Source organism: Enterococcus montenegrensis (genome assembly GCF_029983095.1).
Taxonomy (GTDB): Bacteria; Bacillota; Bacilli; order Lactobacillales; family Enterococcaceae; genus Enterococcus_C; species Enterococcus_C montenegrensis.
Genome location: NZ_CP120467.1, coordinates 2276868 through 2334538 on the forward strand (window position 1 = coordinate 2276868; position 57671 = coordinate 2334538).

The window sequence follows — 57671 nt, forward strand, 5'->3', positions numbered from 1 at the left end:
ACTTGTTGGATCCATTGAAAAACGTGGTAATAAGTATAGACTACGGGTAACTGTTGGTTACAACGAATCGAGAAATCCCATTCGTAAATCTAAGTTAATAGACGCTGCGAATGATAGAAAAGCTTACAATGAATTGGATAAATGGATTGCCGAACTTGAAAGAAATGGATACAAAGATTTCTCTACTGTTACCTTTAAGTATTTTTATGAGAATCATTGGAAAAAAGATGCGATTAAGCAACTGGAACCCAGAGCATACGGTGATTACAGAGAAACTATTGAAAAAAGACTTTTACCACAAATTGGTAAAAAACGTTTACTCGAAATAAAACCACACATGATTCAAGAAATAATAAATGATGCGAAAAGATTGGATGGAAAAGACACTGAACTTTCATATTACACAAAAAAGAAGATATTGAATGTTGCGAGTAGTGTATTTAACTTAGCTATGATTGGTTATCGTATGATTGAAAGTAACCCAGCTAAAGATGTCCGCATTAAAAAAAATAAAAGTGAAAAGAAGAAAATACAAGAACCTTATTCTCTAAGCGAGATTCAAGTTCTGTTAGAAAAAATAAACCAAGAGTCTGTTCTACTAGATACCAAAGCATTAATCCTTACAGCGTTCATTACAGGGGCTAGAGAAGGCGAATTAGCCGCCTTGGAACATATGGACATAGATTTCCTTAACAAGAAAGTAACTTTCCACCAGCGAATTACTAGAGCCCTTTCAGAAGATAATTCCAAATGGGAGTATTATAGAGCTGACGGAACAAAAACTGGTTCTTCCGTATCAATGAGTGTTCCCGATGACTACTTACAACTCATGTGGTCCCTAATTCAAAAAAGAGAATCAAAACAAAAGGAACTAGAAATTAAGCCTGAGCACAATTACATTTTTGGTCACATCGATGGTTCATTTAGTTTACCAACGTCTCTTTATCGAAAGTGGCGTAGATTTTGCAAAGATGAAGATATACGATTTATACGTTTTCATGACTTACGACACACAACTGCATCGTTTCTGATTGCTGATCCAGATATTCCTATAAAAGTTATCCAAGAGCGATTAGGGCACAAAGATTATCGAACAACGGTTAATATGTATGCTTCCGCCCTAGAAGAATCGGATAAATTAGCTGCAGATGTTTTCAGTAAAATAACAAGCAAAGCGGGGCAGAATTTGGGGCAGAAAGATAAAAAAGATGAATTAGCAGTGAAAAATAAAGATGAAAAAGTTATTGATATTGCTCGATTTTTATCATAAATAACATTAATTTCCCAACTCGTAACGCGTAGGTCACAGGTTCGATCCCTGCAGCTGGCATAACTAAACAAAAAAGCCTGTCTCAAATTTGAGACAGGCTTTTTTTATGTTTAGCTATATAATCTCCTTTTTTAAATTATTAGTAGGATGAAAGATTATTAACAGCACGCATTAGCTATAATATTATTCATATTATGTAGATAGGATTGATAAAAACGAGAAAAATAACAGGATTAATCACTCTAGTTCTTTTAGGTTTTATGGGCTACAAAGCTTACGACTACTATCACCCAACCGATGTATCAACCTCTCAAGATAATCCCAAACCATTAGTTCCAAACTCTTACGTTAAAGCAACCATCAGTAAAAAAAGAGTACGCAAAGGACCAAATAGAATTGATGAACAGACTATTCCTCAAAAGCTCCATAAAAAACGAACACCGTTAAAATAAAAACGAAATGACCTCTTTTATTTATTTTTGTACGTTTACTCTTTTGTATCCTTTCTTCTATAATGAAGATACGAGGTGATAACTATGATGAAAAGACTTTTTTATGCTGCTATCTGTACTTTAGTTTATCTTTTTATTTCGAATATTGGTAACTTTGTATTTGGAATCAGCGAGCGCTTTAGTTGGACAACCACTTTATGGGAGGCTCTCTTTTTCTTCATCTTCATTTTCTTAATTCAAGGCTTTCGAAATAAAAAATAATAAAAACTAACTTATGCACATATTAACAGACTTATCCACAATATATTGTGCCGTTTCATCTACGCAACTCTATATTTTGTGCCTATTATTATTTTTTCTTACAAAAAAAACGCTGATTTTAAAGTCAGCGTTTTTTTGTAAATTATTATTTTGTACCAAACAAACGGTCACCAGCATCCCCTAGGCCAGGAACGATATAGCCGTGTTTGTTTAAATGGTCATCTAAAGCCGCAGTAAAGATATCAATATCTGGATGGGCTTCTTGTAACGCTCGCACGCCTTCTGGAGCCGCAACGAGACAAACAAATTTAATATTTGAAGCCCCACGTTTTTTCAATGAATCAATTGCCATGATGGCAGAACCACCGGTTGCTAACATTGGATCTACAACAAAGATTTGACGATTATCAATATCTTCTGGCATTTTGAAGAAGTATTCATGTGCTTGTAATGTTTCTTCATCGCGGTATAATCCAACATGACCTACTTTAGCAGCTGGAATTAATTCCAAGATACCGTCTACCATGCCTAAGCCAGCCCGTAAGATTGGCACAATCGCAACTTTTTTACCAGTTAATGTTTTTTGCGTAGATTGTGCAACTGGTGTTTCAATTTCAATATCTTCTAGTGGCATATCCCGTGATACTTCATACGCCATTAACATCGCGATTTCGTTTACAACTTCCCGAAATACTTTTGTACCTGTATTTTTATCACGAATAATTGTTAATTTGTGTTGGATCAATGGATGATCGATTACTTGAAATTTGCCCATTGTAAAAGCTCCTTTAGTTTTTATTTTATTTTAAAGCAAATACGCTGGTTTAACAACTAATCACTTTATTTTTTTCTGCCTTGCTAGATCAATTTTTCTCTGCCAAGACACCTGGTCTACTTTTTGCCAGAAATTACGGCGATAATAATACATGAGCCACAAACCAACAGCTATGATACCTAGAGCAACGACTGCATTGACTAAAGTTGCATCGATAAGGTTTAACAAGGCCACATAACCGCCAATTAAAACTGCCCCTAAAATCATGCTGCCCCACATCATAAAAATTAACCCAACGCGACCACTGCCTCGTAAAAAAAGCTGTGTAAAATTCGTCCAGTCTACTAAAAGCAGTCGATAATCTCGCACAAAATAAAATTGTGACAACAAAAGCGTACCCAATAAGCTGCCAAGCACAAACGATACAATAAAGAATAATGAGCCTTGTAAAACAAGACCCGTAGCTAAGGATAAAATTAAGGTAATCCCACCTTGAATAAGCAGTCCTGTTTTAAATTTAGCTACCAAATATTCCTTGCGACTCACAGGCAATGTCTGCATATACGTATAATTTTCTCCATCTAAAGAAATTAAATTGCCGACAAAAGAAGTTTGATTAATTGTTATTAAAGCTAAAACTATCCCACCAAAAAAGGCTACCCCGACATATTTTAAAGGCAGATCACGCAAACTTAAGCTGCCATTCAAAGCAAAAGTAGCTATAAAGACCACTGGAAAAACCAACGAGGAAGACAGTACTTGGGTAATCAAAGAGGGATTTTTTACCAATTCGAAATTATACCGACGTAAAATCTGTTGCAAGTTTTGATTTTTCTTATGTTTTCGCCGCACTACTTGTTCTGTAGAGGAAATATTGGTCACTTGTTCATAAAGCTGTGGTAAAATCTGCCACTTCACCAAGAAAGCTAAAATAAGTAAAAAGCCTACTACACCAACTATACTTATTAATCCCTCGCCAGAAAAAGGCGCATGGGTAATATGAAAGAGTGGCAGCATTGGCAATATGATATTACGATCTGCTACATAGCTGTCAGCTGTATCTTGATTCATCAACATAATCCCAATAATAACCAGCGCCATTGTCACCCATAAAAGAAGAGTGGTCATTAATTTCTTATGCTTTTGGAAAACTTTGGTCTTCGTTATACCAAAAACAATCAAGCTACAAATTGCAAATAAAATTAACAAAACAACAATAAATAATAAGCTACTAATCACACCAGCTAAGACGATGTTTAGTTTACTTTTTAAACTCGTTAGAAAAAACAAGATAAGTAAAGGAATGATAAAGGGAACTACTGATAAGGCCACCACGATATTTTTAGCAATAAAAATCTGACTTTGTTTAAATGGCAGCGGTAGATAACTGCCCAAATCTTTACTCTCAAAGAAAATATTGTAAATAATACTTACCCCTTGGGATAGTCCTAATAAGAAAAAAAGCATCGCAAAATACGTAAATGTTCCGGGCATTTTGGCAAAGTCAGTCATAAAAAGCATCGAGCCATAGACTGCTAAAAAGACCAAACCAGACAACAGATACTGGTTAATAATCGCTTGGGATAAGTTCTTACGTCCTTTTTTCCGTAGCCGATCGGTAGCTTGGGGATTCGCATAACGTAAGCTGGTGGCAATTAAACTCTTTAATTGCTTACTCATCACCATCACCTGCCAACTCCTTGACAATCTCTTCACTGTTTTTACGCCCTGCCATTTTCAAATAAACCGCCTCTAAGGATTCCTGTGGATTTTCAGCTAATAAGTCCGTCACGGAACCATTATAAATTAGTTTTCCTTCCTTTAAGATGGCCAGTTCATCACACAACTGTTGCGCTGTATCTAAAACATGGGTTGAAAAAATGACGGTTTTTCCTTTGGCGGCATGTTTTTTCATCAATTCTTTTAAATCAAAAGAAGCTTGCGGATCTAACCCTTGCATTGGTTCATCTAAAATCCAAATGTCTGGATCTGGCAATAAAGCACCAATAATAATTGTTTTTTGCCGCATTCCATGAGAAAAACTCGCCAATGTTTCATCGATGTGATTTTCCATACTGAATAATTCAACTAATTCTTTTAAGCGCGTTTCTTTGTTTTCTAATTCATAAGCCGCAGCAATCAAATCCCAGTATTCTCCTGCTGATAATTGCAAGAAAATATCTGGTGAATCTGGTACGTAGCCAATTTTCTTTTTTATCGCCAGCCGATCTTCAGAAAGTTCTTTGCCATCAAATAAAATTTGACCTCTGGTTGGTTCAATAATACTGACTAAGCTTTTAATTGTCGTGGACTTTCCGGCTCCGTTATGACCTAAAAAGCCAAAAATTTCCCCTTCTTTAATGGTTAGCGTCAAATTTTGTAATGCTGTCTTTTTACCGTAATCTTTTCCCAAATCCTGTAACTCAATCATATTTTTCACTCCTTATAAACCTATGAAGATTGCTTATTTTAAACTAAATAGGCGCCTTACAACTTGTTATCTAGTATCATACTACAATCCTGCTTGGGATAAAAATGCAGTCTTGCATTTTTTAATAAACTTTCATTTGCAATTTTTCTTTGCAAAGCTAGTTAAAAAATCAGCTTTACTTTTACAAAAAAAGCGGCAATCAAAAAGATTGCCACTTTAACGAAATGATTTATTTTTCTAAGTCTTGGTAAATATGAAAGCGATCTGTTAGGCGCTTTACGCTTGCTTTGATTTTTGCTAACTCAGCTTCATCTTCGCGGTTTTTCAACGCATTCACAACTAATTGCGCTACTTGGGTACATTCTTCTTCTTTAAACCCACGGCTAGTCAAAGCCGGTGTTCCAATCCGAATGCCACTAGTTTCCATTGGGCTTAGCGATTCAAAAGGAATAGAATTTTTGTTTAACGTAATATTCACTTTATCTAAAACATGTTCGGCAATTTTACCTGTAATATCTAAACCACGTACGTCTACTAATAACAAGTGGTTGTCAGTTGCCCCTGAAACAAGCCGCGTTTCTGGTGTTTGGTTGAAGACTTTTGCCATAGCTTGTGCATTATTGATAACTTGTTGACTGTACTCTTTAAAACTTGGATCAAGTGCTTCTTTAAAAGCGACTGCTTTTGCTGCGATGACATGTTCCAATGGTCCACCTTGGATACCAGGGAAAACAGCACTATTAATTTTTTTGGCTAAATCGGGATCGTTGGTTAAAATCATTCCACCCCGAGGCCCCCGCAAAGTTTTATGGGTGGTTGTCGTAGTAATATCGGCGTAAGGAATTGGCGATGGATGTAACCCCGCTGCAATAAGACCGGCAATGTGTGCCATATCAACCATTAATTTTGCGCCAACTTCATCGGCGATTTCTTTAAACTTCGCAAAATCAATTGTCCGTGAGTAGGCACTCGCGCCTGCCACAATAAGTTTTGGCTGATGTTTACGCGCCAAGATGCGCACGACATTATAATCAATCACTTCGGTTGTAGGATCAACACCATAGCTGACAAAGTGATAGGTTTTACCGCTAAAGTTAACTTTTGAGCCGTGGGTTAAATGCCCACCAGCAGAAAGATCCATGCCTAAAATTGTATCTCCTGGTTGAACCAAGGCTAAATAAGCAGCAGTGTTGGCTTGTGAACCAGAATGAGGTTGAACGTTCGCAAATTTAGCACCAAATAGTTCTTTGGCCCGATCAATTGCCAAATTTTCGGTGATATCAACAAATTCACACCCACCGTAATAACGTCGCCCAGGATAACCTTCTGCGTATTTATTGGTCAAAACACTTCCTTGAGCTGCCAAAACGCCAGGTGAAACGATATTTTCTGAAGCAATTAACTCCAAGTTGTTTTGCTGACGATTAAACTCATTGTCCACAGCTTCCCATAATTCTGGGTCAAATTCACGATAATCCATTTTAGCCACTCCTTTTAAATTAACACTCTTTTTTATCAAACATTTAGACTAAGGAAAAAAAGTCACTTAGTATTGAAATTGTATCATAAAAATAAGGCGCAAAAGAAATCTTTCGCCCCTTATTTTTTATCGCTATTTTTCAGCACTAAAATATTGTTGATTCGCTGATTTTTTCAATCGATTCATATAGGCGGCACCAATGCCTTCTTCAGGATAAACTTCAGCCAAAATAACATCTAAGTCTAAAGCCTTATCATCCAACGCCCGCAAACCGGCAAAAAGCCCCTTTGCCGCTGATTTTGGCGTATCTTGACTATACATAAATACACAAGCCGTATCATAGCGCATTTCTTCTGAGATACTTGGACCAGCTAAAACTCCAGATCGCAAATGATTCTCTTTCACCCAGGCCTTTGCTTTTTCCCAGTCGCCGTTTTTTACTAATAAAACTTTCGTATCTGGCGCATAATGCTTATATTTCATACCTGGAGCTTTTGGTGCTTCACTTTCACTGACTAAATGCTTGTCTAGTGTAACGGCTACGCCTAATGTCTGGGTTAATTCTTCTTGTGTAATAGCACCAGGTCGTAAAATGACGGGTGCTTTTGTGTGATCACTTAAATCTAAGACCGTTGATTCTAAACCAATTTGAGCAGCACCATCATCGACAATTCCGGCGATTTTTCCTTTTAGGTCATGATACACATGCTCACTTGTCGTTGGACTTGGTTTACCTGAGGTATTAGCACTTGGACCTACTAGCGGAACGCCTGCTAACGCGATTAATTCCCGTGTTTTTTTATTCGCTGGCATACGAAAAGCTGCTGTGGATAAACCACCTGTAACAACAGCAGGTAAACTATCTTTTTTGATGGTAAAAATTAACGTTAGCGGTCCTGGCCAATAAGTTTCGACAATTTTTTGCGTTAACGGATGAAAGTTATCCACATAATCTTTCACCATTGCAAAATCTGCCACGGTGACAATAAGCGGGTTATCGCTAGGACGTCCTTTAACTGCAAAAACCTGCTTGACAGCCGCAGGTAAAAGTGCATTAGCACCTAGTCCATAGACTGTTTCAGTCGGAAAAGCGATCAGCTCTCCTTTTTTTAATTTTTCTGCCGCTGCTTGTAATTGATCGGTTTGGTATACCTTCGTTTCCAATCTTTATCCACATCCTTTTTTCACAGAATAGGCGAGTTTTCAACAATTTCAATAAACTTATCCACTTTTTGTGGATAAGTGATTTGTCAAGTGTGCAAAAGTCTGTTCATAACTTTTATTTTGTGAAACAGTTCTGCTAGCTATGTTTTTTAATCGTGAAACAATTTGAAAAAAATTTTTTCCACAAGTTTGCGTAATAATTAATACACATAGACCATTCGCTCATTGCCACTTAAATCTTTTTTTACGATAACTTTTTTATCGGGAAAAGCGCTTTGAAAAATTTCTGTGACAGCCTGACCTTGTGCAAAACCAATTTCCAAAAAAATTTGGCCATTAGCTGCTAGAACTTTTTGCGCTTGGCTTGCCAGCTTGCGATAAAGCGCTAAACCATTATCTGCGGCAAATAACGCTGTTTTAGGTTCAAATTCCCGCACACTCTCATCCATCAACTCCCACTCACTGGCACCAATGTAAGGCGGATTGCTGATAATAATATCATACTCTTCTTTTGCCCAAGATAAAGTATCGCCTAAAATAAAATTAATTTTTGCTCCTAAGGCTTTGGCATTATCTTGTGCCACCGCTAATGTTTCTGGCACAATATCCACTGCACTAACTTGCCAATTTGCTCTAGCCAACTTTAAAGAAATGCCGATTGCACCGGTACCGGTTCCAACGTCTACCACTTTTTTCATCGTCGTTGCTTGATTTTTTTGCAAACACCAATCGACTAATTCTTCGGTCTCTGGTCGGGGGATTAATGTTGCTTCATTTACTTTAAATTTGTGTCCATAAAAATATTCATAGCCTAACAAATATTGCGGTGGCTGATTTTGCAATAATGCAGCTACATCTACTTCAATTTGTTTTTCATCTACTTTAGAGATACTTTCATTCATGTTTAACAGCCACTGAGTCTTATCCCAACCCTTACGCGCAAAAAAAACAAATTCAATACTGTAGGCTTCTTTACCAGCTGCTTTTAAAAAAGAAGAAGCTCTTAACAGAGCTTCTCGATACGTCTTAGCCATTTTGCATCTCTTCTAATTTCGATGTTTGATCGTACATGATTAAGGCATCGATAATTTCATCTAATTTACCAGCTAAAATTTGATCCAATTTTTGAATTGTTAAACCAATGCGGTGATCTGTTACCCGGTTTTGAGGGAAATTATACGTCCGAATCCGTTCAGAACGATCCCCAGTTCCTACCGCAGATTTACGCGTGGCATCGTATTCACTTTGCGCTTCGTGAGAAATTTGATCATACACTCTAGCCCGTAATACTTTCATTGCTTTTTCCCGGTTTTTTAATTGTGAGCGCTCGTCTTGCATCGCCACGACAATCCCGGTTGGAATGTGCGTCAAACGTACAGCAGAAGCCGTTTTATTAACGTGCTGTCCACCAGCACCAGACGCATGATAAATGTCTGTCCGAATGTCTTTATCAGCAATATCAATTTCAACTTCTTCTGCTTCTGGCATTACGACAACAGTCGCAGTGGAAGTGTGAATACGCCCTTGTGATTCTGTTGAAGGGACACGTTGCACCCGATGCGCACCACTTTCATATTTCAGTTTGGAATAAACGTTATCGCCAGTGATCATCATAATCACTTCTTTGTAACCGCCAATACCGGTAATATTGGCATCCATCACTTCGACTCTCCAACCTTGTGTTTCAGCGTATTTTTGATACATATTAAATAAATCACCCGCAAAAAGTGCTGCTTCATCACCGCCTGCGGCACCGCGAATTTCCATGATAATATTTTTATCGTCATTAGGATCTTTAGGTAACAATAAAATTTTGATCCGTTCTTCTAAAACTTCTTTTTCTTTTTTCAAATCACTTAGCTCTTCTTTGGCCATTTCTGCCATTTCATCGTCTAAGTTTTCGCTTAATAATTCTTCGGCATCTTTAATACCATCAACAACTTGCTTGTAACGACGGTAAACTTCCACCGTTTCTCTCGTGTTAGCTTCTTCTTTAGAAAGCTCCATAAAGCGCTGCGTATCGCTGATTACATCTGGATCACTTAGCAGCTCGCCCAATTCTTCATAACGATCTTCAATCGCCTGCAGCTGATCATACATAATTATTTTACTCCTTTATTTTCAAATAGATGTCTTACCGATAACTTCTCTTAAAAGCTACATTTTACTGGTTACTGACTCAAATTTCTGGATGGAAATAATGGTGACGGCAGACTGGATAATAGGCTTCATTGCCGCCAATCTGAACTTGGTCCCCTTCATAAACAGGTTTATCGTCAATATAATGAAGATTCATAATCGCTTTTTTATGACAGAACCAACAAATTGTTTTCATCTCTTCAATTTTGTCAGCATATAACAATAAGTATTTTGACCCTTCAAACAATTCGTTGCGAAAATCATTTTTTAAGCCAAAGGCCATCACAGGGATATTCAATTCATCCACAATTCTAGTAAAGTCCAAAACATGCTGTTTTTGCAAAAATTGTGCTTCATCAATTAACACACAGTAAGGCTTAAAATCTAAATTCGTAATTGTTTCAAAAACATTTGTCTCAGTAAAAATCGGCAGTGCATCTCTTTGCAAACCGATTCGACTTGAAACCCGCCCAACACCAGAGCGGGTATCTAAACCACTCGTCATGATGACAACAGGCTTGTCTTGTTCTTCGTAATTGTGGGCAACTTTTAAAATCTCAATAGTTTTCCCACTGTTCATTGCGCCATATTTAAAAAATAATTGTGCCATTTCACAAATTCCTCCGCTTCACTCTTTGATATTATAGCGGAAAAGGACAGCTTTTTACAGTAGGAATTTTGCGTCTTACAGGATTGAAAATTTTGCCTGTGACAAACAAAAAACCACCGCCACAAGGGACGATGGTTTTTCAGGGAGTAAGAAAATGAAAAGAAAAGTTTGTTGGGTTTGGGTTGTTTTGTTGGTATGTGTATATAATAGCCAGAAAATGTGAATAATTTATGACAAGAATTTGGTAAATTCATACCTTTTTTCTAACGATGCGTTTTAAATTTCCACAAGATAATTTCAATTTTTTGATTACGGTGGAGAAATCGAGGTTCCTGCCCCCAATTTTCTGCTTCTCTGCTATACTTAAGACGAGCTTAATTATTTATCCAAAGGAGTTTTTTATGAGTATAATGCGGGTGCTGCGGCAAAAACTGCGCCGAGCACGTTTTTTTATCGCTGGCAATGTTTCTTCCATTCAGATTATCGTCAGCTATTATTTATTAATGACACTAATTTCATTGCTGCTTTTTTATTTACCTATTTTTCGTCAGCCAAATGTCCACGTTCCTTTTTTAGATATGTTTTTTATGGCCATTAGCACTGTCAGTGTGACGGGACTAACAACTTTTGATATCAATCACGTCTTTAATGAAAATGGCGTCATATTGTTGGAAGTTTTATTCCAGATTGGCGGTCTCGGAATTATGATGATTTCAACTTTCTTCTTTATTATTTCCCGCCGCAAAATTTCGCTTAAACAACGACAGCTGATTATGACGGATATGAATCAGCCCCGTCTTAGTGGTATTGTCCGGTTAATTCGGATTACCTTTACTATGATTTTGGTTTTTCAAGTTAGCTTTGGTTTATTGTTTGCTTTTTACTTTTTATGGCAAGGTTACTATCAAACCCTAGGCGACGCAGTGTTTTATGGCTTTTATCAAGCCATTTCGGCTGTTACAAACTCTGGTTTTGATGTCACAGGAGATTCAATTATGCCTTTTGCCAACGACTATCCTTTTTTGATCGTCATTATGTTTTTAATTTTTATTGGCGGGATTGGCTTTCCTGTTTTAATGGATTTTTACGAGTGGATTTTATACCGGCGCAAAAAAATGCAACGACGTCTGCCTTTTCGCTTTTCCCTCTTTACTAAAATTGCTGTGTTAGCCTTTGTTATTTTGTTTGTTGGTGGGACCCTGATTATTTACTTATTGGAAAGAGATCACTTATTTGCAGGAATTGATCCATTGGGACGCTTTATTAATAGTATGTTTTACTCCATGACTACCCGTAACGCGGGGTTACAGATCCACGACTTAGGTGAGTTTCAAGTGACAACTTTAATCATCTTTTCACTCCTGATGTTTATTGGCTGTAGTCCTAGTTCTGTCGGAGGCGGTGTGCGAACGACGACCATTGCCATTATCGGGTTATACATGACTTCATTTTTAAAAAGCGAAGATAATATTAATATTTTTGGCCGCCGAATAAGTGATGCGGATGTCCGTAAATCAGTCGTCGTTTTTATGCTTTCTTTAGCCATGTGCTTTTTTAGTGTCTTATTGCTAAGCGCCACTGAAAAACAATCGCTAATCGCCATTATTGTCGAAGTGACTTCAGCTTTTGGGACAACCGGCTTATCGCTTGGCATAACCTCTGACTTATCCGTTGTAGGAAAAATTGTCATTGCTTTATTAATGTTTATCGGCCGCATTGGTATGTTGTATACCTTGTTACTCTTTATTCCAAAAGAAACTCGCGACCAAGGTTACGAGTACCCGACTGAACAAATCATTATTGGGTAAAGTAAAAAAATTCGATTAGAAACATTCTGCTTGAAGCAGTCAAAATAAATCGTGTAACGTCTAAAATTTTCACCTGAATAAATCACTTACCGCAAAAATATCTATAACGAGCTTTTCAAACTAAACCTCAGCTACAATAAGCTAAGCTATTTGGTCTTATTGTTAAAAGCTAAGCAAGTTTGCAAAGCTTTTTTGCATTTTTGCAGGATTTTACCGCGTTACTTAGTTTTGTTGTTGTGATAACGGCAGTATCTGCGACTAAAATTTAAGAAAAAGCAAAGGTGTTACCGTAAATTATTCAGACTATGGTATGATAAGTTGGATTTATAAAACGTAACGTCAGTTTAACTAAAAGGAGCAACAGAATTTATGAGCTTACGTAGTCACTTGGCGATATTTGCCGGTAAAAGTGCCCAATGGGTTTTAAAAACCTTTTTCAAAGGTGGTTCCAGCTATCCAGGACAATTGGCCCTAAAAATTGATCCCAATGTTTTAGATCACTATTCTGATCTTTACGAAGTGGTAGTCGTGACCGGGACAAACGGTAAAACACTTACGACTGCTTTAACTGTTAATATTTTAAAACAACAATTTGATGAGGTGTTGACCAACCCGACAGGTGCCAACATGGTACAAGGGATTGTTTCAACTTTTTTATCTGCCAAGCCAAAGAAAAATCAAAAAAACTTTGCTGTCCTAGAAATCGATGAAGCCAGTCTTAGTAAGGTAACCGCTTATATCAAGCCTGAATTATTTGTTTTCACGAATATCTTCCGCGACCAAATGGACCGCTATGGGGAAATTTATACGACCTATCGTCTGATTGTCGAAGGAGCTGAAAAATCACCGAATGCGCCGATTTTGTGCAATGGCGATTCACCGATTTTTAATTCTGTGGATACCGTCAATCCCCGTAAATATTACGGCTTTGATCACTTACCTGATAAAGAACAAATGGCCCACTATAATACCGATGGTGTCTTGTGTCCGCAATGTCACCACATTTTGCACTACAAAATGATTACCTATGCTAACTTAGGTAAATATTATTGTCCCAACTGTGGTTTTCATCGACCAAAATTGGATTACAAATTGACTAAAATGTTAGCCATGGATAATACTTCAGCGGATTTTATCATCGACGGACATGAATACGGTATCGAAGTTGGCGGAATGTACAATGTCTATAATGCTTTAGCAGCAACTGCTGTAGCAGAATATTACGATGTTCCAGCAGAAAAAATCAAAGCTGGTCTTGGTTATGATGAAAAAGTTTTTGGCCGCCAAGAAATAATTGAAATCGACGGCAAGAAATGTACCTTAGTATTAGTAAAAAATCCCGTTGGTCTAAATCAAGTCATTGATATGATTGGTCTTTCACCTTACTCTTTTTCCCTTGTGGCCTTATTAAACGCCAATTATGCAGACGGAATTGATGTCAGCTGGATTTGGGATGGTAATCATGAAGCCTTTGCCCAAATGGATATCCCAGCAGTCATTGCCGGCGGCGAGCGCCACAAAGATATGGCATTACGCTTAAAAGTGGCGGGTATTCAAGAAGATAAATTAACCGAAACCAAAGACTTAGATGAAGTCATTGAAGATATTAAGAAATTACCAACAGAAAATGTTTATATTTTGGCAACCTACACTGCAGTGTTACAATTACGAAAAAAATTAGCAGAAAAAGGTTACATTAAAGGAGGAATGGATCGTGGCTGATTATGAATTAACATTGGCCCATCTATACGGCAACCTGTTGAACACTTACGGCGACAACGGCAACTTATTGGTGTTACAATATTTAGCAAAAAAAATGGGCATTCAATTGGACACAGAGATTGTTAGTATCCACGAAAAATTTGATCCTGCCAAATACGATCTCGTCTTTTTTGGCGGCGGACAAGATTTTGAACAGTTAATTGTCTCTGAAGATATTCAAAATAAAAAAGCAGATTTAACAGATTACATCGAAAATGATGGTATCATGTTAGCTATTTGTGGTGGCTATCAATTATTGGGTCATTATTACATGGGAGCTAACGGCGAAAAAATCAAAGGAATTGGCGCGTTAGATCACTACACGTTAAGTCAGGAAAATAATCGTTTTATTGGCGACATTGTCATTCACAATGAAGAATTCGATGAAACTTACTACGGCTTTGAAAACCACAACGGACGGACTTTTTTAGGCGCAGGGGAAAAACCTTTAGGCAAAATCGTTGAAGGAAAAGGCAATAACGGCGAAGATCAAACAGAAGGTGTCATCTACCGCAATGTTTACGGTTCTTATTTCCATGGACCTATCCTAGCTCGCAATGAAAAACTAGCTTACCGCTTATTAAAAACAGCTTTAGAAAAAAAATACGATGCGATCACTGTCCCCTCATTAGCAGAAATTGCTTAATACGAACAAAAAATGAGGTCACAACCAAAGTGTTCCGTTACTTATAATAAACGCTGTTTATGCGCAAAAAAAGGTGTGACAATTTTATGTCACACCTTTTTTATTGACCTAACACGAGCGCATATCGACTTTTTGTAATAACTTGCCGCTCGTTACAATTTCTCTTGCGGTCTCTTTTAACTGACCTGCTTTGACTTCGTAAAGACTAAAACCCGCGTGTTGAACAAAGCGAACAATTCCATCGCCTTCATCTTGTCCCAAAAAGGAAAGACCATCGGCGGTATAGTAAGGAATTTGACCGACAGTTTTGTGATAATGGTAATGCGTATGGCCATTTAAAACGGCTAAAATAGTGTAACGTTTTAAAATTTGCCACAATTGATCAGACTGGGGTAAATTTAACGTTGCATATTGTTCTGCAATTAAATGGTGATGAGTCATAAATAAAACGGGCTTATCTTGGTGCGCTGAAAGAACTTCTTCTAACCAATTTAACTGAGCTTTATCAATCGTCCCGTCTGCATTACCATAAACAGAAGTATCAAATGACACTAAATAAAACGGATCAAATTCAGAAACGAAATTATAGTAGTTTGAAGAAGGCGCGTTTTTTAGCCACCCTTGATAAAAATTTTCTTTGATATCATGGTTACCTAATGTGACCATAACAGGTGTATCAGGAAACTTTTTGGTAAAATACTCGCGCAAAAAGCGATAATCAGCAATTTGACCATCTTCGGTTAAATCGCCAGTAAGCAAGACTAAATCAATAGCTGTCATTTCTTTGGCCTTTTCAATCGCACGATCTAAATAGGTCAAGGGATTCTCCATTTTTGTCAACATTGCTTGATAACCTGTGGTAGCTGGCAAATAATGACTACGGTAATGCAAATCAGAGAGTTGTAAAATTTTCATTAGCGTAACTTCCTACGAATCCAGCCAGTGAATAAGTCTAAGCTAAAGACGGTTACCACGACTCCTAATAAAATAATACTAACGCGATCCCAACTCCGCGTTTGAATTGCAAATATCAAAGGTGCCCCAATTCCGCCGGCACCTACCAAACCTAAAGTTGCGGCACTTCGCACGGCGATTTCAAAATGATTTAAAGACAGTGAACTATAGATTGGTAATAAATATGGTATACGCACAGAGAAAACAATTTGCCAAAAATTAGCACCAATCGCTGCTGCATCCTCAATCAAAGCCTCATCCATCCCTTCGGCTTCTTCGGTAAATAATTTTCCTAACATGCCAATTTGATGCACGCCGATTGCCATTACCCCAGCAAAGGGTCCTGGACCAACGACTTTAACGAAAATAATAGCGTAAACGAGTTCAGGAAAAGCCCGCAAAACGTTACAAATAAATTTACCAATTTTGGCTACCCAAGGATAATTTTGCCATAAATTGCTGGCACTAATTAAAGTTAAAGGTAATGCCAAAATCGTTGCGATAAAAGTGCCCAAAAAAGCAATCCCAATCGTAAGCAACAATAAGCTAAGCAAATCTTCTCCACTGCCATCATATAAGTAGTGCCAATCAGGATGGGCTAGCCCTTGTATTACTTCTGCTCCCATTGCAAAAGAAAATGTTTTTAAGCTGCTGTAGTCAATTCCTGAGGCTGAATAAATCACTAAAGCTAAAAGTAGCAGCACAAAAAAATATGTTTTTTTGCTAACTTGACTAAGTATCATCCTAATCTCCTCCTAACTGCTTCACTTAAACCATCCACAATGGCCACCACCACAAAAATCGTCAAAATTATAATGGATACGCGATCGTAACGCATAAGCGCTAATGATGAATTCAAAATAACACCAAGCCCACCAGCGCCCACATATCCCAACACGGTCGAAGCCCGTACGTTTACTTCAAAGGCATAAAAAGTATAGCTGATAATTTGGTTAATGACTTGCGGTGTAACCGACCAAATAGCCACTTGCATTTTGTTGGCACCAACTGCCTCATTGGCTTCAATTGGGCCAAAATCAATTGTTTCAATTGCTTGAAAAATCAACTGGGAAACCATCCCGAAGGTAAAAACGGCAATCGTTAGTACCCCTGTTGCCTCACCAATACCAAAAATGGCAACAAATAAAGCGGCCAATAATAAATTGGGAATCGTGCGGATCACGCCTAAGAAAAAGCGGATGATATAAGATAAAAGACGTTTTTTTGTCACAACGTGAGTCGCTAAAAAACTAATCGGAACGGCAAATAGAACACCTAAAAAAGTGCCCAAAACAGACATCTGCAATGTTTTGAGTAGTGGCGTTACAAGACTTGGTAAATAGCTAAAGTCAGGTTTTAAAAAGCGGGCTAAAAAAAGGGCCATCTGATTAGAATTTTGAAATACCGCCTGAAAATTAGCGTCAGTTAAAAGGATACTGCCTTGTAAACACAGCAGTAGCACAATTATTACAAATAAATGTTTGTACCAATTAAAATGGACGGTATCTTTAATTTGCATTTTCTCCCACTTCCTTTTCGTACGCTTTCCCATAGATTTCACTAAGACGTTGTTCCGTCAGTTTTTGTGCAACATCATCAAAAACAATTTCACCACTTTTTAAAGCAATAATTCTACTGGCATATGCTTTTGCCAAAGAGACAGAGTGAATATTCACAATAATTGTCTTATTTAAGTTTTGGTTGATTTCTTTTAAATCTCCCATCACTTTTTCAGATGTAACCGGATCAAGAGATGCCACCGGTTCATCAGCTAAAATAATGTCAGCTTGCTGCACTAAGGCTCGTGCAATTAAAACGCGCTGCTGCTGACCACCACTTAATTCATCACTTCGGGTGTGCAATTTATCAGATAATCCGACTTGACTTAAAGCTGTTGCTGTTTTTTCATAGTCGGCTTTTGTAAACAAACCAAAGATACTTTTCCAAGTAGAATAATAGCCAAGACGACCGGATAATACGTTTTTTTGGACTGTACTGCGTTTAACCAAATTGAAACTTTGTGAGATTAACCCAATATTGCGACGGATTTCCCGCAATTTTTTCTTATTGGCGTTTGTAATCGATTCACCATTAATGATAATTTCACCAGCAGTCGTTGTGACCAGACGATTGATAGACCGCAAGAGGGTACTTTTCCCAGCACCACTCAATCCGATAATGGCAACAAATTCACCATCGGCAATCGTTAAATTAATATCCGTTAAGCCTTTGACACCATTCGGGTAGACTTTAGCAACATTTTTAAATTCAATCATATTTTTAACTCCTAAATTAGATATCGAAATTCTTCCAAAAGACAACTTGAAGCACATTTTTTTCTAACTGAAAAACGCTTTGACTCTATAATTCTACGAGTAAAAAAGCCAGCTCCTAAGAACCGGCAATTTGTTTACTCAGAAGCTTTTTTCGTGTATTCGCGAATTGTATCATAGGCACTATCAGCAGCTTCTTGATAGCCTTTGTGCCCCCATAAAGCCATCGCTTCTTGTCCGGCTTCATCTTTTGGCATATTCAAAAAGACATCTTTAATTTCTTGTTTCAATTTCGTGTCCATTTTAGGCTGCACCGCAATCGCATCGTTAGGAATATCACCTGTGGTTAAATATAAAACCCGTAAATCTTTCATAATATCCTGATCACTGAATTTTGAAGCAAATACATTACGCGCACCTTCAAAAACAAAGGCTGCATCCATTTGACCGTTTAATACAGCTGTCATTTCACTTGGAATATCATTGACCGTTGTAACAGTAGCATCTTTGGTTGGGTCAACACCGGCCTCTTTTAATTCAGCTACCGGGTAAATATAGCCACTAGCTGAATTCGGACTTAAAGTAGCAATTTTCTTTCCTTTTAAGTCTGTCAAATCCTTTAAGTTGCTATCAGCTTTAACTAAAATTTCACCTTTAAAAGTATTGGTTAATTTATCTGTTGGTAAACCTGTTTTTCTATCGTAAGCACCCAATTGAGAGGTCAACACTGCTTCTGCTGCATCCATATCTTTTGCTTGCACATAAGCCGCTGGCGGCATAATTCCTACATCAACTTGACCTGAGGCCATCGCTTCAACAATCGTAGAATAATCTGTTGCCAGAGTAACAGTCACATCTTTATCAAGTTTTTTTGATAAATACGCAGCAAATGGTTTTGTTTTAGCTTCCATAGAACCATCATTATTCGTTGGAACAAATTGCACCACCAATTTTTCTTTTGTGTCCCCTTGTGCCTTTTGTTCATTACCACACCCTGTAAGACCGACTAAAATTCCTAGTGTTAAAAGACCGGTTGCCAACATTTTGAAACGCATGTTTTCTCCTCCTATTGGAAAATGATTTATATTGCCCCCACATAATAGCAAGAATTATCTCAAACAAAAATGACCTGTGTCACTTTGCAGGTAATTTTTTTGTAAATTTTAAGTAAAACCCGAACATTATCTTTACATCACTTGGAAAAAGGATGCTTTTTTACTCATTTGCCGTTATAATCAAAAATAACAAAACACTCATTTGAGAAAGGAAGCTTTTATGAAACAGCTATTTGATAAAAGCCAGTTAAAAGAAGCAATTGCAACCAATAATTTACAAGATTATTTAAGTACAGATTTACTTTCAATTGCAACTTTATGTACCTTTGAAAAAGATGAAGATCTCATTCAAGCGGGAACAGCTTCGAAGTACCTATATTTTCTAGTGGAAGGAAGTGCGATGGTCTATTCATTTACCTACGATACACAAAACATTTGTATCAATTACTGCTATGAAGCAACCATTATCGGAGAAGCCTCTTCTTTGTGGGAAACAACACCCAGTAGCAGCGTTAAAGCCATGACCCCTTGCACTTGTGTTTGCATTAACTTGAAGCAATACCGGTCTATTTTGCAAAATGATTTGCGCTTTTTAAAACATACCTGTCAGCTGCTTAGCTACCGCTTAAACACAGGGATTAATCTGGCCAATTCCTTAAGTGAACCCGTCGAAACTAGACTAGCCCGTTTTATTTTAGAACATGAAAAAGATGAACTTTTTTCTTTCCAACTTAATAATTGTGCGGCTATTTTAAATGTTAGTTACCGTCATTTGCTGCGCACCATGACTAATTTTAAAGATCAGGGCATTTTGCAAAAAGTTCGCGGTGGCTACCGAATTTTAAAACGCAGTCAGTTACTTGCCCTGACTGCTTGAATTTACACTTGGTATCTAGCTAGGCAGTAATTTTTTTCGTCATATTTTACTGTATGAAGCAACAAAATAATTTGCGCCATTACCAAAAATGAGTAAGCTATTTTTAAGCCGAATTTGCTTTAAGAAGTGGTAAAATCAATTGAAGTCTAATAACCTAAAATCAAATTATCGAAGGGAAAAACTAGTAAATGAAACCTACACTTGCTGATGACATTAATACTTTAGCTGCCTTTTGTACGCTGCGGGATATTCCAGCTTTAACACAAGCTAATTTGCAGATAGCTTATAATTTTCCCCAGGCAGATGCCTTCGTTTTATTTGGCGGCACTATTCTAGCTGGTATTGAACCTTTAGTAACTGCGATGAAAAACCAAGTCGCAAAAAAGTATCTGATTGTCGGCGGACAAGGCCATACAACTGATGCGCTGCGGGATAAAATAAGGCAAGCATATCCGATGATTGCAACAGACAAGAGTGAAGCAGAAATGTTTAATGACATTTTGTATCTAAAATTAGGCCAAACTGCGGACTACTTAGAAGTTCAATCAACGAATTGCGGCAATAATATCACCAATCTATTGAAACTATTGACCAAAAACAAACTGCCAAAAAAATCACTTATTTTATCCCAAGATGCGACCATGCAACGTCGAATGAGTGCTACGCTAGAAAAATTCGCACCTCAAACAACAATTATTAATTATGCCAGTTATACAATCCAGACAAAAATTGAAAATAAACAATTACAATTTGACCAATCTCTTTTAGGTATGTGGGAAATGGAGCAATACATTACATTGTTATTAGGTGAAATTAGTAGATTGCAAAATACACCATCTGGCTATGGACCTTTAGGCAAAGATTTTATTGCCCCTGTTTTTATACCAGAAGATGTACTGGCTGCTTTTCACCGGGTTGCACAAGCATTTCCTAATAAAATCCGCACGGCTAATTCTGCTTATGCTAAAGAATTAGCGGAATAAGCTTTAGCAAAAAACAGTAACTAAAACTATAACGCATCACTTCTATCACTAAGGAGGCTATTATGAAAGGAATTTTGTTTGATTTTAACGGCACCTTGATTAACGACACGCAAAAGCACGAAGAAGCTTGGCAGGCTTTTATCACTAAAGTCACAGGGTCCCCTGTTTCCAAAGGGGATTTTGCCAAGTATTTTCACGGTAAAAATGCACAACATACCTTAGAACATGTTTTCAAACGACCTTTAACAGCTCAAGAAGTTGCAGACTATGCCGAAGAAAAAGAAGCTTTATATCGCGCGCTTTGTTTGGCTGATCCAAATTACAGCCTCTTAAAAGGAGTCCCCGAATTTTTGACTTTATTGCAAAAAGAACAAATTCCCTTTACAATTGCCACTGCTTCGGGAAAAACAAATTTGGATTTTTATTTTGATACTTTGAATTTAAATCAGTGGTTCCAACTGGATAAAGTAGTCTATGATGACGGCAAAATGATTAGTAAACCTGACCCTGATCCATATTTAAAAGGAGCTGCTCGCCTTAGGTTACTCCCATCAGAATGTGTCATTTTTGAAGATGCACCCGTTGGTCTTTTAAGTGCATATAATGCAGCTGCAGCTCAAATTGTAGCTGTCGCTACTTCTGAAACAAAAGATTCGCTTGCTAAATTACCCGGCGTTTCCCTAATAGTGGCAGATTTTACTGATCCTGCCCTAACTGTCTTAATCGACCAATTCACAAAAAAAAGCTGAGGAAACCCTTCAAGTTCAGCCATAGTCAAAAAATAGATCCGCTCTTATTTGCCCACCTTGCAATTGTGGTCTTCACAAATATTACTATCTAAGATAATAAATACGATTTTTTTGTATTGTAAAAAATGTGACCTCTGCTTTATAAAAAAAATCAGCGGACTGATTGTTTATAATCAGTCCGCTGATTTTTTTATTTATTCCCACTGTGCTGTCACACTGACGCCAAAATGATCACTAACAATTGGCGTTTTATCCCCATTAAATAAGACTTCATGACTTAAAACTGTAAATTCTGGCGTTAAAAAGATATAATCAATTCTTTCCCCATTACTTTTTTCCCAACCGGCAATCTGGGCTAGGGTCGTTTCTTGACCACTCTTTTTCTTGGCGGCATAAAAACTATCTTGTAGCTGCCAATTACTTTCCATGATTTGCTTATACCCTTTTGTATTAGCCGGGTTATTAAAATCTCCCATTAAAACGAGCGGATGAGAATGATCTGCTAAAAAAGCTTGGACTTGCTCCCATTCAAAGGAAAATCCTTCTTGCCACCATGAAAAATGACCACTGAGCACTTGTACCAATTTACCTTCCACTGCAGTTAAGGCAGTCAAAATCCTGCGCGTGTGGTAATCTGTCACATCTTTTGTTTGAGATACCAATGTATCTTGGGCGATAAAAGGTTCTTTGGCTAAAATTGCCACCCCTTCATCAAAACGGTCATAGCCGATATGGTTATAACACCAAGACCAATAATACTCCTTATCCAAACATTGCAATTGTTCTTGCAGACGCAAAGCAAAATTATCTTCACGAATAATGACGTCTGTGTTACTAGGAATAAACCAATCATCTAAAAAAGCCTTCTCACTTGTCATCAACTGATTGACCTCTTGCAAACAAATAACATCGTAGTCATTTGTAGCAATATTTTCAGCGAGGTGGGCCAATTTTTCGGTTTGATTTTCTTCCAACCAACTATGACAATTTAAAGTTAAAAATTTCATTTTAATACTCCTATCTTGCTACTTGTTCCAAGAATAACATACTTTTCCTTCAAAAAAAGTTGCAGACCACATCAGACAATAAGAAAAGCTGGATAAACTCCTTCAACTTGCTAGTGATCCGGCGAGACTTCAATAAATTGTTTCCCAAATTTCTTTAAATTTCGCCTTATTGTCCCAGCGATTTAATTTAACAGACTGGGCAGCGCTAAAGCAGGCAAAGCACAGTTTTTTCTTATGAAAGTTTATACTTTTTTGTAGGGTGAAAAAAAGATTGCGCCGTTAAGACGCAGTGTCTTTTGCGCAATCTTCTTGTTTATAACGCTACTTTTGCAACTGGTGATTTCCCAGTAACTTCGCCAGTTTTTTCTAGCGTCACCGATTCAATTTCAGCTGCATTTGTAAAAGCAACAATAATCGTTGTTTGTTTACCAGCTTTTTGAATCGCAGCTAAATCCATTTGGGCAATCTTATCACCAGCTGAAACTTTATCGCCTTCTTTAACATTTACAGTAAATGGCGCACCTTTTAAATCAACCGTATCAATTCCCATATGCACCAATACCTCTAACCCTTCATCAGTCAGCAGTCCTAAAGCATGTTTGGTTGGAAAAACACTGGTAACTATTCCTGCTACTGGTGCATAAACGGTGCCATTCACAGGTTCAACGCCAAACCCATCACCCATCATTTTTTGTGAAAAAACAGGATCATTTACTTCTGTAATTGCTAAAACCTTACCATCAGCTACATTGACGATAGTTTCGGTTACGCCTTTAAATTTCGTTGCTGCCTTGCTTGTGCTAATTTCAGCAATCACTTCTGTTTGTGGAATCTCCATACCAGAATCAATGGCATCTTGAATATCAGATTTTAAAATATCGGCTTTTGGACCATAAACAGCTTGTACGCCTTTATCTTTCACCAATAGTCCCATCGCACCTGCGTTTTTCCAATCTGGTTCTTTTCCAACCTTAGCTGGATCTTTAACAGAAACCCGCAAACGTGTCATACAAGCATCGACATCCATGATATTTTCTTTACCACCTAAAAGGTTAATCACTTTTACGATTTGAGAATTTGGATCAAGAGAGCCATCTGCTGAAACAGCTGCACTGTCGCCCTCTCCTTTATTGTCATTTTCATAGTTTCCATTACGTCCTGGTGTGGCAAAATTGAATTTTTTAATTAAGAAATTGGCAATGAAGAACATGGCAACCCCAAAGACTAATGTTACCCAAATAAAGTTGAATAAGTCGCCGCCTAAACCAGCCTTTATCGCCATTGGTGTACGCGTTAACAATTCGATATTGCCAAATGAATGAACGCGTAAATGTACGATATCTGCCATTGCAAAGGCTGCCCCTTGAACAACGGCGTAAACAACATACAAAGGCACTGCCGCAAACATAAACATAAATTCTAGCGGTTCTGTTACCCCAGTTAAAAAGACAGCTAGTGCTGCAGAAAGATACATTGATTTGTATGCATTGCGTTTGTCTTTGTCAACATTGCGGTACATTGCAAAAGCTAAGCCCATCAAAATACCAGAAGCTCCAATCATTTGCCCAACTTTAAAACGCGCTGGCGTAAAATGATTTAAAACATATTCATATTGTGACATATCGCCTTGGCCTTTTAAATTTACCAAGTCGGTTGCCCAGGCCAACCATAACGGATCTTGTCCAAACACCTGTTGACCTGCTTGTGCGCCTGACATAATTGTATATGCGCCACCTAATTCTGTGTAGTTAATTGGAATCGTCAACATATGATGTAGTCCAAAAGGTAAGAGCAGCCGTTCCAATGTCCCATATAAAAACGGTGCCAAAATTGGGGCGGTCTCTTGTGATTGTGCGATCCACAAACCAAAATTATTAATTCCTGCTTGGATCACAGGCCAAACAATCGCTAAAACTAATGAAACTAAAATAGAGCGGAAAATAACGACAAAAGGTACAAATCGTTTACCGTTGAAAAAGGCTAAGGCATCTGGTAATTTACGGAAGTTATAATACTTATTGTAAGCTGTCGCTCCCACAAAACCTGCGATAATACCAACAAAAACTCCCATATTTAATGCTGGAGCTTCCAAAACACTAGTGAAAAAACCATTTACCATAATTTTTGTGCCAAACAACGTTTTGGTCAGTGCTTCTGGATCTGCTAACATCTCACTTGTAACGCCAAAAATCGCACCAGTGATGCGGTTAATCAAAATAAATGATAGACCAGCAGCAAAGGCACCGCCTGCTTTTTCTTTAGCCCAACTACCTCCAATAGCTAAAGCAAATAAAAGATGTAAATTACCAATAATGGCCCAGCCGATATTTTCAATAACACCGCCTGTGGTCACTAACGCTCCTAGATCTGGATTAATCATTGGTATCGTTTTTCCAATACTAATCATTAAACCCGCAGCTGGCATTACGGCGATTACAACCATTAATGCCTTTCCGAATTTTTGCCAAAACTCAAAACTAATCAATTTTTTCAGATTTTCTTTCACTTACCTTCCACTCCTTTAGTCATTTTCGCTTTATTACGAATAAATAATTGCCTCTTTTGATTGCATCTTTCAGCGCAATCGGTTTCGTTACAAATTATTATAGCGGAGAGTTTTTTTTCTGTAAAGGTAAACTTGAATTTTTATTTTACTGAAACATTTTCACATTTTTTTTAATTAAAATAGGAAAATAAAATATTTCTTATGGTCAATACTTCATTTCCAGCTCCCAAATATTTTTATTGCAAACTTTTGCAATATATCTCTTGACTAACGCAATCGATTGCGTTTATTATTTACTTAACAAAGGATACAGGGAGGATTATAAAATGAATCAGATTCAGCGGTTATTTGACATTGACCCATGGAAAATTGCGACGAAAACTTTAGATAAACAAAACAGACGCCTACAAGAATCACTAACAAGTACCGGAAACGGCTATATGGGGATGCGAGGAAATTTTGAGGAGCACTATTCTGGTGACCATCATCTAGGTACTTATTTAGCTGGTGTTTGGTATCCAGATAAAACGCGCGTTGGCTGGTGGAAAAATGGCTATCCAGACTACTTTGGTAAAGTAATCAATGCTGTTAATTTTTTTAGCCTTACGATTAAAGTCAACGATACAACAATTGATTTGTCAACAATTCCCTATGAAGATTTTTATTTAGAACTTGATATGCAAACTGGGATTTTAACCCGCCACTTTACAGTCAAGGTCGCCGACGCTACAATTCGTTTCAACTTTGAACGCTTCTTATCGATTGTTAAAAAAGAATTAGCTGTTCTAAAAGTTACGGCCGAAGTAATTACAGGTAGCGCAACGATTACCATTGACTCTGCTTTAGATAGCAATGTTCGTAACGAAGATAGTAATTACGATGAATTATTTTGGGAAGAAAAAGCAAGTGGTAAAGAAAACGATGCTACTTACTTGACCGTCCAAACGGTACCCAACAACTTTGGAATCGAACGTTTCAGTGTGACTGCGTTAATGAAACACGATCAAAAATCATTAGCGACAACACCAGCACCGTTAGCAATTTCAGATGCTTTTTATTACGAAGCAAAAGCTGGGGAAACAATTTCTTTTGAAAAACGAATTGTCGTTTTAACGAGTCGTGATATTCCAGAAGAAAATCAAGTCGCAAAAGCAGTTGAATTGATGACTGCCTATGATCAATCGTTTGCTACATTAAAAGCAGAACAAGTTGAGGCTTGGAAAAAGCGTTGGGAATTAGCAGATGTTGCTATTAATGGTGATCCTGCAGCCCAACAAGGCATCCGTTTCAACTTATTCCAACTATTTTCAACTTATTACGGCGATGATGAGCGGTTAAATATTGGACCAAAAGGTTTTACCGGTGAAAAATACGGCGGTGCAACATATTGGGATACCGAAGCCTATGCTGTCCCACTTTACTTGGCCTTAGCAAAACCTGATGTCACCAAAAACCTTTTAAAATATCGGCATAACCAATTACCAGAAGCCCACATCAATGCCCAAAAACAAGGATTAGCTGGCGCTTTATATCCAATGGTAACTTTTACTGGGATTGAATGTCACAATGAATGGGAAATTACTTTTGAAGAGATTCATCGGAACGGTTCTATCGCTTATGCGATATACAACTATACGAACTACACTGGTGATGAAACTTATTTACAAAAAGAAGGATTAGAGGTTTTAACTGCTATTTCCCGTTTCTGGGCAGATCGTGTCCATTATTCAAAACGACAACAGAAATATATGATTCACGGTGTAACTGGTCCTAACGAATACGAAAATAATATTAACAACAACTGGTATACCAATATTTTAGCAGCTTGGTGCTTGAAGTACACCTTAACAAGCTACCATCGCTTAAAAGATCACACTACCGTTACCATCAGTAAAACAGAACAAGATAAATGGGAAGATATCATTGACAATATGTATTTACCTGCAGATGAAGAGCTTGGTATTTTTGTGCAACACGATACGTTTTTAGACAAAGATTTAATGCCTGTAACCGACTTAGACTCTGCTGAATTGCCTTTAAATCAACATTGGTCTTGGGATAAAATTTTGCGCTCTTGTTTTATCAAACAAGCAGATGTCTTACAGGGAATTTATTATTTTTCTGATCAATTTACTTTGGAAGAAAAACGTAAGAACTTCAACTTCTATGAACCTATGACTGTTCATGAATCATCTCTTTCTGCTAGCATTCACGCTATTTTAGCTGCTGAATTAGGCATGGAAGAAAAAGCGTTGGAAATGTATGAACGAACTGCCCGTTTAGATTTAGATAATTACAACAACGATACCGAAGACGGTTTGCACATTACTTCAATGACCGGTAGTTGGCTTGCAATCGTTCAAGGCTTTGCCCAAATGAAAACTGATCACGAAACATTGCGTTTTGCGCCGTTTTTACCAAGCAAATGGGAAAGCTATGCCTTTCACATCAATTACCGCGGAAGACTTTTAGCCGTGACTGTAACAAAAGAAGCAGTCACTTTAAAACTTGTTTTGGGAGAGGCCCTTGCAGTATCCTTGTATGATGAAAGTTATACCTTAGTAGACGAAATCACAGCAGCGATGAACAATTAAGTTGCCTTCACCAAGCTAACTTACAAATAAAATTTTATTTCTAGGTAAAATTTAGCTTGTTGTGACAGCACTTGTTTTTATCACGTTATCTAAAAAAAGCTGAGACAAAAGCCTACAAACGCTTGTCTCAGTTTTTTGTTTTTTACGCAAAATAAAAAATATCAATTCAGAATAAAGAATTTCGCTAGTTTTCTAACGTCAAAATTGCTATGATAGCAAAAGAATCCATTTCAAAATGAAACAGGGGGGGAGACCCATGAGCATCACTGTAAAAGATGTCGCCAAAAAAGCCGGCGTAGCTACTTCGACGGTTTCCCGCGTCATCAATGACCATCCTAGCATCTCTGAAGAAACCAAGAAAAAAGTCCGCAAAGTTATGAAGGACTTAGGCTACGTTCCCAACGTTACGGCGCGCAATCTCGGTAAACAAATTGCCAGTGCGATAGGCATCATCTTGCCTCCTTTAGATTCAAAAGAACGTTTAGGCAACCCCTTTTATTTAGAAACTATCGAAGCGGTCAACGAAGAAGCCAGTACCTATCAAATGTCTGTGGCTGTTGCTTCTGCGCCAGATTTTGAGACTCTTTTGGAAAATGTTAAACGGATGCATCTACAAAAACAAGTTGACGGCTTTATCTTAACTTATTCGGATAATCATGATCCAGTTATTGCCTATTTATATGACAATAAAATACCTTTTACTTTAATTGGACAGCCTTATCAAAACGAAAGCGAAATTGTTTTTGTCGATAATGACAACCAATTACTTGGAAAACAAGCAACGGAATATTTAATTGCCCGCGGGCACAAAGATATCTTATTTGCTACGAATACGACCCGGGAAAATCTTTATTTTGAGCGCTATTTTGGCTATCAAAAAGCCTTGATGATGGCAAATTTGACGACTCAACCGGCAGTTAAATTTGAAACACCCGAAGATTATGTTGTCTTTGAAGATATATTAAAAGATACCCAGGCTACTGCATTAGTCGTTATTGATGATCTGTTTGCGATGCGTATTATGCAGTTGGCCCAAATTTATGGTAAAAAAATTCCCGACGATTTATCGTTAATTAGTTTTAATAATTCCATTTTCTCCACACTCGTCCATCCTTATATCACTAGCCTTGATATTGATGTCGCTCGCTTAGGAAAAATGGCAACACAAAAATTGATGGAGCAAATTAATCAACAGATCACAGACGGGATTAAAGTCATTGTTCCCCACCAGCTAATCCAACGAGAAACTGTTTTAGACTTAACAAAATTATCTTAATAAAAAACAGATCAATCTAATACGCCTTAAATGTTCAACGCCAACATTGAACATTTAAGGCGTATTATTGTCATTAATCAATCTTTGCTGATTTTTTAATAACTATTGCAGTAAATAGACCCCCAACAAGCAAAATAAAATACCCATTGCCTCTTTTAAGTTAAAGGGTTCTTTAAAAATAAAAATGCCAATTGGGATTAACGCTAACGTCAATAAACTCGTGACTAAAATCGCTGACATATTCACAGGCCAGCCTGAACGATACATCCACAAATAGCCCACCTCTACAAAAACAATCGCAATTCCCAATAAAACAGTTCCCCAATTTAAATATTTTACTTCTTGCAAAAGGCTAGTTTTATGACTTCCTGATAAAAAAGTTACTAGACATATTAGCCATGCAATTCCATAAACAATCAAAAGTGAAAAGAACAGATTGCTCTTTTCATTCACACTCTTTGAAGCAAAATGATACAACAAATTAGCAAATACAGTTACGAATAACGGCGCATAAAACAATTGCAACACATCTCTTTCCTTTTTTTCTATTGTACCAAATCTCAAATGCTGCAGTAAAAATCAATAGGCAGAAAAGCTAGACAGCTAGAACAGTCAAAGCACTATTTTTTCTTGTAAAAATTTATCCTTCCTTTACAAATAAAAAACCTGCGGCAAAAATCAAAGTGACTTTTACCACAGGTTTTACTTTTGAAATTATTCTTTTGCACCAGGCTCTGAAGCGATAATGCTGCAGTCACCTTCAACTGTCCAATCAGAAATACCGTTTGGCATAATACAACTTGTTCCCATTGGCATTTCATAAGATTTACCGTTAACTTTTAATTCACCGAAACCGTCAATCACAGTCATTAACGTATATGGTGCATGAGCGTCTAGATGCAATTCACCTTTAACTTGCCACTCGTAAACGTTAAAGAAGTCAGTTTTCAAATAGGTGATAATACTTGAATTTCCTTTTTTTACTTCTGTTACATTTAATTCTGGTTTTAAAGCTGGTATGGTCGTTACATCAATAGATTGTTGGATGTGTAACTCCCGTGTATTTCCGCTATCATCTTTACGATCATAGTCATACACACGGTAGGTAGTATCAGAACTTTGCTGAGTTTCTAAAATCATAATACCTTTACCAATGGCATGAATTGTCCCACTTGGTACATAATAGAAATCGCCTTTTTGCACTGGCACACGAGTTAATAAGTCATCCCAGCGTTCAGCATGAATCATTTCAGCTAATTCTTCTCTGGTTTGTGCATGGTGCCCATAAATAATTTCTGCACCCGGCGCGGCATCAATGATATACCAGCATTCGGTTTTACCTAATTCACCTTCGTGTTCCATCCCATATTTATCATCTGGGTGTACTTGGACAGATAATTCATCTTCTGCATCTAAAATTTTAATCAGTAGTGGAAAAACAGGTTCAGTAGGATTACCAAACAACTCTTTGTGGTTTTGCCATAAATCGTCTAATTTTTGTCCAGCAAATTCGCCATTCTCAACGACACTTACACCATGGGGATGGGCACTAATCGCCCAATCTTCTCCAATTTTATCACTGGGTAAGTCAAAACCGAAAACTGTATGTAATCGATTGCCACCCCAAATTTTTTCTTGAAAAACAGGTTTCATAAATAATGGTTCCATTATCAATTTCCTCCTAGTTGTAATGTTTTGCCTCGTTTGGAAAATATTACTTTCTTTTTTATAACAACTTGTCTTGAAGTATTATACCACTTTTCACGTTTTGTGAGCCTTTTCTTTTAAATATAATGTAAGGATCTCATCTCTTTTTTTCAAATAAAGCTGGCGATTATCTAGAGGATGTACCCGGTTACTCAAAAAGATAAAACCGCTTTTATTTTCAGGGTCTAATAGCATAAAGGTCCCTGTATACCCAGTGTGAAATAACAACGGACGGCATTTATCATCTACAGTATATTTTAAATCCCAGCCCAAAGATCGTTTGTTAGTATGTGTTGGCGTTTGATCTGTCAAAAGCATTGCCACGGTTTCTTCACGTAGATAATCTTGGCCCCAATTTAAATACATTTGGGCAAAAATTTCTAAATCTGACAGGTTAGTAAATAGACCAGCATTTCCAGCTTCAGCTTGTAATACTCGCGCCTTAGGGTCGTGGGTTAAACCTTGCAAAACAGTGCCGTCAGGCAAGACTTCCGTTGGTGCAATTTTACTTCTTAACGCCTCAGATGGTAAAAATAAGCTATCATCCATCTTTAATGGTTCCAAAACTTCTGTACGAAAAATTTCAATAGTTGTCTTTTGATATATTTCTTCTAGCATAAAACCTAATAAAATCGTCCCCGCATCTGTATATTGGACAACTTTGCCTAAATTTTCGCCCGGTTGTAATTTTAAATAGGCCGCCTTTAACTCTTCTTTATTTAACTTATCTCGATTGGCAATCCATGTCTTAATATCAGAAGTATGGGTTAGTAAGTGGCGTAAGGTAATTTGCGGATTTCTAAAAGCGGGTAGATACTTTTGTAACGGCTGATCTAACTGTATAATCCCCTGTTGGTTTAAACGCAAAACAACGCTCGTGGTACAAATTACTTTGGTTAAAGAAGCCACATCAAACAGCGTATCTTTTTGTAAAGGTACTTTATGGGGTACAATCATCTGAGCGCCTACTATCGTTTCATCCACCGTTTCTTTTTCAATAAAGGCAAAAGCCGCACCAGGAAAGATACCTGCAGCCAGTTGCTCATTAATACATACTTTTGTTTTTGCATACATCTTATTCACCTTTAATTCTTAGTTGCTTTTTTTGATTTTACCACGTAATTCAAGAAAAGAAAGACTGCACAAACTCGTTTTGCTTTTAAGTATTAAAAGGAATTTCAATAAATTGCTGTGCAAATTTCTCAAGATTTTATCTTTTTATCCTTCAAAAAAAGAATCCGGACTAATCGTCCAGATTCAATCGTTTTGCTTTTTAATGCCGTTTTTTATCTTTACTAATGAACCACCATTCAATTCCGGTTGGATCGTAAATTGTAATAATTTGTTTTTTCTGATCGATGAAAAACGCAACGTTTAAACTTGCTAAGTGGTCTGCTAAAGCTAAGATATCTGTAGGTAAGACGCGAAACTGTAAGAAATCAAGCCCTAAAACATCATCTGTTGAAAGATCTAATGTTCCTCCTTGACCAGCCGTTAGTCCCACATGGAAGTTTCCGCCATTTAAAGCCAAAATACCACTCGTTTCATCTTGAACTTTTAGACCAATAACATTTTCTAAAAAATCTTGCTGCTCTTTTAAGCGACTTGTATTTAGATGAAGTTTATCAAAATGAACGTCATCTGATAAACGGGGAAATTCTCCTGTGGCTTTTTGCGCTAAATCAGCAAGATTAAACGCTGTTGGATTTTGATGTTCGCTTTTTGTGCCAAAATAAATTTCCAACTGATTGCCCTCAGGATCTTCAACTAAAATTCCCGTTGCATCGTTGTCTGCTAATGCATCTTTAATTGGATAGTCTGCTTTAATTAGACGTTGTGCCACATCGGCCAACTCCTTTTCAGAAGGAATCACCAAACACAACCGTTGTAATTTCTTAATTTCACCAGTGTGGTCTTGTGCATAAGGACTTTCTTCCAACCACAACAATTCGCTTTTACTTTTGGCGTTGCCAAAAATTGCTAATTCATTTTCTTCTCTTTTCAAATTAAAACCAATAATATCGCGATAAAATTCAATCATTAAGTTTCGATTTTTAACGCGTAATGCCACGGTCTCAAGCCCTGCCGCCGCTAGTGCAAATTCAGCCATTTTCTTTACTCCCCTTCCGACAAGATTATTGTACTTAGAAATCAGTCTTGTCGCAAATGATATCCCTTAGCTACTTTGTAGTAAAAACGTTATCTAAAGATAATTCATCTCTAAACATTATATCAAATTGTATTTTATCACTTTTTTAAGAAAAATTGGCTCAATTACCTGACTAAATACCATTTTTTCAAAATAATCAAAAAAAATCATTTTTTCTAATCATTCTAAGTAATGTCCTGACAAAAAATATACCGCAACTTGGATTTAAGCTTTTAAAAAGAAAAAACCTGCCCGCTTTTTTGCGGCAGATTTTTTTGAAGATAGTATTTTAATTTGTCGCCAGTACCGGTACTTTTGCTAAAATAGTAGTCCCAGAATTTGTAATGGTGTTATTAATGCATACCGATTGCACACCGGCTACTAGTGCCTTTTTAGCACTAGTGATTTTGGGAACCATTCCTCCAGTAACAATTTTTTGTGTCACAAATTGTTCCAATTGCTCAAAACAAACTTCATCTAACCACACATCATCTTTTTTAATTCCTGGTACATCGGTTAGTAAAAACAATTTTTTTGCCTGCAAACTTGCTGCAACCTGACAAGCTACTTCATCGGCATTAATATTAAGCCACTGTCCTTGTGGCGTGATGCCTAATGGCGCAATAACAGGGATTTGATCCGTATGAAACAAGGTTTCCAATAATGCATTTGAAATTTGGGTTACTTCACCAACGTAACCCAATTTTTTGCGATTAATAAAATCGCCTTGAATCAATTGATTACAGCCGGCATTTAACCCGACTGGTTGTAAACCAGCCCTTTGTAATGAAGTGGTAATCAATGGTTGGACTTGACCCAACAGCACCATCCGGGTAATTTCTAGTGTTTTTTTACTGGTAATACGCAAGCCCTCTTTGACCTCAACTTTTAAATTCATTAATGTCATCATTTTAGAAATATAGTGACCGCCACCATGAACGATGACAATCTTTTTATTTTCTGCCTGCCATTGTTTTAGTTGACTAAAAAAAGCTTTATCCAAATTGTCAGAGGCGATACCGCCCATCTTTACTACGATCACGTCATTATTTTCCATCTTTTATCACTCCTTAAATTTTGAAATCTACCGAAAACTTGATTTTAAAATCATCAGGTGTGATACAATGCGTTAATTTTGACATAATCATAGGTCAAATCGCATCCCCAGGCTTTTCCTTGACCATTGCCTTGTTGTAAAGTAACAAAAATTTTAATGACATCTTCAGTCAGTGCTGCTGTCATTTTTTGCATATCAAAAACCGTCGGCAGTCCATTGGCATAAACTATTTGATCCCCTAAAGTAATTGTAACCTCCTCAGGATTAATTGGACTTCCGCTATACCCAATAGCACATAAAATGCGGCCCCAATTAGGATCTTTACCAAAAATTGCTGTTTTAACTAATGGAGAACCAACTACTGATTTACTAATCATGCGAGCTATCAAATCATCGCAGGCTCCACTTGTAGTTACTTCAATTAATTTCGTTGCTCCTTCGCCATCTTTGGCAATCATTTTTGCCAAATCTTCCATCACTGTTTTTAAAAGTTCTTTTAGCTTTTGATAGGCTAACGTTTTGGTTTTAATTTCGTGGCCACCAGCAGCGCCGTTTGCCAGTAGTAATACCATATCATTTGTTGACGTATCGCCATCGACTGTAATCTGATTAAAAGTTACCTCCGTTAATTCTGAAAGTAATTGCTGTAGCGTCAAACTCGAAATATTGGCATCACAAGTTATAAAGCCTAACATTGTGGCCATATTCGGATGAATCATTCCTGAGCCCTTGCCACAGGCAGCCATGGTAATGCAATGACCATCTATTTCAGTTTGATAAACCACATTTTTTGTAAAGGTATCTGTGGTTAAAATTGCTTTGGCGAAATTATCAGCTATTCCCTGTTTTTGTAGACTTTCAATACCTGCAGTTACTTTTTCCATTGGTAGGGGTTTTCCGATTATTCCCGTTGAGGCGACGGCGACCAAATCCGGTGCAATCTGTAATTTTTTTGCCGTTACCGCAGCCATTGCTTTCGTATTTTTTAATCCTTCATCGCCGGTACAAGCATTTGCATTGCCTGAATTTACTACAACAGCCTGCAATTTTCCAGCTAGTAAAATTTCTTTGGTATAAGTAACGCTAGCTGCTTTAACCTGATTCGTAGTAAAAACGCCAGCCGCTTGTGCTGGTGTCATCGAGTATAGCCAAGCAATATCGTGATTTTTATATTTTAGGCCACAGTGATTCCCATCTGCTGCAAAACCTTTGGGTGTGGCGATTGTTCCATTAATTTTTTGCATATCTTTTTTCTCCTTTAAGGAAACATGGGCACATCCCTAAGCCCCGTGTCTTCGTCTAATTGCGCCCACAAATTGAAGTTTTGCAACGCTTGACCACTGGCTCCTTTGACTAAATTGTCAATGACACCCACCACGGTCAAAATACCGGTCTCTACATTCAAACCCAAGCCGATATCACAAAAATTGGTGCCCACCACTTGGCGCAGCTGTGGTAGCTGGCCAAGTGGCTGCATTCGGACGAAAGCACGGTGGTTATAACTTGCAGTATAGGCAGCATAAATTTCATTTTCCGTCACACCTTTTTTTATTTGGGCATAAAGGGTCATCATAATCCCCCGTTTAACTGGGATGAGACTCGTCGTAAAGTGAATATTGGTTAAAGATTTATCAAATTGTTGGAGCACGCTAATAATCTCTGGAATATGCTGATGCTCATTTAATTTATACATTGTCATATTTTCGGCGCATGTAACAAAATGACTACTGTCAGACAACGTTTTACCAGCTCCTGTTAAGCCGGATTTCCCGTCAAAAATTAGCGGAGTAGCTTCAATAAGATTTGCTTTTACTAATGGCATCGCAGTTAAAATGGCCGCCGTTGCATAACAGCCTGGGTTGGAGATTAAATTTCCCGGTTTTTTATCCATTAACTCTGGTAAGCAGTACTGTGCTTTTTTTAATAGTTTGGCATCAGCTGGCGTTTTTTTATACCATTTTTGATAAGTAGCGCCATCTTTTAATCGCAAGTCCCCAGATAGATCAATCACTGGAAAATTGGCAGCTACAAAAGGCACCGCTTCTTCTTTGGTTACGCCAGCCGGTGTTGCAAAAAAAACAATGTCATTTTCTGCCATCACCTGTTCTGGTGTGTACCCAATAATTGTCTTTTCTACTAAATCGTTTAGATGGGGATAAAGTTCGGCACTATTTTTTGTATGTTGCCCGTGGCTGTGTAAAGTTCCCAGCTCCAAAACGGGATGCTTGCAAATCAATCGTACTAATTCAAGCCCAGTATAGCCAGTTACCCCGATTATCGCAGCTTTCATCATCTTGTCACCTCACCTTCTAATTTATAAGCAATAAAACACAAGTTATTAAATTAATCTGATTATAAACATAAGCTTTTTTCACGTCAATGTTTTTTATTAATTTTTTTGATATTTTTTATATTTTTATACAAAATATTGTAATTATTTTCTTGCCCTAAAACATTGAATGCGCTGATTAATCACCTATTCTTGTAAACTAAGTTTTGAAAAAGCTTTCTCAAAAATATGCAACCCGTGGATGATTTCTGTGCTCGTAATAATCAGTGGTGGCAAAAGGCGTAAAATATTTTCCCCCGCCCGTAAAGTCAACATTCCTGCTGTCTCTAGCGCTAGCATAAGGTTTGTTACATTTGTTTCTTCCTGTAAAACAATACCAATCATTAAACCTTTGCCACGAATCGACGTAATGAAAGGCGCATTGAGTTTTTTTAATCCTGTCACCAATTCTTCACTACGCATTTTTACATTCTCATAAATATTTTGATCAGCTAATTCAGTTAATACCGTCTTTGCGGCTACCATCGCCATTTTATTGCCACCAAACGTCGATCCGTGACTACCCGGAAGAAAAGATGCACCTAGTTCCTTTTTGGCTAACATCGCTCCAACTGGAAATCCATTTCCTAAGCCTTTTGCTAAAGTTACAATATCTGGATAAATGGCATAGTCTTCAAAAGCAAATAAGCTACCACAGCGACCAATTCCGGTTTGAACCTCATCGACAATTAAAAGACAATCATTCTCACGACATAACTTGGCTACTGCTTGTAACCACTCTTTATCTGCCGGAAGTACACCGCCTTCTCCTTGAACTACTTCTAGCATTACTGCTGCGGTCTTTTTCGTTATCGCCTTTTGTAAAGGTGCCAGTTCGTTAAAGGGGAGATGTACAAAATCTGGTACTAGCGGGTGAAAACCTGCCTGAATGCTTTTTTGACCGGTGGCAGACAGCGCACCATATGTTCGTCCGTGAAAAGACTGCCAAAAAGTTATAATCTGCGTTTTTCCCGTTTTTTTTCGGGCTAATTTAATTGCCGCTTCGTTGGCTTCTGCGCCACTATTACAAAAATAAGCTAAATAATCAAAGCGCTGGCACAATTTTTCCGCAACTTCTTCTTGCAAAGAATTTTGATAGAGATTAGGCGTATGCCACAACTTTTCTGCTTGCTTTTTTAATGCACTATTTAATTTTTCATTCCCATACCCCAAATTACAAACACCAATACCGCTAGTAAAATCCAAATATTCTTTCCCCGTATGGTCTGTTAAGTAGCAGCCATTTCCCGACATAATTTCATACGGTTTTCTTTGATAATTTGAAAAAAGATACGACATCCAACCACCAACTTTAAGTTTTATGTATTAATATACATAAATATGCAATTAATCACAAGGATTATTTTTATTTTTGCTTAAAAAACACAAAAAATATTCGCATTTTGTATAAAACAAACAAAAACAGCCTAAATTTGGTATTACGAGCTAGATTGTGAAGCCGGAGATGGATATACTTGCGACAAAGCTAAAAAGTCTAAATTTACCAAAAGTTTAGAAAATAACTTTTAATAAATTTAGACTTATGAATTAAACTATGCTTTTTATTTTAGTCAAATATCTTATTGGGGTTTAGTATAGCATTGGGATCTAGAGCTGTTTTAAGCTGTCGCATTAAGCCTAATTTTTCAGGCGGGAGATTTTTCATAAAGTATTTTTTCTTTAACAAACCAATCCCGTGCTCAGCAGAAGGTAAGCCACCTATAGCAGCAATCTTTTCATAAAGCTGATTCAAAAAAGTTGCTAACCGCTCTTGCCAAAGTGTATCTGCCAAGTTTTGTCGCATAATACATGCGTGTATATTCCCATCACCAGCATGGCCAAAAAACACACCGTCTAGCCCCAATGTCTCTGTCAATTTTTTCATATAGACAATCGTATCGGTAATCTGATTAATCGGTACTACAATGTCTAATGGTTCTTGTTGGCTACTTGCTTCTACCCCAGAAACAATTGCGCCTCGCAGTTGCCAAATCAGATTAGCTTCTTGGGTTGTAAAAATTTTAAAAGTCGTAATATCAGCTTCTTCTAGCAATTTTTTTAAGCTTTCAATTTGATTTAGACATTCTGCGTTGCTACCATCTACTGTTAATAATAAAAAAGCTGTGCCGGTCATAGTTGGCATCGGAATTTTCAAAAAATCAGCAGCGTATTTTAAGCCACTTTTTTCAAAAAATTCCAACGCAGCCGGAGTAATTGTTGAAGCTAAAATTTGATAAACAACTGGCGCCAAGTCTGTTAAATTATTAAATCCAATTAATAAACTACGGGAAGTTGCAGGCTTTACGCGCAACTTCAGCTGTAATTGGGTGATGACACCTAGTGTTCCTTCTGAACCGATAAATAAGTCTTTTAAATCATAACCTGAACTATCTTTATTATTTAAACCACCAACAAAGACAATACTGCCATCGGCTAATACCACTTCCATCCCCCGGATATTATCTCTTGTTACCCCATACTTAAGTGCGCGCATTCCACCAGCATTTGTGGCTGCCGTGCCACCAATTGTAGCCGCTTTAGAACCAGGATCTGGCGCGTAAAAATACGGTGTAGGTGCTAAATAATCTTGAATTGCCTGTAGCGTTACTCCTGCCTCGACGGTTAAAGTTAATGTTTGTTCATCTAGTTTTATAATTTGCTGCATCTCTTTTAAACACAGCAAAAATTCCTCTTGCTTGGCAAAAGTTGCCCCCGTGAGTCCGGTATAGCCCCCGACTGTAATAATTTTTTGCTGTTTACTTGCTGCGTCTTTTATACAAGCTACAACTTCTGCTGTATCGGTTGGATAAAAGATTCCAGCTGCATTTCCTATTTCACCAGTCACCTTATTTTGTAAATATGCTGCTGGTACTTTTTTGTACACTTGCCTCACTCCCTAACTTTATCACTCCTTAAATCTTAACGGGTAAAATGTTGCGCCAATCGGTCACCACCCCACTGAATAAGTTGCACCACTACCACTAATAGTAAAATAATCACCACTAAAACCAATGTTTCATAACGATAATACCCATATTGAATTGCCAAATCGCCAATTCCACCAGCACCAATTGTTCCCACCATCGCAGAATATCCCAACAAGCTAATAACTGTTAATACAAGGCCGCGAATTAAGCCCGGTAAGCTCTCAGGAATAATCACACCTAAAATAATTTGTTTGGTTGTTGCACCCTGGGCAACACTGGCTTCTAAAATTCCCGGATCAACTTCTGCAAAGGCCCCTTCTGCCACTCGAGCAAAAAAAGGAATCGCTGCAATAGATAGTGAAATTGCAGCTCCTGTCGGCGTATAAGGGTCCCCTAAAATGGCAGCCAAAAAAGGAATCAGGGTTACCAGTAAAATGAGAAACGGTAATGATCGAATTGCATTAACGATAAAACCTACTGTCTTGTGAAGGAGGATATTTTGATGAAATAAAACATTGCTAGCTAAAAACAACAGTAAACCAATTAATCCGCCAACTATAACGCCGATAATTGTCGCGACAGCCACCATATAAAAGGTGTCTGCCAAAGCTTTAGGCAAATGCTGTTGTAAAATTTCTACGGTTTCTGCCATTTGCTTTCCTCCTTAATTTCTTTTGTGGCAAATACTTTTTCTGCTAATTGCAAGACTGCCTTTTCCACATTCTCTTTTTCTCCGGTTAAATAGACCAGCAAAATACCAATTACATCATTTTGAATGTATTCAATTTTTCCATGGATAATTGAAATAGCTACATCAAATTGTTTGGCAACATCTGTAATTAAAGGAGCCAGCGTATTATCCCCTTGATACCTTAATTCAATTAAGCGTCCTTGGGCTAAATCCGGTAGCAGCTCTTGAGGTAAATGTAGGTTCAAATAACGCCCCACTAATTTTTGCGTAATAAGCGCCTTGGGATTTGCAAAGATATCGTAGGTGGAAGCCATCTCCACCACTTTTCCTGCTTCCATCACTGCCATGCGATGAAAGAGTTTTTTAGCCACTTCCAATTCGTGGGTAATAAAAACAATGGTAATTCCTAATTTCTGATTGATTTCAGCTAAAATTCGCAAAATTTCCTCTGTTGTCTCTACATCTAACGCACTCGTTGCCTCATCACATAATAAAATTTCTGGATTATTCGCTAGTGCTCGGGCGATACCAATTCGTTGCTTTTGACCACCAGACAATTGATTGGGGTAGCTATCCATTTTATCGCTTAAATCAACTAAAGCCAGCAATTCTTTTACCCGTATCGGCAAAAGAGCCTTATCACAATTACCTGCTTTTAGTGCAAAAGCAATATTTTCTGCCACGGTTTTATTATTAATCAAATTGAAATGTTGAAAGATCATCCCGATTTTTTGACGGAGCTTGCGTATTTGATCTGTCGGCAATTGCGTAATTTCTGTCCCATCAATTTTAATACTGCCTAAACTAGGTCTTTGTAAGAGGTTTAGCGTGCGGATTAACGTACTTTTCCCTGCACCACTAAGTCCTACGACCCCAAAAATCTCACCTTGCTTGATTGTTAAACTAACATCTTTGACAGCAGCAAAAGTCTTTTTTTTCTGGGTAAAATTGACTGTCACATGTTCTAAAACGATTTTATCCATCCCAAAACTGTCCTTTCTAAAAACCGATTTATTGCCAATCAGCCGGTTTATCAAAGTCTTTAAAATCTGATTTTGCAATGGCATCTTTAAAGTCTTGACTAACAAGGGCTGCTTGAATGGTCTTGGCTAACTTAGTATCTTTATCTGCGGTGCGTACCACAAATACATTTTTATATTCTTCTTTTAATTTTTCCAAAGCCAAGGCATCGACCGGATCTAGTTTTGCTGCCCAGGCGAAGTTGCCAGGTACTAATGCTAAATCAACAGTATCAATTGACCGCGCCAATTGTGCTGCGTCAAGTGTCTTAAATTCCAAATTTTTAGGATTCTTATCAATATCGTCTACTGTTGCTTTTGTTTCATCCACATCACCTTTAATTGTGATTAAATTATTAACTGAAAGTAATTGTAAGGTCCGGGCCAAGTTAGAAGCATCACTCGCAATCGCTACAGTGGCACCTTCTTTGATTGCAGCTAAGTTTTTTAATTTTTTAGAATAAATCCCCATCCCTAACGTGGGAACAGTCCCAATCGCAGTTAGATCCAAATTATTATCAGCAGAAAATTTTTCTAAATAGGCGGTGTGTTGGAACAAATTTGCATCAATTTGTTTCGCATCTAATGCTTTATTGGGCTGAACATAATCATTAAATAATTTGGTAGTCAATTTAAAACCATCTTTTTCAACTAACGGTGAAATGACATCTGTCACCATATCCCCATAAGGTCCTGGTGCTACGCCAACGACAACCTCTTTTGTAGCACTATCAGAAGATTTTTGTGCCGCTTTTTTATTTTCACCACCGCAAGCTGCCAGCGTTATTACTGCCCCGAGTGTCACAATCCCTGTTACTATTTTTTTCAATTTCATCTTTTTTCCTCCTTTTTTAATTTCCTGCTTTTACTTTGAAAGCTTATAAATAAAAAAGCTCTCGTCCTTATTTTGCCTAAACAAAATAAGGACGAGAGCGTAAGCTTTTCGTGTTACCACCTTTATTCATCGAACAATTCGTCCGACCTCATCATAGTACGTATTCATACTACTGTGCTATAACGGGCACTCCCGTCAACTGCTTGTTCAAAACTCACAGTTTCCTGCTCAAAGACCATTTTCCAGATGCCCTTGTTTACTTCTTTTCACCCACCGAAGCTCTCTTTAAAACGCATCATCTGTACTTATCTTATCGTCGCATTTGTGTTATTGCTAGCAATGATAAAGGATTATGCGCTCCTCGTCAACCTAAAAATTATAATTTTCTGATATTTCTGTCAATAAAAAAACTGATTACGTCATTTTTATATTGGAATAATGTGATTAAAATACTGTTTTTCTAAAAATAAAATAGACTTGGCAAGCGCCAAAAATATTTTGCCGTCTGCCAAGTCTATGTCACTTATTCCTCTGTTGCCAGTTGCGCTTCATAAGCAGCAACTTTTTCTGGATGATGCTTTTGCAAAAAACGCTTTTTAAAAATTAGAAACTCTTCTAAGTCCATCAAAATATGATACAGGCGCGCTTTGCGTAAAAATTCTTCTTTGGTTTGCGGCAAACTGGCATCTTCAATCTTTTGCACCAATTGGTCCATCATGTGCAGTTGATGAATTGGTTGACTCATCTCCCCAAAATGGGCTGCAATTTCATTTAAAAAAGCAACAATAACGGCAGAATCGCTCTTAATACGGCGTAATTTTTTTATTTCATAATGCAAATTATGCAAGACATTGCACTGCTGTGTCCGCATTTCAAAATAATCTAAATAAAAATCATCGGTTAGCGGTAAGCGATTTTGCTGGTAGGCAAAAGCTACTTGAGTATAGTTGTGCAACTCTTTTTCCAAGCCGATAATATCATCCCACACGTGATTATTAACCTCGCTGTCGGCCAAATAGGCAGCTAGTTTTTCAAAAACGATTTTAAACTTCTTTTCGCTGATTGTCCGGCAGTAATTCAAATATTTTTTTTGGCTTTCATAATGCTGAAAGTGATTTACGACAATCGCAATAAAAAGACCAATCACCAAAAGCCAAAATTCATTGATTATCGCTGCTAACGTAAGAGCTTTTCCTGCTAGTAAATGGGTAAGCACAACAGCATTGACCGATAATGTGGGCAATAGATTACGCGCACTTAAACCAAATGTCAAAAGTACGAGAATGACACCATAACTTATCCATTCTAACTGGTGAATGGGTTGGATAAAAAAAGCTAACAAAACCGTTACCAAAAAAGTGCCTATTCGTTGTAAACACAGACGCCACGTTTGCACTTTAGTAGTTGAAATCGTCAATAGCGTGATAATCCCCGCTGAAGCGGCGAAGTTCAATCCTAATAATTCTGCCAGTAAAATGGCCAGAGCACTGCCGATCCCAATTTTTAAAGCATAGCCTAAATGTTGTTGCCACGTATTTTTCGTTAATAAATTCATCAATCGTCTCCTTTATTTTACAATTTTATTTTATTATACTGGAAAAACAACTGTAATTGGGGGTCTACTTTGTTCTTTAAAAGTTCTTTATTTAAAAATGATTCCTTATCTTAACTTTTCAGTGAGCACCACTTTTTTTATATCTACATCACGCATTTTGCTTTTTATATTTTCTTTGATAACTTTAAGTTTTTGTATATACAACTATACCAATAAATAATTTTATGTATTAATTACTTATTTAAAAGCAATTTATTACCTATACATAAAAAGAATCATTTGCTATATTATTACAATAGCGGAGGTGATAATTTGGAAAAGAAGTATTACCAATTACTTAAAGAAAAATTTCCAAAAAAAGAACAAGTCTTAACCGAACTGATAAATTTAGAGGCTATTGTGCAATTGCCCAAGGGAACAGAACACTTTGTTAGCGATCTTCACGGAGAATTTGATGCTTTTGATCATGTTTTGCGTAATGGCTCAGGTAGTGTCAAAGAAAAAGTTAAAGAGTGTTTCCAAGCTATGCCCAAAGTCCCGATTACCGATTTATGCACCCTTATTTATTACCCAGAAGAAAAATTGGCGTTACAAAAAGCTTCTTTAAAGCCACAAGCATTAATCGCCTATTATAAAGAAAATATTCCTTATCTTCTGCAAGTTACCAATTATGCTGGACGCAAATATACCCGCTCAAAGGTTCGAAAAGCACTCCCACCGCAATTTGCGTATATTATTGAAGAATTACTAACTGAAGTAGATACAAAAAAAGACAAAATCGATTATTTTACTACGATTGTGAATCGTATTATTGAATTAAACCAAGCACCAGCCTTGATTACTGCCTTATGTAAGACGATACAACGCCTAGTAGTTGATCATCTTCATGTAGTAGGCGATATTTATGATCGGGGACCTAAACCTGATCAAATAATGGAACGCTTAAGCAATTTACCTTCTGTCGATATTCAATGGGGTAATCACGATATCGTCTGGTTAGCAGCTGTTGCGGGTTCTCCAGTAGCCGCGATGAATTTATTACGGATTTCTTCTCGCTACGGAAACTTAGATATTTTAGAAGAGCGTTATGGTATCAATTTACGCCCTTTAGCGACCTATGCTCAAAAATACTACGAACCAACCCCGGCTTTTAATTTAAAAGCCGAAGACATGCACACATTTTCTGAAGCTGAACAAATTTTATTCAATCAAATTCAGCAAGCAACTGCTATTTTGCAATTTAAATTGGAGGGCCAATTAATCTTGCGCCGTCCGGAATTCTTATTAGACAAACGCAATGTGCTAACGTTTATCGATTATTCCAGTCAAACCATCACGCTTGATGACGTCGTGTATCCACTGGTTGATTTCAATGGCCCTACTGTGGATGAAAAACAACCACTAACCTTAACAAAAGAAGAAGAAACCTTAATTGCCCGTCTCCTTTCTTCCATTCAAGAATCTGAAAAACTAAAACGCCATATGGATTTTATGTTGGCTTCAGGATCTATGTATTTGTGTTATAACGATAATTTACTATTCCACGGGTGTATTCCGTTACATGAAAATGGCGATTTAAAATCGCTACGAATTAATGGCCACAATTACGCCGGCAAAGCATTACTCGATTTTTACGAAGAACAAGTCCGTAAAAGCTATTTAGACCCTAGTTGCCATGATGATTTTGCCACAGATATGCTGTGGTATTTATGGACCGGGGAAAGTTCTTCACTTTTTGGTAAAGAAGCCATGACAACTTTTGAACGCTACTACATTGCTGACAAAAAAACGCATATTGAAAAGAAAAATCCTTACTATCGCTTACGTAATGATGAAACAATTTGCCAAGAACTGTTAGCCGAATTCGACTTGCCTCATCATGGCCATATTATTAACGGGCATACACCTGTTAAAGAAAAAAAAGGAGAAGATCCAATCAAGGCCAATAGTAAATTGATTGTTATCGATGGCGGTTACGCCAAAAGTTATCAAAAAACGACCGGTATTGCTGGTTATACGTTATTATCCAATAGCTATGGTATGCAACTAGCCGCTCATCAACCCTTCACCTCGGTTGCAGATGCTGTGAAAAACGGGACCGATATTATTTCGGTTAAACGCCTAGTGGATGAAGTTATCCACCGTACGAAAGTAAAAACGACCAATACTGGCGTTAAAATCTGTCACGAAATGGCGGATTTAAGTTATCTCTATCAAAATTTCGACAAAATTTAAGCAAAAAACGCCAAAACAAAACAATTGTTATTGCTAAAACAGGAATTTTATTTCCTGTTTTTCTGTTTTAGCGATTCTTTTATTCATATATAACCTTAATAAAACAGCATGAAAATCGTTTACATTCATTTTCTTTTCATTATTTTATCAGTTTGAGCGAAAAATGTTGAATTTTATGGCGAAATATCCTAAGATACAAACATCTTACAAAAAGAAAGAAGGATGAAAGATGACTTCAATTTCCGTACAAGATTTTAACTTGCTACGACAAAACGAAGTGCTGAACATCTTAGATATTCGCGATTTACAAGACTTTGAAATGAGCCATTTGCAAAACGCTGTTTCAGTACCAGCGACTAGTCTTCCTAATGAATTAAATAATTTAGATAAAAATGCGACTTACTATGTGATTAGCTATTCCGGACGTCGCTCAGAAATCATCGCGAGTTTCTTAGAAAATCACGGCTTTCACGCCATTCATGTTATTGGTGGTATGCGTGATCTAAAAGAATTAGCAGCTTAAAAAAAGCGCTGTGACAAATTATTTGTCATAGCGCCTTTTTTTATTGCTCTTCTTCTACGTCTTCTTCGTGATAATATTGGGAGACATCTTTATACCACTCAAAAAGGTGTGTAATTAAAACTTTGGCCGCCGCGTAAACAGGAATCCCCAGAATAACCCCCACGACCCCAAATAATTTACCAGAAGTTAATAATACCAGCAAAATAGTAACCGGATGGACCGAAAGCTCATTGCCTAATACTAATGGCGAGATCAAACGCCCTTCAATAGTTTGTTCGATAACAAAAACTACCAAAACTTTTACCAGCATAATCGGACCCGCAACAATTCCTAAAAACACCGCCGGGACCATTGCTAAAAACGAACCTAAATAAGGAATCAAATTTAAAAAGCCTGCCGCAACACCTAATGTGACCGAATAATCCAAACCAATAATAGAAAAGCCGATAATAAACATAATCGAAACCGCAAAGGCCACTGTTAATTGGCCTCTGATATAAGATGAAACCTGGTCATTCATTTCTCTTAATACTTTTAACGTCGGTTTGCGAACTTTATTTGGCAAGAATTTAACAAAATAAGGTGCTAAATTACGGCCATCTTTTAAAAGATAAAATAAAATAAATGGCATCGTAAAAATCGCTACCAAAGTTGATGCCACTGCCCCGACTATTTTGCCAATGCTAGAAATAGTTGAGCTAGAAATATTACGAATGAAATCTGTCAGCCAGGTTGTGATTTTGTCACCATAGCTATCAAACTGATCTTTAAAGGTACCAAACATTGGGTCGTTTAAAATTTCATTGGCCTTTTGGTCGATAACATCCAAATAATTGGGAAAATTATCAATAAAACTGGCAGTTTGTTCGCGAATTTTTGGCACGATAACCACCACACCCCAAGTGATTAAACCAATTACTAATAAAAACAATAAGATGATACTATAAATTCGTTTTAGCCCCTTTTTTTCCAAGTAATCCACCGCGGGGTTCATCAAATAATAAAAGACCCCAGCTAAAACAATGGGTAAGCCCACGACACCGACAAATTGGGCCACTGGCTCAAATAAATACGAAACCTTCGTAAAAGCATTTAAAATCAATAAAATTAATAAAATAATTAACAACGCTGTCACAAACTGATTATTCAAAAACCATTTCCAAAACCACGACAGACGTTTCTTCTCTTTTTCCATCAGTAACCTCCTTAATTAGTTGTCATTAGTGTTTTTTTTAATGGTGATACGTTCATAAGCACATTACACCAAATTTTGATTTTATGCGATTTTAGTTTATTTTCCATTTTTTGTTAAAAAAACTTTACCTCTAACATTTAAGGATACGTAATCATCATGCCTACTTCTAAATGGGGAACTTCAAAAGGTGTTAAGTATATCCCATTTACAATGCTGTCAGCTGCTGGTATTTGATCAAATACAAAAGATGCATGTTGAATTTCATGCAGGCCTTTTAATGCCGTATTTCCTAGATGGGTGACTGTATATTTGGCGCTGCCAAAACTGATTTCATCTCCAACTTTTAGCGTAATTTCAGAAGCTGCTGGCACATCTTGAATAATGGCATAAGGTTTCAGCCCAGCTGTGGCGCTTTCATCAAAAAAGATTAAAAGTTTCTCTTTTGGATCAATTGCCTGTTCGCCAATTGCCGTAATTTTTCCTTCTATCATTTGTAGTTGCCTCCTAATTTCAAATTGGTTCTTCTTTCAAATTTTCCAACAGTTTTATGGAAGTTATAGCCTGGCTTTAAGTCGTATGAAAGAGACGCCATGCAAATAATCCAACTGTTTTAACAGCCTTCATTATAACATAACTAAACTTTTCTCTGACTTCTAAAGCGGATTCTTTGTGGTAGAATAGAAAAGAGTACGACTTATTGAATGAAAAATTTTTTCTTAGAAAAAGTTTGCAAATAATTATTTAGGAGGAAAAACATGTTACATCACTTATTACTAGGTACTTATACCAGACGTGTCAGCCAAGGAATTTATCGCATTACTTTAGATACTGCAAATGAGCAATTGGTAGACTTGGAATTGGCGACCAAAGAAAATAGTCCAACTTATTTAGCTCAAAGTAAGGCAAAAAATTTATACACTGTAACAGCCGTTGATGGCAAAGGTGGTTGTGGTGCATACGATAAAGATTTCAACTTTTTAAATGCCGTGACAAAAGAAGGCGCACCATTATGCTATGTGGCAGTGGATGAAGAGCGTCAGTTAGTTTATGGTGCAAATTACCATTTGGGTGAAATCAGCGTCTATGGCGTAGAACAAGATGGCAGTTTAAAACCAGGTGTCATTATTAAGCACGATGAACCAACGGGTAGTAATGAAAACCAAGATAATCCTCATGTTCATTATACAGATTTAACCCCTGACAAACGCCTTGTTGTTTGCGACCTTGGTACCGATCGCGTTTACACTTATAATGTCAGTGAAACAGGTGAATTAGATGAAGTGGCGATTTACCAAACCGAAGATGGCGCAGGCCCACGTCATTTAGTTTTTCATCCAACAAAAAATATCGCGTATTTATTAGGTGAGTTAAATAGTACCATGACTGTTTTAAGCTATAATCCACAAGATGGTAGCTTTACAGAAATTATGCAAGACTCCTTAATACCAAAAGATTTCACTGGTGCTAACGGTGGTGCTGCAATTCGCATTAGTCAAGATGGTCGCTTCTTATACGCATCCAATCGTGGGCATAATTCAATTGCTGTTTTTGCAATTTCAGAAGATGGTTTGACCATTGAAAAAGTTCAAACGATTAGTACTGAAGGTGAATTTCCACGGGACTTTGCGCTTGACCCAAGCGATAAATATGTCGTTTGTGCCAACCAAAACAGTGACAATTTGACGCTTTATACGCGCAATCAAGAAGATGGTCACTTAACCTTAATTCAAAAAGACGTTTATGCCCCTGAATGTGTCTGTGTTTTATTTGAAGACTAACAGCCATAAAAGAATTGGAGGAATCCCCCATGTTTACTAAAACCCCTGTTGAATTATTATTAAAAGACTTTTCAAACTTATTAAACAAATGTCAGTCCGTTTTTGATTTAGTAATCAGTCGTCGTTATAATGTAAATTTAGCGATTTTAACTACGGCTGAAGCCTATGCTATTGCTGAAAAGGCGTATGTCCGTTGTGATCAAAATGTCCAATTACAAACTAAAGAAGTTGAAGCTTTCGTTAACGCTTTTGACGATTTTTATTTTGAACTAAAGCAAGTTTTATTCCACGACGACGATGATATTCCAAGTTTTAAAAAACGTCTAACTACAATGCAAGAACAGTATGAATTATTAACACAATCATTTAATTTGTTATAGGAGATTATACAATGAATCAACAAGAAGCTTTGGATCGCTTAAAAGAAGAATTAAACCTGCCCTTTTTTAATGGCAAAATTGAAGAAAAAGAATATAGCGAAGAAGAGTATCAAAAAATGAAAAATGATTTGATTAAATACTTTGACGACTATGTTCGTAATGTGGAAAATTAAATCCATCTATCCTATTTTTGATAAGTAGTACGATTTTAACGCCTTCTTTAGTTTAATTCAGTTAAATCAAACTAAAAAACAGCCGGACTACCTTTTTTGGTAGGTTTAGTACCTCAAAAGTCAGAATTTTTCTCTAACTTTTGCTGGGAACTTCAAAACACCGGCTGTTTTTATTTTTAGTGAATTTTCCTAGTTACTTTTTTAATTCCAAAAATTTTGTCGCGACGTTGTTTAAAAATGTTTCATCGTGCTCAATGATCACCATAGTAGGCTGGACGGCTTTTATAACGGCTTCAAGTTGTTCTTGATTAAAGACATCCAAATAATTTAGCGGTTCATCCCAAATAAACAATTCTGCCGGACTTGCCAAAGACTTCGCCAATTCTACTCGCTTACGCTGCCCCATGCTCATATCTTCAATTTTATTATAGAAAACTTCTCGCTCAACACCCAGTTTACGTAAATTATTTAACAAGTCTTCGTAATTCAGGTGGTGACTTTCCGCAAATTCTGTTAAAGTCCCGGTATTATCTTCGTAATTTTGACGCAGATAGCTAATAGTAAGATTTTGCGGGCGCTTCAAAATCCCTTGGCTATTACCGGTAAAATGTTCCATTAAATAATGGATTAAAGACGATTTACCAGCACCGTTGATCCCTTTTATTGCCAGGCGTTCCCCTTGACGTAATTCAAATGAAACGGGTTGAAATAGTGGGGCGTTATCGCCATAGACTAGCGTTAACTCTTCTGCTTGTAACAATAACTTATGATGCGTAGGAGCAAAATTCATTTGCAGCCTATCGACTGTTTCAATATCTTTTAATAGCTCTGCTTTTTGCGCAGCTTGATCTTCTAGTCGATTCACAATTGCTTTGGAGCGTTTCATGGTACGAGCCGCATCCGCTCCCACTGCCCCTTTATTCACGCGGCGCTTTTCTGTATCAATAAAGCCTTTTGATTTTTTCGTCTTATCCCCTTCGCGAGAGCGGGCCCACTCCGCTTTTTCAGCTGCGGTTTGTTGCAGGCGCCCAATTTCTTTTTTTAATTTAGCATTTTGTTCCAACTCATATTTATCCCGCAATTGCTTTTGTTCTTCATAAACTGAAAAATTACCTTGATATAAAACCAATTGACTTTTTTCAATCGATAAAATATGATCTACCACTTCATCCACAAAATGACGATCATGGCTTACCACAATAAAGCCTTGTTTTTTTCGTTTTAAATACTTTGCAACTTGCCTTCGCCCCATGACATCTAAGTGATTGGTCGGCTCATCAATTAACGGGAAGTTTAATTCATCCACAAACAATAACGCTAGTAAAACCTTCGTCTGTTCCCCACCGGAAAGACTGACAAAGGGGCGCCACAAAATTTCAGGATCTACGCCGAGTAAATTTAGTTCACGTTCTAGTTGCCATTGTTCAAAATTTACTACTTCTTGTAACGCATAAAAGGTTAGCTGCCCTTTGTCTTGCAATTGCTGAGGAAAATAGGTAAACGACATTTGATGCGTAATCTGGCCTTCATAGGGAAATTTACCCTGTAGTAGATTTAAAAGCGTCGTTTTTCCCCGCCCATTCCGACCAATCAGCCCTAGTTTCCAACTTTCATCAATTACCAAATTACTATGATCAAAAAGTAAAACGCCCTGGTTGTCAAAACCAAACGTCAAATCGTGTATTTTTATTACGGTCATCTTATCACCTCATATAAAAACTGTGGAAATGTACTTATTTAATTCGTGCTAACTAGCCAAAGTATATTTCCAAGTCAGACATTGCTACACATAAATACTGGTCCCATTTTTATCTTTTACAACAATATAAAAAAGGACCGTCCTATTTTCAGGAACGGTCCCCACTTTGGGTTATTGACAAATAAGGCAGATAAAAAGACCCTACAAAGTCATTGAACCAATCCTGAAAATCTGCACACGAATACCTTGGTCGTTCCAAGTTTTTCGTCTAAATGCAGCTTCAATAAATTGGTTAAATAATCAATGCAGGATCCCTCATTTCGTTTTTAGTAATTTAAGATTAGCATGATTTTCAATTCTTGGCAATTTTTCTGAAGTGAAATTAAAAATTGGAACAAACCTATTCAAAAAAATTGCGCCACCTTACAATAAAAAAACATATACTTTATTTTTTATCATTTTTTTGATTTTTAATTTCTTTTATAAGTTAAAAATAAGAAAATTCATTTCGTAACTTTTCATCTAAAAAAAGAAATATGACACTCATTTTTCTTATTTTTAGGCATAAAAAAACCATTGGGTTGGTTAGGCCCAATGGAAAAAGGAGTAATTACTCTCAAATGGAGTAAAATGAAAAATAAAAAGGTTGTTGTTGGTTATGTATTTAATATAAACGACAAGTGCTTTTTTGTCATAAAAATAACGTTACAGTTAAATTAGATAACTCTCGTTTTGCTAATTATCCCGTTTTCCCAGGATTTATTTGCTCACTTCAGGTGAATAAAATTCATTTCTCCCTTCATTTTCGCAAATTTAGTTTTTTGGCCGAAGGGTTGATTCGTGAAGCTAGACAGTCAGAAAAGTTTTTCGGACTCGCTTAGCTTTTAAGCATTAAGGCACAATTGCAATAAATTGCTTCTTAAATTTTTTGCAATTGTGTTCTATTGTCGCCGAGAATTAGTCCATAAAGCTAGACATAAAAAAGGCTAGATAGTGAAAAAAGCAGTCAAAGCAATATTTTTTGTGGCAATTTTATACTGCCTTGATAGCTTACAAAAAGAACCTTGAAAAAATTAACAAAAATTTTCAAGGTTCTTTTTTTAGTTTGAGAATGAAACGACAATAAACTTTTTATTTTTTGCCTAATAATAAGTTTGTCATTCGTTGAATAGAAAATGAGATTTCGTCGGTTGCTTCGTCTTGTTTTGTTTCAGAAGCATCAAAGGCTTTTGTATCAATCCCATTTTCTGTTTGTAAACTGGCAATCATTTCATCACAGCCAGCAACATATTTTTCATAAGAACGTTGGAATTTTTTATGAATTCCCATTACTTTTGCAGGTGGACGCAGTTTTTCAATTTGCCCTAACATTGCTTTGTATTTTTTTGTGCCGGCAGCAAATACATCTACGACTTCTACAATCTTTTCTGGCGTCAAATTTGCTAGTTCATTTGTATCAATAGCAGTGCGAATAATTTCATAATGCGGGTTCATTTCTTCCCCGATTTTTTCTGTATCTTGTACGATATCATTAATATTTTGGACATAATAACCAAGATTTGGTCTCACAGTTATTCCTACTTTCTTTTTTTGTGATAATTTCATTTTAGCGGTTTTTCTACTAATAAGAAAGTATTCTCTAAAAAAAGGGTTATTTTTTGCATTTTTTCTAAGAGTCTTGGAAAATATAGATAAAGGTGGTGAATGAAGATGGCACAAGCAAAATCACTTCAAGCATATGCCAAATTAAGTAGTGCTGACACGCTCACAAATATGAACAGCACAAAAGCCGGACTAACCGAGGCGGAAGTAAAAAGCAGGTTGGCGAAATACGGAAAGAATGTGATTGCTGCCACAAAAAAGCAATCACTATTAAAAGTGTTTTTAACTAACTTTACAAGTATGATGGCAATTTTATTGTGGGTAGCTGGCCTCATCGCCTTAATGACTGGTACGCCAGAATTAGGAATTGCGATTTGGCTTGTCAATTTGATTAATGGCGTTTTTAGTTTTTGGCAACAATATCGCGCCCAACAAGCTACCAGTGCTTTACAAAAAATGCTGCCTAGTTACGTTAAAGTCATGCGAGCTGGACAAACAAATAAAATTTTAGCCGCCGACTTGGTACCCGGAGATATTGTTTTATTAAATAGTGGTGATAACATTCCCGCCGACGGTCGCTTACTTTCTGCCGATAGTCTGGAAGTAAACCAATCTTCATTAACTGGTGAATCTATTACTGTCAATAAAGAAACCGATCCACAAACCGACGCAGTCTTAAAAAACGCTGGTAAGTACGCCGAAGCAAATTTGGTTTATGAAGGTACATCGGTGGTCAATGGCAGTGGCTCCTTTGTCGTTTTAGCTACTGGAATGCACACTGAATTTGGCCAAATTGCCAGTTTGACTACTTCTGTTGCAGCTGTTAAAAGTCCGCTGCAAAAAGAATTGGATATATTAACACGGCAGCTTTCTTTAATTGCTATTGTTATTGGGGCATTGTTTTTTGTCGCCGCTGTCTTTTTTGTCGGATATCCCTGGCCTAAAGCTTTCATTTTTGCGTTGGGAATGATTGTTGCCTTTATTCCTGAAGGCTTATTACCAACCGTTACCTTATCTCTTGCAATGGCTGTCCAAAAAATGGCCAAAAAAAATGCGTTAGTAAAACATTTGAATAGTGTAGAAACTTTAGGCGAAACTACGGTCATCTGTTCTGATAAAACAGGTACTTTAACCAAAAATGAAATGACCATTGAAAAAGTTTGGCTTCCAACAGATGATTACACAGTTTCTGGTACTGGTTATGAACCTAACGGCATCGTGACAAAAGCTGGTAAAAAAATAGATTTAGCACAAGAGCATGACTTATTACAACTGATTCGGATTGCCAGTCTATGTAATGACTCAGCCATTGAAGAAAAAGACAATCACTACCAATTAGTGGGTAGTCCCGATGAGGGCAGTCTTTTAATTTTGGCTGCTAAGGCTGACTACGATCTAAGGGATGAAAGGAAAAATTATCCCCGTTACAACGAACTTCCCTTTGACTCAAAACGCAAACGCATGTCAACTATCCACCAAAATAATGGGCAAAACTACGTCTTTACCAAAGGTGGCATTACCGAAGTTTTAAGCTGTTGCCAAAGTTATTTAAAAAATGGGCAAGTCATCCCCTTAACTGAAGCTGTAAAAAAAGAAATTTTAGCTAAAAATGATGATTTTGCAAAAGAAGGCTTACGTACTTTAGCATTTGCTGATCGTATTTTACAGACAACAACAAATTTAACCATTGAAAATTGCGAACAAAATTTGACTTTTGTCGGTATCACCGCCAGTCAGGATCCACCGCGGGAAAATGTCATGGAGGCAATTCAAAGATGTCATGATGCCTCCATTCGAATCATCATGGTAACTGGTGATTACGGTCTAACTGCCAAAAGTATTGCCCGCAAAATCGGCATCGTCAAAGGCGCTGACGTCCGGGTAATTACCGGCGATGACTTAGCTAATATGTCTGATTCAAAATTAAAAGAAAATTTAACACATGAAGTTATTTTTGCTCGCGTTGCTCCTGAACAAAAATACCGCGTAGTCTCTCTATTGCAAAGTTTAGGTGAAATCGTTGCTTCCACAGGTGATGGGGTCAACGATGCACCGGCCTTGAAAAAAGCGGATATCGGTGTTGCGATGGGAATCACCGGAACCGATGTCGCCAAAGAAGCAGCCGATATGATTTTAACCGATGATAATTTCACATCTATTGTAAATGCAATTGAAGAAGGGCGGACGGTTTACAACAATATTCGCAAATTTTTATTGTATATTCTAAATAGCAATATGCCAGAAGCAGTCCCTTCTTTATTGTTTTTATTATCAAAAGGTATGATTCCTTTACCTTTAACTGTTATGCAGATTTTAACAATCGATTTGGGTACTGATATGTTACCTGCTTTAGGGTTAGCAACTGAACAAACTGAACCCGGTACTATGAAAAAACCGCCCCGTAAGCGGACAGAACATTTATTAACCAAGCAAATTATTTTAAAGGCCTTTGCTTGGTATGGTCTTTTAGCCTCCATTATTTCAATCGGCGCCTATTTCTTTGTCAACCATTTAAACGGCTGGCCCACGACTGCCTTAGCTACTGACGGCACCGTTTATGCCATGGCCACAACTATGACCTTAGCTGCAATTGTCTTTTGCCAAATTGGCGCTGTTTTTAACTGTCGCACCGCAGAACAATCACTTTTTAAAATTGGTTTTTTCTCAAACAAACGAATCTTAGGGGGGATTTGTTTTGAAGTGATTTTAATTGCATGTTTGATGTATGTCCCGTTTTTACAAAAATTATTTGGCACCACCGGCATTCAACTACAAGATTGGCTATTTCTAATTTGTATTCCTCTACCTCTGATTATAATTGAGGAAATCCGCAAGAAAATGATTCGTAAAGCTTAAATTTAGCCAAAAAACCATCAAGGCAGACCTTGATGGTTTTTTTAGCTTATTTTTAATGAACAGGATGAGCTGCATGTGTTTGGCGATGATTTAAAATAAAGCCTACCACAATGGTAATGACCGGTGCCAATAAAGGAAAAAAGGCAAAAGGAACATATGCCATAGCACTCACTTTTAAAGTACCCGCGATAAATGTACCGCTAACCCCCCAAGGAATCAACGCATTCACACTAGCACCTGCATCGGCTAAAGTTCTAGTTAAATAGCGATTGTCTAATTTCGCTGTTTCAAAAGATTTTTTGAATGTTTCTCCTGGTAAAATAATCGATAAGTACTGTTCCCCCACAATAATGTTTACCCCGATACTGCTAAGAGCGGTCAAACCGATCAAACGAGACGGACGATCCATTTTACTTTTTAGTGCTTCAACAATATTTTCCACAATTTGATATTTCAATAATAAGCCGCCTAAAGCCAACGCTAAAATAATGAGACTGGCTGAACCCAACATACTCATAATACCACCACGGGATAAAAGTGTATTCAACTTCTCACTAGCTGTTTTGGCCGTAAAACCATTCATTAAAATAGTGGCAACTTTTTGCACCGTTAAAGTATGATCATGAATAAAACTAAGTCCAATCGCAACGCTGGCGCCTGTTAATAATGTCGCAATTGCTGGAATCTTCTTGACTGCCATAATAAATAATATAATCAAAGGAATTAATGTCCAAGGTGAAATCCAAAAATTATTTTCCATATTGGCAATCATTTCATTCACACTCGTCAAATTAGCTGTTTTACTTGTATGACCTAAAAAGACGTATAAAATAAAACTAATTACAAAAGCAGGTAAATCGGTGAAACGCATATTGGCAATATGTTGAAACAAATCAATTTCGCCAATTCCAGCTGCCAGATTGGTCGTATCTGATAGCGGTGAAATATTATTGCCTAAAAAAGCCCCCGAAACAACTGCTCCTGCTGTATACGCATCGTGAAAGCCTAAAATATGGCCAATCCCTAAAAAAGCAATTCCGATCGTGGAAATTGTTGTAAATGAACTTCCTACAGTTAATCCGACAATCGAACAAACGACAAAAACTGTGGGTAAGAAAAAACGTACCGAGATAATTTTAAACCCATAAACCATGATCGTCGGAATTGTTCCTGCTAAAATCCAAGCGGCCACTAACACGCCAATTAATAAGAAAATAATGATGGGAATAATACCTGGGGTAATGCCACTGATAATCCCTCCATGAATATCATCCCACGAAAATTTTTTCATGCGACCATATAATAATAGCAGCATGAAAACAAATAAAATCGGAACATGAGGACTTAGCTGAAAGCCGATAATTAATATTCCCAAAATTGCTAACATGGCTGCCAAAACCGCAGCACTTTCTTTGGTTGAAATTTTTTTCATGTAAATACCTTCTTTATTTTTTCAAAGTAAAAACGCCCTGCCGCAAGGACTTACGACAGAACGCTTAGTAAATTGTTAATGACTATGGTGCAAGTGGTCTGCAGAAGAGTCAGTAACAGCAACTTTCCAGTCATTTTTCTTAAAGTGATTAATGACCAAAGGAATAACAAACATCACAACTGCAATAGCTGCAACTAACAACGCATTCGCTAAAGTAGATGTCCGTAATGTCGCATACGTAACGACAACGATTGAAAATAGCAACATGATGCTAACAACCCATACAAAAGCATTCCCTTTTTTACCAATTCGGTAAGGACGAGCCATTTCAGGATGATGTTTCCGTAATTCTAAAACGGAAATTGCAATTAGAACATATACGATACAATAAACGATTGTCGTAGCGTTCGTTAAAGTTAAGAAAACAGTGCTGACATCATCCATAACCCCATACAATA

50 protein-coding genes and 1 other annotated feature (2 of these 51 cut by a window edge) are annotated in these 57671 nt (G+C 37.2%); of the genes, 16 read left to right on the forward strand and 34 right to left on the reverse strand.

The window, feature by feature from the left end; translation table 11 throughout:
* Both P3T75_RS11060 and P3T75_RS11065 read left to right on the forward strand, forming a co-directional pair.
* Nucleotides 1–1270: the 3' portion of a tyrosine-type recombinase/integrase gene (locus P3T75_RS11060; protein ID WP_282461618.1), read on the forward strand. The gene continues 11 nt to the left of window position 1, outside the view; only the last 1270 of its 1281 coding nucleotides appear in the window; its start codon lies off the left edge, out of view; it ends in the stop codon at nucleotides 1268–1270.
* 206 nt (nucleotides 1271–1476) lie between these two features.
* A complete protein-coding gene (locus tag P3T75_RS11065; protein WP_282461619.1) occupies nucleotides 1477–1722 on the forward strand; it encodes a hypothetical protein in 246 nt (81 codons plus the stop codon).
* A 406-nt stretch (nucleotides 1723–2128) separates the two neighbouring features.
* Here the strand turns inward: P3T75_RS11065 and upp are convergent, their stop codons facing one another.
* The 8 genes from upp to P3T75_RS11105 all read right to left on the reverse strand — a co-directional run bounded on the left by upp (nucleotide 2129) and on the right by P3T75_RS11105 (nucleotide 10582).
* Entirely contained in the window at nucleotides 2129–2758 is a 630-nt protein-coding gene (gene upp, locus P3T75_RS11070) for a uracil phosphoribosyltransferase (RefSeq protein WP_173102291.1), read from the reverse strand.
* 60 nt (nucleotides 2759–2818) lie between these two features.
* Entirely contained in the window at nucleotides 2819–4444 is a 1626-nt protein-coding gene (locus P3T75_RS11075; RefSeq protein ID WP_282461620.1) for an ABC transporter, read from the reverse strand.
* Nucleotides 4431–5189, reverse strand: a complete 759-nt coding sequence (locus P3T75_RS11080; RefSeq protein ID WP_230710190.1) for an ABC transporter ATP-binding protein — start codon at nucleotides 5187–5189, stop codon at nucleotides 4431–4433. Before P3T75_RS11080 ends, P3T75_RS11075 begins: the two co-directional genes overlap by 14 nt.
* Before the next feature lie 229 nt (nucleotides 5190–5418).
* Nucleotides 5419–6669 (reverse strand): serine hydroxymethyltransferase, encoded by a 1251-nt coding sequence (gene glyA / locus P3T75_RS11085; protein ID WP_282461621.1) that lies wholly within the window; start codon nucleotides 6667–6669, stop codon nucleotides 5419–5421.
* A 132-nt stretch (nucleotides 6670–6801) separates the two neighbouring features.
* Nucleotides 6802–7833 carry an L-threonylcarbamoyladenylate synthase gene (locus P3T75_RS11090; RefSeq protein WP_282461622.1) on the reverse strand — a complete coding sequence of 344 codons (1032 nt, stop codon included), beginning with the start codon at nucleotides 7831–7833 and terminating at the stop codon, nucleotides 6802–6804.
* A gap of 200 nt (nucleotides 7834–8033) precedes the next feature.
* On the reverse strand, nucleotides 8034–8867 hold the full coding sequence (prmC, locus tag P3T75_RS11095; RefSeq protein WP_282461623.1) for a peptide chain release factor N(5)-glutamine methyltransferase: 834 nt from the start codon (nucleotides 8865–8867) through the stop codon (nucleotides 8034–8036).
* Complete coding sequence (gene prfA / locus P3T75_RS11100) at nucleotides 8860–9933, reverse strand: peptide chain release factor 1 (RefSeq protein ID WP_206902314.1); 1074 nt, start codon at nucleotides 9931–9933, stop codon at nucleotides 8860–8862. Before prfA ends, prmC begins: the two co-directional genes overlap by 8 nt.
* Before the next feature lie 79 nt (nucleotides 9934–10012).
* Nucleotides 10013–10582 (reverse strand): thymidine kinase, encoded by a 570-nt coding sequence (locus P3T75_RS11105; RefSeq protein ID WP_206902313.1) that lies wholly within the window; start codon nucleotides 10580–10582, stop codon nucleotides 10013–10015.
* A 410-nt stretch (nucleotides 10583–10992) separates the two neighbouring features.
* On the opposite strand from P3T75_RS11105, the gene P3T75_RS11110 reads away from it, so the two are divergent.
* The 3 genes from P3T75_RS11110 (at nucleotide 10993) to P3T75_RS11120 (ending at nucleotide 14797) form a co-directional block, all read left to right on the forward strand.
* Nucleotides 10993–12390, forward strand: coding sequence for a TrkH family potassium uptake protein (locus tag P3T75_RS11110; RefSeq protein WP_407649846.1), 1398 nt, complete (start codon nucleotides 10993–10995; stop codon nucleotides 12388–12390).
* A gap of 369 nt (nucleotides 12391–12759) precedes the next feature.
* A complete protein-coding gene (locus tag P3T75_RS11115) occupies nucleotides 12760–14112 on the forward strand; it encodes a Mur ligase family protein (RefSeq protein WP_206902311.1) in 1353 nt (450 codons plus the stop codon).
* On the forward strand, nucleotides 14105–14797 hold the full coding sequence (locus P3T75_RS11120) for a type 1 glutamine amidotransferase (protein WP_282461625.1): 693 nt from the start codon (nucleotides 14105–14107) through the stop codon (nucleotides 14795–14797). Before P3T75_RS11115 ends, P3T75_RS11120 begins: the two co-directional genes overlap by 8 nt.
* A gap of 108 nt (nucleotides 14798–14905) precedes the next feature.
* Here the strand turns inward: P3T75_RS11120 and P3T75_RS11125 are convergent, their stop codons facing one another.
* The 5 genes from P3T75_RS11125 to P3T75_RS11145 all read right to left on the reverse strand — a co-directional run bounded on the left by P3T75_RS11125 (nucleotide 14906) and on the right by P3T75_RS11145 (nucleotide 19079).
* Nucleotides 14906–15712: a metallophosphoesterase family protein gene (locus P3T75_RS11125; protein ID WP_282461626.1), complete on the reverse strand. Its 807-nt coding sequence runs from the start codon at nucleotides 15710–15712 to the stop codon at nucleotides 14906–14908.
* A complete protein-coding gene (gene phnE / locus P3T75_RS11130) occupies nucleotides 15712–16494 on the reverse strand; it encodes a phosphonate ABC transporter, permease protein PhnE (RefSeq protein ID WP_282461627.1) in 783 nt (260 codons plus the stop codon). Before phnE (P3T75_RS11130) ends, P3T75_RS11125 begins: the two co-directional genes overlap by 1 nt.
* Nucleotides 16491–17270: a phosphonate ABC transporter, permease protein PhnE gene (gene phnE, locus P3T75_RS11135; RefSeq protein WP_282461628.1), complete on the reverse strand. Its 780-nt coding sequence runs from the start codon at nucleotides 17268–17270 to the stop codon at nucleotides 16491–16493. Before phnE (P3T75_RS11135) ends, phnE (P3T75_RS11130) begins: the two co-directional genes overlap by 4 nt.
* On the reverse strand, nucleotides 17260–18027 hold the full coding sequence (gene phnC / locus P3T75_RS11140; protein WP_282461629.1) for a phosphonate ABC transporter ATP-binding protein: 768 nt from the start codon (nucleotides 18025–18027) through the stop codon (nucleotides 17260–17262). The genes phnE (P3T75_RS11135) and phnC overlap by 11 nt, the downstream gene beginning before the upstream one ends.
* Nucleotides 18028–18161: 134 nt before the next feature.
* Entirely contained in the window at nucleotides 18162–19079 is a 918-nt protein-coding gene (locus tag P3T75_RS11145) for a phosphate/phosphite/phosphonate ABC transporter substrate-binding protein (RefSeq protein WP_282461630.1), read from the reverse strand.
* A 220-nt stretch (nucleotides 19080–19299) separates the two neighbouring features.
* Between P3T75_RS11145 and P3T75_RS11150 the strand changes: the two genes are divergently transcribed.
* The 3 genes from P3T75_RS11150 to P3T75_RS11160 all read left to right on the forward strand — a co-directional run bounded on the left by P3T75_RS11150 (nucleotide 19300) and on the right by P3T75_RS11160 (nucleotide 21688).
* Entirely contained in the window at nucleotides 19300–19956 is a 657-nt protein-coding gene (locus P3T75_RS11150) for a cyclic nucleotide-binding domain-containing protein (RefSeq protein WP_206902304.1), read from the forward strand.
* A gap of 188 nt (nucleotides 19957–20144) precedes the next feature.
* Nucleotides 20145–20939, forward strand: coding sequence for a hypothetical protein (locus P3T75_RS11155; protein ID WP_282461631.1), 795 nt, complete (start codon nucleotides 20145–20147; stop codon nucleotides 20937–20939).
* 62 nt (nucleotides 20940–21001) lie between these two features.
* On the forward strand, nucleotides 21002–21688 hold the full coding sequence (locus tag P3T75_RS11160; protein ID WP_206902302.1) for an HAD family hydrolase: 687 nt from the start codon (nucleotides 21002–21004) through the stop codon (nucleotides 21686–21688).
* A 194-nt stretch (nucleotides 21689–21882) separates the two neighbouring features.
* Here P3T75_RS11160 and P3T75_RS11165 read toward each other — a convergent pair whose 3' ends face one another.
* Both P3T75_RS11165 and P3T75_RS11170 read right to left on the reverse strand, forming a co-directional pair.
* The gene (locus P3T75_RS11165; protein ID WP_206902301.1) at nucleotides 21883–22695 is read right to left on the reverse strand and encodes an endonuclease/exonuclease/phosphatase family protein; all 813 of its coding nucleotides are present in this window, start codon (nucleotides 22693–22695) and stop codon (nucleotides 21883–21885) included.
* Between the two features lie 313 nt (nucleotides 22696–23008).
* Nucleotides 23009–25189 carry a PTS transporter subunit IIBC gene (locus tag P3T75_RS11170; protein WP_206902410.1) on the reverse strand — a complete coding sequence of 727 codons (2181 nt, stop codon included), beginning with the start codon at nucleotides 25187–25189 and terminating at the stop codon, nucleotides 23009–23011.
* A gap of 338 nt (nucleotides 25190–25527) precedes the next feature.
* On the opposite strand from P3T75_RS11170, the gene P3T75_RS11175 reads away from it, so the two are divergent.
* Together P3T75_RS11175 and P3T75_RS11180 are read left to right on the forward strand one after the other, a co-directional pair.
* Nucleotides 25528–27795: a glycoside hydrolase family 65 protein gene (locus tag P3T75_RS11175; RefSeq protein WP_282461632.1), complete on the forward strand. Its 2268-nt coding sequence runs from the start codon at nucleotides 25528–25530 to the stop codon at nucleotides 27793–27795.
* Between the two features lie 256 nt (nucleotides 27796–28051).
* Nucleotides 28052–29071: a LacI family DNA-binding transcriptional regulator gene (locus P3T75_RS11180; RefSeq protein WP_206902299.1), complete on the forward strand. Its 1020-nt coding sequence runs from the start codon at nucleotides 28052–28054 to the stop codon at nucleotides 29069–29071.
* Between the two features lie 102 nt (nucleotides 29072–29173).
* Here the strand turns inward: P3T75_RS11180 and P3T75_RS11185 are convergent, their stop codons facing one another.
* From P3T75_RS11185 to P3T75_RS11245, 13 genes are all read right to left on the reverse strand, one after another.
* Nucleotides 29174–29419 (reverse strand): hypothetical protein, encoded by a 246-nt coding sequence (locus P3T75_RS11185; protein WP_206902422.1) that lies wholly within the window; start codon nucleotides 29417–29419, stop codon nucleotides 29174–29176.
* Nucleotides 29420–29785: 366 nt separating this feature from the next.
* Nucleotides 29786–30742 carry a mannose-6-phosphate isomerase, class I gene (gene manA / locus P3T75_RS11190; protein WP_206902409.1) on the reverse strand — a complete coding sequence of 319 codons (957 nt, stop codon included), beginning with the start codon at nucleotides 30740–30742 and terminating at the stop codon, nucleotides 29786–29788.
* 90 nt (nucleotides 30743–30832) lie between these two features.
* A complete protein-coding gene (locus P3T75_RS11195) occupies nucleotides 30833–31852 on the reverse strand; it encodes a serine hydrolase domain-containing protein (RefSeq protein ID WP_282461633.1) in 1020 nt (339 codons plus the stop codon).
* A gap of 199 nt (nucleotides 31853–32051) precedes the next feature.
* Nucleotides 32052–32888, reverse strand: a complete 837-nt coding sequence (locus P3T75_RS11200) for a VOC family protein (protein WP_206902297.1) — start codon at nucleotides 32886–32888, stop codon at nucleotides 32052–32054.
* Nucleotides 32889–33216: 328 nt separating this feature from the next.
* The gene (argB, locus tag P3T75_RS11205) at nucleotides 33217–33984 is read right to left on the reverse strand and encodes an acetylglutamate kinase (protein ID WP_282461634.1); all 768 of its coding nucleotides are present in this window, start codon (nucleotides 33982–33984) and stop codon (nucleotides 33217–33219) included.
* A gap of 53 nt (nucleotides 33985–34037) precedes the next feature.
* Entirely contained in the window at nucleotides 34038–35228 is a 1191-nt protein-coding gene (gene argJ / locus P3T75_RS11210) for a bifunctional glutamate N-acetyltransferase/amino-acid acetyltransferase ArgJ (protein ID WP_282461635.1), read from the reverse strand.
* Between the two features lie 14 nt (nucleotides 35229–35242).
* Nucleotides 35243–36274, reverse strand: coding sequence for an N-acetyl-gamma-glutamyl-phosphate reductase (gene argC / locus P3T75_RS11215; RefSeq protein ID WP_282462604.1), 1032 nt, complete (start codon nucleotides 36272–36274; stop codon nucleotides 35243–35245).
* 186 nt (nucleotides 36275–36460) lie between these two features.
* A complete protein-coding gene (locus P3T75_RS11220) occupies nucleotides 36461–37612 on the reverse strand; it encodes an acetylornithine transaminase (RefSeq protein ID WP_282461636.1) in 1152 nt (383 codons plus the stop codon).
* 268 nt (nucleotides 37613–37880) lie between these two features.
* Nucleotides 37881–39197, reverse strand: coding sequence for an FAD-binding oxidoreductase (locus tag P3T75_RS11225; protein ID WP_282461637.1), 1317 nt, complete (start codon nucleotides 39195–39197; stop codon nucleotides 37881–37883).
* Nucleotides 39198–39232: 35 nt separating this feature from the next.
* Complete coding sequence (locus tag P3T75_RS11230) at nucleotides 39233–39892, reverse strand: methionine ABC transporter permease (protein ID WP_230710232.1); 660 nt, start codon at nucleotides 39890–39892, stop codon at nucleotides 39233–39235.
* On the reverse strand, nucleotides 39877–40914 hold the full coding sequence (locus tag P3T75_RS11235) for a methionine ABC transporter ATP-binding protein (protein ID WP_206902290.1): 1038 nt from the start codon (nucleotides 40912–40914) through the stop codon (nucleotides 39877–39879). Before P3T75_RS11235 ends, P3T75_RS11230 begins: the two co-directional genes overlap by 16 nt.
* A gap of 28 nt (nucleotides 40915–40942) precedes the next feature.
* Complete coding sequence (locus tag P3T75_RS11240; protein ID WP_282461638.1) at nucleotides 40943–41785, reverse strand: MetQ/NlpA family ABC transporter substrate-binding protein; 843 nt, start codon at nucleotides 41783–41785, stop codon at nucleotides 40943–40945.
* Between the two features lie 84 nt (nucleotides 41786–41869).
* Nucleotides 41870–42111: a binding site (T-box leader), on the reverse strand.
* Between the two features lie 197 nt (nucleotides 42112–42308).
* The gene (locus P3T75_RS11245; RefSeq protein ID WP_282461639.1) at nucleotides 42309–43340 is read right to left on the reverse strand and encodes an aromatic acid exporter family protein; all 1032 of its coding nucleotides are present in this window, start codon (nucleotides 43338–43340) and stop codon (nucleotides 42309–42311) included.
* Nucleotides 43341–43652: 312 nt separating this feature from the next.
* Between P3T75_RS11245 and P3T75_RS11250 the strand changes: the two genes are divergently transcribed.
* Together P3T75_RS11250 and P3T75_RS11255 are read left to right on the forward strand one after the other, a co-directional pair.
* Entirely contained in the window at nucleotides 43653–45575 is a 1923-nt protein-coding gene (locus P3T75_RS11250; protein WP_206902287.1) for a fructose-1,6-bisphosphatase, read from the forward strand.
* Nucleotides 45576–45804: 229 nt separating this feature from the next.
* The gene (locus P3T75_RS11255) at nucleotides 45805–46098 is read left to right on the forward strand and encodes a rhodanese-like domain-containing protein (protein ID WP_282461640.1); all 294 of its coding nucleotides are present in this window, start codon (nucleotides 45805–45807) and stop codon (nucleotides 46096–46098) included.
* A 40-nt stretch (nucleotides 46099–46138) separates the two neighbouring features.
* On the opposite strand, the gene P3T75_RS11260 is transcribed toward P3T75_RS11255, so the two are convergent.
* Both P3T75_RS11260 and P3T75_RS11265 read right to left on the reverse strand, forming a co-directional pair.
* Nucleotides 46139–47296, reverse strand: coding sequence for an AI-2E family transporter (locus P3T75_RS11260; RefSeq protein WP_277988631.1), 1158 nt, complete (start codon nucleotides 47294–47296; stop codon nucleotides 46139–46141).
* A gap of 134 nt (nucleotides 47297–47430) precedes the next feature.
* Nucleotides 47431–47784, reverse strand: a complete 354-nt coding sequence (locus tag P3T75_RS11265; protein WP_206902284.1) for a PTS glucitol/sorbitol transporter subunit IIA — start codon at nucleotides 47782–47784, stop codon at nucleotides 47431–47433.
* Nucleotides 47785–48048: 264 nt separating this feature from the next.
* Here P3T75_RS11265 and P3T75_RS11270 point away from each other — a divergent pair, with 264 nt between their 5' ends.
* From P3T75_RS11270 to P3T75_RS11280, 3 genes are read left to right on the forward strand one after another with little or no spacing between them, the layout of a single operon-like run.
* The gene (locus tag P3T75_RS11270) at nucleotides 48049–49071 is read left to right on the forward strand and encodes a lactonase family protein (protein WP_230710246.1); all 1023 of its coding nucleotides are present in this window, start codon (nucleotides 48049–48051) and stop codon (nucleotides 49069–49071) included.
* A gap of 29 nt (nucleotides 49072–49100) precedes the next feature.
* Entirely contained in the window at nucleotides 49101–49451 is a 351-nt protein-coding gene (locus P3T75_RS11275) for a hypothetical protein (RefSeq protein WP_206902282.1), read from the forward strand.
* Nucleotides 49452–49462: 11 nt separating this feature from the next.
* Nucleotides 49463–49624 carry a hypothetical protein gene (locus tag P3T75_RS11280; RefSeq protein WP_206902281.1) on the forward strand — a complete coding sequence of 54 codons (162 nt, stop codon included), beginning with the start codon at nucleotides 49463–49465 and terminating at the stop codon, nucleotides 49622–49624.
* 193 nt (nucleotides 49625–49817) lie between these two features.
* On the opposite strand, the gene abc-f is transcribed toward P3T75_RS11280, so the two are convergent.
* Together abc-f and P3T75_RS11290 are read right to left on the reverse strand one after the other, a co-directional pair.
* Nucleotides 49818–51323 (reverse strand): ribosomal protection-like ABC-F family protein, encoded by a 1506-nt coding sequence (gene abc-f, locus P3T75_RS11285; protein WP_282461641.1) that lies wholly within the window; start codon nucleotides 51321–51323, stop codon nucleotides 49818–49820.
* Between the two features lie 1131 nt (nucleotides 51324–52454).
* Complete coding sequence (locus P3T75_RS11290; RefSeq protein ID WP_282462605.1) at nucleotides 52455–52892, reverse strand: hypothetical protein; 438 nt, start codon at nucleotides 52890–52892, stop codon at nucleotides 52455–52457.
* A gap of 141 nt (nucleotides 52893–53033) precedes the next feature.
* Between P3T75_RS11290 and P3T75_RS11295 the strand changes: the two genes are divergently transcribed.
* Complete coding sequence (locus tag P3T75_RS11295) at nucleotides 53034–55781, forward strand: cation-translocating P-type ATPase (RefSeq protein WP_407649801.1); 2748 nt, start codon at nucleotides 53034–53036, stop codon at nucleotides 55779–55781.
* A 52-nt stretch (nucleotides 55782–55833) separates the two neighbouring features.
* Here the strand turns inward: P3T75_RS11295 and nhaC are convergent, their stop codons facing one another.
* Together nhaC and tyrP are read right to left on the reverse strand one after the other, a co-directional pair.
* Nucleotides 55834–57213, reverse strand: a complete 1380-nt coding sequence (nhaC, locus tag P3T75_RS11300) for a Na+/H+ antiporter NhaC (protein WP_206902278.1) — start codon at nucleotides 57211–57213, stop codon at nucleotides 55834–55836.
* Nucleotides 57214–57288: 75 nt separating this feature from the next.
* Nucleotides 57289–57671: the 3' portion of a tyrosine-tyramine antiporter gene (gene tyrP, locus P3T75_RS11305; RefSeq protein ID WP_242595722.1), read on the reverse strand. It continues 1000 nt past the right edge of the window; 383 of the gene's 1383 nt are visible here — the last part of the coding sequence; the start codon falls outside the window, past its right edge — the gene reads right to left on this strand; it ends in the stop codon at nucleotides 57289–57291.

Bases quoted from the DNA above. Each gene is read 5' to 3' on its own strand.
- P3T75_RS11195 (WP_282461633.1), bottom strand. From the start codon at position 31,852: ATGTATGCAAAAACAAAAGTATGTATTAATGAGCAACTGGCTGCAGGT.
- P3T75_RS11280 (WP_206902281.1), top strand. From the start codon at position 49,463: ATGAATCAACAAGAAGCTTTGGATCGCTTAAAAGAAGAATTAAACCTG.
- P3T75_RS11265 (WP_206902284.1), bottom strand. From the start codon at position 47,784: ATGATAGAAGGAAAAATTACGGCAATTGGCGAACAGGCAATTGATCCA.
- P3T75_RS11125 (WP_282461626.1), bottom strand. From the start codon at position 15,712: ATGAAAATTTTACAACTCTCTGATTTGCATTACCGTAGTCATTATTTG.
- P3T75_RS11270 (WP_230710246.1), top strand. From the start codon at position 48,049: ATGTTACATCACTTATTACTAGGTACTTATACCAGACGTGTCAGCCAA.
- P3T75_RS11295 (WP_407649801.1), top strand. From the start codon at position 53,034: ATGGCACAAGCAAAATCACTTCAAGCATATGCCAAATTAAGTAGTGCT.
- argJ (WP_282461635.1), bottom strand. From the start codon at position 35,228: ATGCAAAAAATTAATGGAACAATCGCCACACCCAAAGGTTTTGCAGCA.
- P3T75_RS11180 (WP_206902299.1), top strand. From the start codon at position 28,052: ATGAGCATCACTGTAAAAGATGTCGCCAAAAAAGCCGGCGTAGCTACT.
- P3T75_RS11255 (WP_282461640.1), top strand. From the start codon at position 45,805: ATGACTTCAATTTCCGTACAAGATTTTAACTTGCTACGACAAAACGAA.
- phnE (WP_282461627.1), bottom strand. From the start codon at position 16,494: ATGATACTTAGTCAAGTTAGCAAAAAAACATATTTTTTTGTGCTGCTA.
- P3T75_RS11150 (WP_206902304.1), top strand. From the start codon at position 19,300: ATGAAACAGCTATTTGATAAAAGCCAGTTAAAAGAAGCAATTGCAACC.
- P3T75_RS11155 (WP_282461631.1), top strand. From the start codon at position 20,145: ATGAAACCTACACTTGCTGATGACATTAATACTTTAGCTGCCTTTTGT.
- prfA (WP_206902314.1), bottom strand. From the start codon at position 9,933: ATGTATGATCAGCTGCAGGCGATTGAAGATCGTTATGAAGAATTGGGC.
- P3T75_RS11165 (WP_206902301.1), bottom strand. From the start codon at position 22,695: ATGAAATTTTTAACTTTAAATTGTCATAGTTGGTTGGAAGAAAATCAA.
- prmC (WP_282461623.1), bottom strand. From the start codon at position 8,867: ATGGCTAAGACGTATCGAGAAGCTCTGTTAAGAGCTTCTTCTTTTTTA.
- argB (WP_282461634.1), bottom strand. From the start codon at position 33,984: ATGGAAAATAATGACGTGATCGTAGTAAAGATGGGCGGTATCGCCTCT.
- phnE (WP_282461628.1), bottom strand. From the start codon at position 17,270: ATGCAAATTAAAGATACCGTCCATTTTAATTGGTACAAACATTTATTT.
- P3T75_RS11235 (WP_206902290.1), bottom strand. From the start codon at position 40,914: ATGGATAAAATCGTTTTAGAACATGTGACAGTCAATTTTACCCAGAAA.
- P3T75_RS11160 (WP_206902302.1), top strand. From the start codon at position 21,002: ATGAAAGGAATTTTGTTTGATTTTAACGGCACCTTGATTAACGACACG.
- P3T75_RS11075 (WP_282461620.1), bottom strand. From the start codon at position 4,444: ATGGTGATGAGTAAGCAATTAAAGAGTTTAATTGCCACCAGCTTACGT.
- P3T75_RS11145 (WP_282461630.1), bottom strand. From the start codon at position 19,079: ATGCGTTTCAAAATGTTGGCAACCGGTCTTTTAACACTAGGAATTTTA.
- P3T75_RS11230 (WP_230710232.1), bottom strand. From the start codon at position 39,892: ATGGCAGAAACCGTAGAAATTTTACAACAGCATTTGCCTAAAGCTTTG.
- P3T75_RS11115 (WP_206902311.1), top strand. From the start codon at position 12,760: ATGAGCTTACGTAGTCACTTGGCGATATTTGCCGGTAAAAGTGCCCAA.
- P3T75_RS11110 (WP_407649846.1), top strand. From the start codon at position 10,993: ATGCGGGTGCTGCGGCAAAAACTGCGCCGAGCACGTTTTTTTATCGCT.
- P3T75_RS11200 (WP_206902297.1), bottom strand. From the start codon at position 32,888: ATGGCTGAATTTGCACTAGCGGCGGCAGGGCTTGAGACCGTGGCATTA.
- nhaC (WP_206902278.1), bottom strand. From the start codon at position 57,213: ATGAAAAAAATTTCAACCAAAGAAAGTGCTGCGGTTTTGGCAGCCATG.
- abc-f (WP_282461641.1), bottom strand. From the start codon at position 51,323: ATGACCGTAATAAAAATACACGATTTGACGTTTGGTTTTGACAACCAG.
- upp (WP_173102291.1), bottom strand. From the start codon at position 2,758: ATGGGCAAATTTCAAGTAATCGATCATCCATTGATCCAACACAAATTA.
- P3T75_RS11080 (WP_230710190.1), bottom strand. From the start codon at position 5,189: ATGATTGAGTTACAGGATTTGGGAAAAGATTACGGTAAAAAGACAGCA.
- P3T75_RS11220 (WP_282461636.1), bottom strand. From the start codon at position 37,612: ATGTCGTATCTTTTTTCAAATTATCAAAGAAAACCGTATGAAATTATG.
- P3T75_RS11175 (WP_282461632.1), top strand. From the start codon at position 25,528: ATGAATCAGATTCAGCGGTTATTTGACATTGACCCATGGAAAATTGCG.
- P3T75_RS11245 (WP_282461639.1), bottom strand. From the start codon at position 43,340: ATGAATTTATTAACGAAAAATACGTGGCAACAACATTTAGGCTATGCT.
- P3T75_RS11240 (WP_282461638.1), bottom strand. From the start codon at position 41,785: ATGAAATTGAAAAAAATAGTAACAGGGATTGTGACACTCGGGGCAGTA.
- argC (WP_282462604.1), bottom strand. From the start codon at position 36,274: ATGAAAGCTGCGATAATCGGGGTAACTGGCTATACTGGGCTTGAATTA.
- phnC (WP_282461629.1), bottom strand. From the start codon at position 18,027: ATGATTGAATTTAAAAATGTTGCTAAAGTCTACCCGAATGGTGTCAAA.
- P3T75_RS11275 (WP_206902282.1), top strand. From the start codon at position 49,101: ATGTTTACTAAAACCCCTGTTGAATTATTATTAAAAGACTTTTCAAAC.
- P3T75_RS11105 (WP_206902313.1), bottom strand. From the start codon at position 10,582: ATGGCACAATTATTTTTTAAATATGGCGCAATGAACAGTGGGAAAACT.
- glyA (WP_282461621.1), bottom strand. From the start codon at position 6,669: ATGGATTATCGTGAATTTGACCCAGAATTATGGGAAGCTGTGGACAAT.